Origin of the sequence: Streptomyces odonnellii, assembly GCF_000981895.1 — a bacterium.
GTDB classification, from domain to species: domain Bacteria; phylum Actinomycetota; class Actinomycetes; order Streptomycetales; family Streptomycetaceae; genus Streptomyces; species Streptomyces odonnellii.
In genome coordinates this window covers 1-57,064 of sequence record NZ_LATD01000062.1, presented here as the reverse complement: position 1 = coordinate 57,064, position 57,064 = coordinate 1, and the positions used below count along the sequence as shown (strand labels likewise).

General features: G+C 70.8%; 47 protein-coding genes. 23 read left to right on the top strand and 24 right to left on the bottom strand.

Going from position 1 to position 57,064, the window contains the following annotated elements; translation table 11 throughout:
- Positions 1-103: 103 nt before the first annotated feature.
- Positions 104-1,456 carry a M14 family metallopeptidase gene (locus WH07_RS08055; RefSeq protein WP_046497088.1) on the top strand — a complete coding sequence of 451 codons (1,353 nt, stop codon included), beginning with the start codon at positions 104-106 and terminating at the stop codon, positions 1,454-1,456.
- 141 nt (positions 1,457-1,597) lie between these two features.
- Here WH07_RS08055 and metX read toward each other — a convergent pair whose 3' ends face one another.
- From metX to WH07_RS08040, 3 genes are all read right to left on the bottom strand, one after another.
- Entirely contained in the window at positions 1,598-2,764 is a 1,167-nt protein-coding gene (gene metX, locus WH07_RS08050; protein WP_079023047.1) for a homoserine O-acetyltransferase MetX, read from the bottom strand.
- 143 nt (positions 2,765-2,907) lie between these two features.
- Complete coding sequence (locus WH07_RS08045; protein WP_079023045.1) at positions 2,908-4,296, bottom strand: bifunctional o-acetylhomoserine/o-acetylserine sulfhydrylase; 1,389 nt, start codon at positions 4,294-4,296, stop codon at positions 2,908-2,910.
- A gap of 564 nt (positions 4,297-4,860) precedes the next feature.
- On the bottom strand, positions 4,861-5,979 hold the full coding sequence (locus WH07_RS08040) for a M24 family metallopeptidase (protein ID WP_079023044.1): 1,119 nt from the start codon (positions 5,977-5,979) through the stop codon (positions 4,861-4,863).
- A 453-nt stretch (positions 5,980-6,432) separates the two neighbouring features.
- Here WH07_RS08040 and WH07_RS08035 point away from each other — a divergent pair, with 453 nt between their 5' ends.
- Positions 6,433-7,437 carry a phosphotriesterase family protein gene (locus WH07_RS08035; protein WP_046497082.1) on the top strand — a complete coding sequence of 335 codons (1,005 nt, stop codon included), beginning with the start codon at positions 6,433-6,435 and terminating at the stop codon, positions 7,435-7,437.
- 47 nt (positions 7,438-7,484) lie between these two features.
- Here WH07_RS08035 and WH07_RS08030 read toward each other — a convergent pair whose 3' ends face one another.
- The 3 genes from WH07_RS08030 to WH07_RS08020 all read right to left on the bottom strand — a co-directional run bounded on the left by WH07_RS08030 (position 7,485) and on the right by WH07_RS08020 (position 11,010).
- A complete protein-coding gene (locus WH07_RS08030; protein WP_046497079.1) occupies positions 7,485-8,012 on the bottom strand; it encodes a GNAT family N-acetyltransferase in 528 nt (175 codons plus the stop codon).
- 78 nt (positions 8,013-8,090) lie between these two features.
- Positions 8,091-9,614, bottom strand: a complete 1,524-nt coding sequence (locus WH07_RS08025; RefSeq protein WP_046497078.1) for a hypothetical protein — start codon at positions 9,612-9,614, stop codon at positions 8,091-8,093.
- Positions 9,615-9,777: 163 nt separating this feature from the next.
- A complete protein-coding gene (locus tag WH07_RS08020; protein WP_079023043.1) occupies positions 9,778-11,010 on the bottom strand; it encodes an ATP-grasp domain-containing protein in 1,233 nt (410 codons plus the stop codon).
- Between the two features lie 443 nt (positions 11,011-11,453).
- Between WH07_RS08020 and WH07_RS08015 the strand changes: the two genes are divergently transcribed.
- Positions 11,454-11,933, top strand: a complete 480-nt coding sequence (locus WH07_RS08015; protein ID WP_232788773.1) for a hypothetical protein — start codon at positions 11,454-11,456, stop codon at positions 11,931-11,933.
- Positions 11,934-12,113: 180 nt separating this feature from the next.
- Positions 12,114-13,046, top strand: coding sequence for a LysR family transcriptional regulator (locus WH07_RS08010; RefSeq protein ID WP_046497075.1), 933 nt, complete (start codon positions 12,114-12,116; stop codon positions 13,044-13,046).
- 140 nt (positions 13,047-13,186) lie between these two features.
- On the opposite strand, the gene WH07_RS08005 is transcribed toward WH07_RS08010, so the two are convergent.
- The gene (locus tag WH07_RS08005; RefSeq protein WP_046497073.1) at positions 13,187-14,821 is read right to left on the bottom strand and encodes a FadD7 family fatty acid--CoA ligase; all 1,635 of its coding nucleotides are present in this window, start codon (positions 14,819-14,821) and stop codon (positions 13,187-13,189) included.
- Positions 14,822-15,088: 267 nt separating this feature from the next.
- Between WH07_RS08005 and oxc the strand changes: the two genes are divergently transcribed.
- The 3 genes from oxc (at position 15,089) to WH07_RS07990 (ending at position 18,809) form a co-directional block, all read left to right on the top strand.
- Positions 15,089-16,846, top strand: a complete 1,758-nt coding sequence (gene oxc, locus WH07_RS08000; protein ID WP_046497071.1) for an oxalyl-CoA decarboxylase — start codon at positions 15,089-15,091, stop codon at positions 16,844-16,846.
- Between the two features lie 71 nt (positions 16,847-16,917).
- Positions 16,918-18,174, top strand: a complete 1,257-nt coding sequence (gene frc, locus WH07_RS07995) for a formyl-CoA transferase (RefSeq protein WP_046497124.1) — start codon at positions 16,918-16,920, stop codon at positions 18,172-18,174.
- Positions 18,175-18,380: 206 nt separating this feature from the next.
- A complete protein-coding gene (locus WH07_RS07990) occupies positions 18,381-18,809 on the top strand; it encodes a DUF2267 domain-containing protein (protein ID WP_046497068.1) in 429 nt (142 codons plus the stop codon).
- A gap of 112 nt (positions 18,810-18,921) precedes the next feature.
- Here the strand turns inward: WH07_RS07990 and rfbA are convergent, their stop codons facing one another.
- The gene (rfbA, locus tag WH07_RS07985; protein ID WP_046497066.1) at positions 18,922-19,800 is read right to left on the bottom strand and encodes a glucose-1-phosphate thymidylyltransferase RfbA; all 879 of its coding nucleotides are present in this window, start codon (positions 19,798-19,800) and stop codon (positions 18,922-18,924) included.
- A 184-nt stretch (positions 19,801-19,984) separates the two neighbouring features.
- On the opposite strand from rfbA, the gene rfbB reads away from it, so the two are divergent.
- On the top strand, positions 19,985-20,968 hold the full coding sequence (rfbB, locus tag WH07_RS07980; protein ID WP_046497063.1) for a dTDP-glucose 4,6-dehydratase: 984 nt from the start codon (positions 19,985-19,987) through the stop codon (positions 20,966-20,968).
- A gap of 190 nt (positions 20,969-21,158) precedes the next feature.
- Here the strand turns inward: rfbB and WH07_RS07975 are convergent, their stop codons facing one another.
- Together WH07_RS07975 and WH07_RS07970 are read right to left on the bottom strand one after the other, a co-directional pair.
- The gene (locus WH07_RS07975; RefSeq protein WP_046497061.1) at positions 21,159-21,602 is read right to left on the bottom strand and encodes a PAS domain S-box protein; all 444 of its coding nucleotides are present in this window, start codon (positions 21,600-21,602) and stop codon (positions 21,159-21,161) included.
- 235 nt (positions 21,603-21,837) lie between these two features.
- Positions 21,838-24,795 (bottom strand): GH92 family glycosyl hydrolase, encoded by a 2,958-nt coding sequence (locus tag WH07_RS07970; RefSeq protein ID WP_232788772.1) that lies wholly within the window; start codon positions 24,793-24,795, stop codon positions 21,838-21,840.
- Between the two features lie 276 nt (positions 24,796-25,071).
- On the opposite strand from WH07_RS07970, the gene WH07_RS07965 reads away from it, so the two are divergent.
- Complete coding sequence (locus WH07_RS07965; RefSeq protein ID WP_046497057.1) at positions 25,072-25,371, top strand: antibiotic biosynthesis monooxygenase family protein; 300 nt, start codon at positions 25,072-25,074, stop codon at positions 25,369-25,371.
- 83 nt (positions 25,372-25,454) lie between these two features.
- Entirely contained in the window at positions 25,455-28,217 is a 2,763-nt protein-coding gene (locus WH07_RS07960; RefSeq protein ID WP_232788771.1) for a type 1 periplasmic-binding domain-containing protein, read from the top strand.
- Between the two features lie 29 nt (positions 28,218-28,246).
- On the opposite strand, the gene WH07_RS07955 is transcribed toward WH07_RS07960, so the two are convergent.
- Positions 28,247-29,479 carry an FAD-dependent oxidoreductase gene (locus WH07_RS07955; protein WP_046497055.1) on the bottom strand — a complete coding sequence of 411 codons (1,233 nt, stop codon included), beginning with the start codon at positions 29,477-29,479 and terminating at the stop codon, positions 28,247-28,249.
- A 271-nt stretch (positions 29,480-29,750) separates the two neighbouring features.
- Here WH07_RS07955 and WH07_RS38715 point away from each other — a divergent pair, with 271 nt between their 5' ends.
- From WH07_RS38715 to WH07_RS07935, 4 genes are all read left to right on the top strand, one after another.
- The gene (locus WH07_RS38715) at positions 29,751-31,754 is read left to right on the top strand and encodes a DUF305 domain-containing protein (RefSeq protein ID WP_106409530.1); all 2,004 of its coding nucleotides are present in this window, start codon (positions 29,751-29,753) and stop codon (positions 31,752-31,754) included.
- A 63-nt stretch (positions 31,755-31,817) separates the two neighbouring features.
- Entirely contained in the window at positions 31,818-34,574 is a 2,757-nt protein-coding gene (locus WH07_RS07945) for an ALF repeat-containing protein (RefSeq protein ID WP_052744290.1), read from the top strand.
- A gap of 79 nt (positions 34,575-34,653) precedes the next feature.
- Positions 34,654-35,031: a hypothetical protein gene (locus tag WH07_RS07940; protein ID WP_046497052.1), complete on the top strand. Its 378-nt coding sequence runs from the start codon at positions 34,654-34,656 to the stop codon at positions 35,029-35,031.
- A 206-nt stretch (positions 35,032-35,237) separates the two neighbouring features.
- Positions 35,238-36,050, top strand: a complete 813-nt coding sequence (locus WH07_RS07935; RefSeq protein WP_046497050.1) for a COG4705 family protein — start codon at positions 35,238-35,240, stop codon at positions 36,048-36,050.
- Here the strand turns inward: WH07_RS07935 and WH07_RS07930 are convergent.
- The 3 genes from WH07_RS07930 to WH07_RS07920 form a co-directional block, all read right to left on the bottom strand.
- Positions 36,031-37,419 (bottom strand): ATP-binding protein, encoded by a 1,389-nt coding sequence (locus WH07_RS07930; protein ID WP_232788770.1) that lies wholly within the window; start codon positions 37,417-37,419, stop codon positions 36,031-36,033. The two genes, WH07_RS07935 and WH07_RS07930, sit on opposite strands and share 20 nt — an antisense overlap.
- Complete coding sequence (locus tag WH07_RS07925) at positions 37,416-38,081, bottom strand: response regulator transcription factor (protein WP_046497046.1); 666 nt, start codon at positions 38,079-38,081, stop codon at positions 37,416-37,418. The genes WH07_RS07930 and WH07_RS07925 overlap by 4 nt, the downstream gene beginning before the upstream one ends.
- A 62-nt stretch (positions 38,082-38,143) precedes the next feature.
- Positions 38,144-38,884, bottom strand: coding sequence for an SDR family NAD(P)-dependent oxidoreductase (locus tag WH07_RS07920; RefSeq protein WP_232788769.1), 741 nt, complete (start codon positions 38,882-38,884; stop codon positions 38,144-38,146).
- 80 nt (positions 38,885-38,964) lie between these two features.
- Between WH07_RS07920 and WH07_RS07915 the strand changes: the two genes are divergently transcribed.
- The 3 genes from WH07_RS07915 (at position 38,965) to WH07_RS41720 (ending at position 41,067) form a co-directional block, all read left to right on the top strand.
- Positions 38,965-39,405, top strand: a complete 441-nt coding sequence (locus tag WH07_RS07915; protein WP_046497044.1) for a MerR family transcriptional regulator — start codon at positions 38,965-38,967, stop codon at positions 39,403-39,405.
- Positions 39,406-39,536: 131 nt separating this feature from the next.
- Positions 39,537-40,118, top strand: a complete 582-nt coding sequence (locus WH07_RS07910) for a maltokinase N-terminal cap-like domain-containing protein (RefSeq protein WP_046497040.1) — start codon at positions 39,537-39,539, stop codon at positions 40,116-40,118.
- A gap of 286 nt (positions 40,119-40,404) precedes the next feature.
- Complete coding sequence (locus WH07_RS41720) at positions 40,405-41,067, top strand: aromatic-ring hydroxylase C-terminal domain-containing protein (RefSeq protein WP_052744289.1); 663 nt, start codon at positions 40,405-40,407, stop codon at positions 41,065-41,067.
- 27 nt (positions 41,068-41,094) lie between these two features.
- On the opposite strand, the gene WH07_RS07900 is transcribed toward WH07_RS41720, so the two are convergent.
- Positions 41,095-41,559 carry a hypothetical protein gene (locus tag WH07_RS07900; RefSeq protein WP_157877273.1) on the bottom strand — a complete coding sequence of 155 codons (465 nt, stop codon included), beginning with the start codon at positions 41,557-41,559 and terminating at the stop codon, positions 41,095-41,097.
- 242 nt (positions 41,560-41,801) lie between these two features.
- On the opposite strand from WH07_RS07900, the gene merB reads away from it, so the two are divergent.
- Positions 41,802-42,503: an organomercurial lyase gene (gene merB / locus WH07_RS07895; protein ID WP_046497034.1), complete on the top strand. Its 702-nt coding sequence runs from the start codon at positions 41,802-41,804 to the stop codon at positions 42,501-42,503.
- 96 nt (positions 42,504-42,599) lie between these two features.
- Here the strand turns inward: merB and WH07_RS07890 are convergent, their stop codons facing one another.
- Positions 42,600-43,073 carry a rhodanese-like domain-containing protein gene (locus tag WH07_RS07890; RefSeq protein ID WP_046497031.1) on the bottom strand — a complete coding sequence of 158 codons (474 nt, stop codon included), beginning with the start codon at positions 43,071-43,073 and terminating at the stop codon, positions 42,600-42,602.
- 144 nt (positions 43,074-43,217) lie between these two features.
- Here WH07_RS07890 and WH07_RS07885 point away from each other — a divergent pair, with 144 nt between their 5' ends.
- Positions 43,218-43,664, top strand: a complete 447-nt coding sequence (locus tag WH07_RS07885; RefSeq protein WP_046497029.1) for an Lrp/AsnC family transcriptional regulator — start codon at positions 43,218-43,220, stop codon at positions 43,662-43,664.
- 91 nt (positions 43,665-43,755) lie between these two features.
- Here the strand turns inward: WH07_RS07885 and WH07_RS07880 are convergent, their stop codons facing one another.
- Positions 43,756-44,193, bottom strand: a complete 438-nt coding sequence (locus tag WH07_RS07880; protein WP_046497105.1) for a VOC family protein — start codon at positions 44,191-44,193, stop codon at positions 43,756-43,758.
- 252 nt (positions 44,194-44,445) lie between these two features.
- Between WH07_RS07880 and WH07_RS07875 the strand changes: the two genes are divergently transcribed.
- Positions 44,446-45,858: an MFS transporter gene (locus WH07_RS07875; protein ID WP_046497026.1), complete on the top strand. Its 1,413-nt coding sequence runs from the start codon at positions 44,446-44,448 to the stop codon at positions 45,856-45,858.
- A 61-nt stretch (positions 45,859-45,919) separates the two neighbouring features.
- On the opposite strand, the gene WH07_RS07870 is transcribed toward WH07_RS07875, so the two are convergent.
- The 4 genes from WH07_RS07870 to lnt form a co-directional block, all read right to left on the bottom strand.
- Positions 45,920-47,812, bottom strand: coding sequence for a helix-turn-helix domain-containing protein (locus WH07_RS07870; RefSeq protein WP_079023040.1), 1,893 nt, complete (start codon positions 47,810-47,812; stop codon positions 45,920-45,922).
- 99 nt (positions 47,813-47,911) lie between these two features.
- Positions 47,912-48,793, bottom strand: coding sequence for a 3-hydroxybutyrate dehydrogenase (locus WH07_RS07865; RefSeq protein ID WP_079023039.1), 882 nt, complete (start codon positions 48,791-48,793; stop codon positions 47,912-47,914).
- Positions 48,794-48,848: 55 nt separating this feature from the next.
- Positions 48,849-49,328 carry an NUDIX hydrolase gene (locus WH07_RS07860; RefSeq protein ID WP_046497021.1) on the bottom strand — a complete coding sequence of 160 codons (480 nt, stop codon included), beginning with the start codon at positions 49,326-49,328 and terminating at the stop codon, positions 48,849-48,851.
- A gap of 10 nt (positions 49,329-49,338) precedes the next feature.
- On the bottom strand, positions 49,339-50,967 hold the full coding sequence (gene lnt / locus WH07_RS07855) for an apolipoprotein N-acyltransferase (RefSeq protein WP_046497018.1): 1,629 nt from the start codon (positions 50,965-50,967) through the stop codon (positions 49,339-49,341).
- 303 nt (positions 50,968-51,270) lie between these two features.
- On the opposite strand from lnt, the gene WH07_RS07850 reads away from it, so the two are divergent.
- Positions 51,271-52,356: an O-antigen ligase family protein gene (locus tag WH07_RS07850; protein ID WP_046497100.1), complete on the top strand. Its 1,086-nt coding sequence runs from the start codon at positions 51,271-51,273 to the stop codon at positions 52,354-52,356.
- A 96-nt stretch (positions 52,357-52,452) separates the two neighbouring features.
- Here WH07_RS07850 and WH07_RS07845 read toward each other — a convergent pair whose 3' ends face one another.
- Positions 52,453-53,013, bottom strand: coding sequence for a hypothetical protein (locus WH07_RS07845; protein WP_046497013.1), 561 nt, complete (start codon positions 53,011-53,013; stop codon positions 52,453-52,455).
- Between the two features lie 238 nt (positions 53,014-53,251).
- On the bottom strand, positions 53,252-54,079 hold the full coding sequence (locus WH07_RS07840) for a glutamate racemase (RefSeq protein ID WP_232788767.1): 828 nt from the start codon (positions 54,077-54,079) through the stop codon (positions 53,252-53,254).
- A gap of 58 nt (positions 54,080-54,137) precedes the next feature.
- Here WH07_RS07840 and WH07_RS07835 point away from each other — a divergent pair, with 58 nt between their 5' ends.
- Positions 54,138-55,331 carry a glycosyltransferase gene (locus tag WH07_RS07835; RefSeq protein WP_046497010.1) on the top strand — a complete coding sequence of 398 codons (1,194 nt, stop codon included), beginning with the start codon at positions 54,138-54,140 and terminating at the stop codon, positions 55,329-55,331.
- Between the two features lie 8 nt (positions 55,332-55,339).
- On the opposite strand, the gene WH07_RS07830 is transcribed toward WH07_RS07835, so the two are convergent.
- Positions 55,340-56,617 (bottom strand): TerD family protein, encoded by a 1,278-nt coding sequence (locus WH07_RS07830; protein WP_046497006.1) that lies wholly within the window; start codon positions 56,615-56,617, stop codon positions 55,340-55,342.
- Positions 56,618-56,868: 251 nt separating this feature from the next.
- Between WH07_RS07830 and WH07_RS07825 the strand changes: the two genes are divergently transcribed.
- Positions 56,869-57,064 (top strand): DUF6643 family protein (locus WH07_RS07825; protein ID WP_046497003.1); only part of this gene is annotated, 196 nt, incomplete at its 3' end.

Genomic DNA, 57,064 nt, shown 5'->3' with positions numbered 1-57,064 from the left:
GACATGCCCTCAGGATGACCCCGGACGGCCCCAGTTCCGCTGTCCCGCACACAGGGCGCGTCGCGGCACCACCCCCCACTCACCTCCACACCCGGGAGATTCCATGCGGCTCCGAACACGTGGAAGCGGCGGCACCGGCCGCAGAAGAACGATGACCCTGGCCGCCCTGCTGGCCCTGGCCCTCGGTGTCACCGCCACGGCCACCAGCGCCGACTCCACTCCCCCGTCGCCCGCCGCCGAGGCAGCCGCGGCGGACGAGGCCATCAAGCAGTACGAGATCCGGATGCACTCCACCTCGGCGACCCGCACCGCGCTCGCCAGGACCGGAGTGACGATCGACGAGTCGGACAGCGAGAGCGTGGTCGTCTCGGCCGACCCCGCGCAGGCGAGGAAGCTCCGGGCGCTGGGCTACGACCCCACCCCGCTCGGCGCTGTTCCCGACCGTACGGTGGACGGCGTCATCGAGCCGTTCGACTTCCCCTCCGCCGACTCCCGGTACCACAACTACGCCGAGATGACGAGTGAGATCAACACCGTCATAGCGGCGAACCCGGGCCTGGTGAGCCAGCGTGTGATCGGCACCTCGTACCAGGGCCGGAACATGGTCGCGATCAAGATCAGCGACAATGTCGCCACCGACGAGAACGAGCCCGAGGTCCTCTTCACGCACCATCAGCACGCGCGTGAGCACCTCACGGTGGAGATGGCGCTGTATCTGCTCAAGGAGCTGACCTCCGACTACGGCACCGACCCGCGGGTCACCAATCTGGTGAACAGCCGGGAGATCTGGATCATCCCGGACCTCAACCCGGACGGCGGCGAGTACGACGTGGCGACCGGCTCGTACCGGAGCTGGCGCAAGAACCGGCAGCCCAACTCCGGCTCCACCGCGGTCGGTACGGACCTCAACCGCAACTGGGCCTACCGCTGGGGCTGCTGCGGAGGCTCGTCGGGCAGCGCCTCCTCGGACACCTACCGGGGCAGCGCCGCCGAGTCCGCGCCCGAGGTGAAGGTCGTGGCGAACTTCGTACGCAGCCGGGTCGTCGGCGGTACGCAGCAGATCAAGGCCGGAATCGACTTCCACACCTACAGCGAACTGGTGCTCTGGCCCTTCGGCTACACCACCGCGGACACCACGACCGGTATGACACTGGACGACCGCAACGCCTTCGCGACCGTCGGACAGAAGATGGCCGCGAGCAACGGCTACACCCCTGAGCAGGCCAGTGATCTCTACATCACGGACGGCTCGATCGACGACTGGCTGTGGGGGACGTACAAGATCTTCTCGTACACTTTCGAGATGTACCCGTCGTCAAGTTCGGGCGGCGGTTTCTACCCGCCCGACGAGGTGATCGACCGCGAGACCAGCAGGAACCGGGACGCGGTGCTCCAGCTTCTGGAGAACGCGGACTGCTTCTACCGCTCGATCGGCAAGGAAGCGCAGTACTGCTGATCCGGCGCCGCTGATCCGGTATCCCGGATCCGGCCGCCGCTGTGCCGAAGCCGCGCAACCGTGCGACGGCACCGCTGATCCGGCACAGAGAAGGGGCGCTCCCGCCGTCGGCGGGGGCGCCCTGTCGCCTGTAAGGCGCTGTCACCCGGTCTGAGGGCGCGACGCGCCGGTCCTGCCGGTCAACTCCCGTACGAGCGCGCCGACCTGTTCCGTCTCGATGAGGAAACCGTCGTGCCCGTACGGCGATTCGATCACGCGCAGCCGGTCCGCGCCCGGGATGCCCGCGGCCAGCTCCGCCTGCTGGGACGGCGGATAGAGCCGGTCGGAGTCGACCCCCGCCACCAACGTCGGCGCGGAGACACGGCGCAGCGCGGCCCGGACACCGCCTCGGCCGCGCCCGATGTCATGGGTGTTCATGGCGTCGGTGAGGGCGATGTAGCTGCCCGCGTCGAAGCGCCGTACGAGCTTGGCGGCATGGTGGTCGAGATACGACTCGACCTGGTAGCGGCCGCCCTGCCAGGGGTCCTCCGTACCCTGCGGGTCGCGGCCGAAGCGGACGTGGAGTTCGGGCTCGCTGCGGTAGGTGACATGGGCGAGCCGGCGGGCCAGTCCCAGCCCGGTGTGCGGGCCGCGCCCCGGTCCCGCGTCGTGGTAGTCGCCGCCGCGCCAGAAGGGGTCGGAGCGGATCGCGCGCGCCTGGATGGTGGCCCAGGCGATCTGCTCGGCGCCGGCGCTCGCCGTGGTGGCGAGCAGCATCAGCGCGCCCGTGCGCTCGGGGTGGGTGACGGCCCACTCCAGGGCGCGCATACCGCCCATGGAGCCGCCGAGCACCAACGCCCAGCGTCCGATACCCAGTCGGTCCGCGAGGCCGGCTTCGGCCGACACCTGGTCGCGCTGGGTCAGCCGGGGGAAGGCCGAGCCCCAGGGCCGTCCTCCGGGGCCGGCCGAGGACGGTCCCGTACTGCCCTGGCAGCCGCCCAGCACATTGGGTGCGACAACGAACCAGTGGTCGGTGTCCAGGGCCCGGCCCGGCCCGATCAGGGCGTCCCACCAGCCGGGGGTGGGGTGGCCGGGCCCGGCCGGGCCCGCGGCATGGCTGTCGCCGGTGAGCGCGTGCAGGACCAGTACGGCGTTGGAGGCGTCGGCGGCGAGGTGCCCCCAGGTCTCGTACGCGATACGGATCTCCGGCAGTTCACCGCCCGCCTCCAGTGCCAGCGGCCCGGCCCGTACCCACCACTGGCGCCGCCCGGGCGGATCCCCCTCCCGCCAGGCACCGGTGGCCGGCGGAAGGGAAGGCGCTCCGGACACGGCCCCCTGGCGCGGCGGCTCGGGCAGCCCGGGTGGCCCTGCCGTCCCGGGCCGTCCCGGAGGACCCGGCGGCTCAGGATCTCCCGGAGGACCCGGCGGGTCGGGCGGCCCCTGCGCCCCCCGGTCCGTATCCGTCACGCCGTTCAGGACGCGCCCTTCGCCGCGCGGAAGCCCGCCTCCAGATCGGCCTTGAGGTCCGCGAGGTTCTCGATGCCGACCGACAGCCGCACCAGCCCCGGCGAGGTGCCCGTCGCCGCGAGCTGCTCGGCGTCGAGCTGGCTGTGCGTGGTCGAGGCCGGATGGATGATCAGGCTCCGTACGTCGCCGATATTGGCGAGATGGCTGAACAGCTCCACCGCGTCGACGAAACGCTTGCCCGCCTCGACCCCGTCGCGCAGCTCGAACGCCAGCACCGCGCCCGCGCCACGCGGAAGGTACCGCTGTGCGGCGTCGTGCCAGCGGTTCGACTGGAGCCCCGGGTAGTGGACCGCGGCGACCTCGTCCCGCTGCTCCAGCCACTCCGCGAGCGCCTGGGCGTTGGCCGAGTGCCGCTCGATGCGCAGCGACAGCGTCTCCACCCCTTGGAGCAGCAGGAACGCCGACAGCGGCGACAGCGCGGGGCCGATGTCGCGCAGGAGCTGCACCCGCAGCTTCGCCGCGAAGGCGCCTGGCCCCAGGGCCGGCCAGTAGCGCAGTCCGTGGTAGCTGGGGTCGGGCTCGCTGAAGTCCGGGAAGCGCTCGGCGTGCGCGCCGAAGTCGAAGGTGCCGCCGTCCACGACGATCCCGGCGATGGTGGTGCCGTGCCCGCCGAGGAACTTGGTCGCCGAGTGGACGACGATGTCCGCGCCGTGCTCGATCGGCCGCAGCAGATACGGAGTCGGCACGGTGTTGTCGACGATCAGCGGAAGCCCCGCCGCGTGCCCGACGTCCGCGACGCCCCGTACGTCCAGGACGTTGCCGCGCGGATTGCCCAGGGTCTCGGCGAACAGTGCCTTCGTGTTCGGCCGGATCGCGGCCCGCCACGCGTCGAGGTCGTCGGGGTCGTCGACGAAGCCGACCTCGATGCCGAACTTCGGCAGGGTGTGCCGGAAGAGGTTGTACGTCCCGCCGTAGAGGGAGGTGCTGGAGACGATGTGGTCGCCGGCCGAGGCGAGTGTGAGGATCGCCAGGGTCTCCGCCGCCTGCCCCGAGGCCAGCGCCACGGCGGCGACACCGCCTTCGAGCGCGGCGATCCGCTGCTCGAAGACGTCCTGGGTCGGGTTGTGGATGCGGGTGTAGATATTGCCCGGCTCGGCGAGCGAGAAGAGGTCGGCCGCGTGCTGGGTGTCCCGGAACACGAACGAGGTGGTCTGGTAGACGGGCACCGCCCGCGCCCCGGTGGCGGGATCGGGCGCGGCGCCCGCGTGCACCTGCTTGGTCTCGAACGACCAGGCCGAGGTGTCGGGGCCGTCCTGGACGGCCTCGGGCGTGTGCCCGGCGGTGACGGAGTCGATGGGCTGGCTGGACTCGCTGGACTGGCTGGACTGGCTCATGGTTCTCCCTGGTGCGGTACGGCGATGGGATGCGGGCGCCCACGGGTGCGGGGCACCTGCGAGTACGGAGCACGGTTCGCTGGCGGGTGCGCAGAAGACAGGGTTACCGGCGCGGGACGGCGCACGGTGGCACGCCCCGCGCACGGCGCGGCGGAATCGGCGGAACGAGCGCTTCCCGGCGGCGGATCAGCCGGGCCGAGCGGATCAAGCCGATCAAGCCGATCGAACTGACCGGGCGGATCCGGTGAACGCGGTGGATCCCGCGGTCTAAGCGGCCCGGGAAGCGGCGGCCGGCCGCCGGTGGCACGGCGTCAGCGTGCGGTGTGACAGCCCGTACTGGTGACACGCGCATAGTCCACATGGCGGCGGGTCACGAGCCGGAGCGTCATGACGTCAGGTAACCACAGCGGAGCGCCGCGTACAACCACCCGTCCGGCGGTACGAGCAGTCGCCCGCCGGAACGGGCCGGGGAGGCCGGGCGGCCGACGACTGGGCAGTCACGCGGCTGGGCAGGCGGCGTTCGGGCGGGCGGGCGTTCCGGCAGTCAGACGGCCCGCCGACCGTTCACGGCAGGACGACGAGTTCGCGGCCGGTCCTGTTGAGCCGCTCCCCGCCGTCCTCGGTGCAGATCACGATGTCCTCGATCCGGGCCCCGTACCGGCCGGGAAGATAGATGCCCGGCTCGACCGAGAACGCCATCCCGGGCTCCAGCGGAAGCTGATTGCCCGCCACGATGTAGGGCTCCTCATGGCTCTCCAGTCCGATGCCGTGGCCGGTCCGGTGGATGAAGTACGGGCCGTACCCCGCCTCGGTGATCACATCGCGGCCGATCGCGTCGAGCTCATGGGCGCGCAGGCCTGGGCGTACGGCGTCGGTCTGGGCGCGCTGGGCCCGCAGCAGCACCTCGTACAGCCGCAGGAACTCCTCGGGCGGTTCGCCGAGCGCGTAGACGCGGGTGGAGTCGGAGCAGTAGCCCTCCTCGGTGGTGCCGCCGATGTCGACGACCACCGGATCGCCGGCCTCGACGACCCGGTCGGAGACCTCGTGGTGCGGGCTGGCGCCGTTCGGCCCGGAGCCGACGATCACGAAGTCCACCCGCACATGCCCCTCCGCGATGATCGCGTCGGCGATGTCCCGGGCCACCTCGCGCTCGGTACGGCCGGGCCGCAGCCACTCGCCCATCCGGGAGTGCACCCGGTCGATCGCCTGCCCGGCACGGCGCAGGGCCTCCGCCTCCTCCGGGGTCTTGCGCGCCCGCAGCCCGTACAGCACCTGTCCGGCGAGCACCTGCTCGGCTCCGGGCAGCGCGGCGCGGAAGGCCAGCGCCTTCTCGGCCCACATACGGTTGTCGAGCGCGACCCGGGCGAGAGCGCGCGGGAGGCGCGCGGCGACCAAGGCGTACGGGTCGTCGGTCTCGTCCCAGCCGGTGATCCCGATCCCGAGGCTCCCGGCGGGCGACGCCTCGGCCGCGGGCTTCTCCAGGGCCGGTACGACGAGGAAGGGCTCGCCGGCGGCGTTTCCGGCGGGCACGACCAGGCAGGTCAGGCGCTCCAGCGGGTGCGCGTCATAGCCGGTGAGATAGCGCAGATCGGCTCCGGGCGAGACGAGCAGGGCGTCGATACCGGCGGCGGACGCCGCCGCGCGGGCGCGGCCGAGGCGGTCTGTCCAGGAGGCGGCGGTCATCGGACGTGGTGTCATCGGGGGGCCTTCCGAGGCGGGAGGGGCGGAGGGGTGTACGGGAAGCATCTGAACGATCCATCCTCGGAGGCCGTCGGGCCAACCTGAATTCGGGGGCGTCACCATCGCGCGCTCCGGAGGCGGGCACAGGAGAGCGCGCGGGGCGGCGGTGCGGGAGTGCCACCGAAGCAGGGGGCGCTTCAGCGCACCGGGTGGCGAGCGCGTATGCGTCAAGCGCCGGGAGCATGCGCCTTTTCAGCTCCGGCGCGGCCGGGAAGTCTGTACCAGGGGTGCTCGTGAGCGCACCGCGTCCCATCGGGACGGGGAGTCCACGGCGGGCGGTCCCGCCGACGTACCGGCTGTGCCGTACGGCCGCCGAGCCATGCGGAGTCCGCCGATGCGAGTCCGTCCCCGGCGCGGCCGTGTGCCGCGCGCCCACGTGTGATGCGGGAGTCCGACATGCGGTTCGAAACCGTCTCCGCCACGGCCGAGGTGAACACCGTCCGTGGCCCTGTACCGGTCGGCGGTCTCGGCCGGGTCCTGATGCATGAGCACATCTTCGTCCTCAACCCCGAGTTCGTCACCAACCATCCGGAGCGGGCCGGGTTCCGGGAGTCCGAGGCGGTGCCGCGGGCCGTCAGAAGGCTGACGGACCTCGCCGCCACCGGTATCTCCACCATCGTCGACCCCACGGTGATCGGCCTCGGCCGTTCCATCCCGCGGATCCAGAAGGTCGCGGAGCAGGTCGGCCTCAATATCGTCGTCGCGACCGGGCTCTACACGTACGACCACGTCCCGCACTTCGTGAGCATGCGCGGGCCCGGCACCCTGCTCGGCGGTGAGGAGCCGCTGGTGGAGATGTTCATCGCCGACATCGTCGACGGCATCGCGTACACCGGGGTGAAGGCCGGGATTCTGAAGTGCGCGACCGATGTGCCGGGGGTGACCCGCGGGGTGGAGCGGGTGCTGCGGGCGGTCGCGCAGGCGCACCGGGCCACCGGGGTCCCGATCCTCACGCACAGTCACGCGGGGACCCGTCGGGGCACCGAGCAGCAGGATGTGTTCGAGGCCGAGGGTGTGGATCTGAGCCGGGTGGTCATCGGGCACTGCGGCGACACGACGGATCTCGGCTATCTCATGTCGATCGCCGACCGGGGCTCGTATCTCGGCATGGACCGTTTCGGGCTGGATGTCTTCCTGCCGTTCGACCAGCGGGTGGACACGGTCGCCGCGCTCTGCGCCCGCGGCTACACCGACCGGATCGTGCTGGCGCACGACGCCAACTGTTACATCGACTGGCTTCCGATGCGCGATGTGCCCGTTCTGCTGCCGAACTGGCACTATCTGCACATCTCCCGCGATGTGCTGCCCGCGCTGCGGCGGCGGGGCGTGAGCGAGGAGCAGATCAACACGATGCTGATCGACAATCCGAGACGGATCCTCGAATGCAGCGGGCCGTACTGAGCCCGCCCCGGGGGCGGTTCGAGTACCGGCGGCGCGAACAGCGGTGCTCAGCCCCGGAGTTCGCCCTCCAGCAGGCCCATGGTGAACATGTCGTACCACTTTCCGTCGCGCCGGAAGACCTGGCGCAGCCTGCCCTCGTCGACGAACCCGACCTTCTGGTAGACCCGGTGGGCGGCGTGGTTCTCGGTGACGACGGTCAGGGTGATCTTGTGAAGCCGCATCTTGTCGAAGCCGTACCGGCAGACCGTCCGCATCGCGTCCGTGGCGAAGCCCCGGCCCCAGTACTCCTTCTCACCGATATAGATGTCGAGTTCGGCGCAGCCGGTCTCGGGCTCGGCGTCCCGCAGGCGGATCAGGCCGATGAGCCGGGTGTCCTCGCGCACTTCGATACCGAAGAGAACGTCGGCGTACGTATTGCGGGGGCGCTCCTCCAGCCACTTCTCGACCCGTTCCGGGTTCTGGGCGTAGCCGTCGCTCATCCAGCGCATGACCTCGGAATCGTGGTTCCAGCGCCAGAGCGCGTCGGCGTCCGACCGCCGCATGGCCCGCAGTGTGACGAGATCTCCGAGCACCATGGCCGTCGGCCCTCCCCGTTGTTGTGATGACCGGCTTCCGCCGGGTCAGCCAGTGGTAACACGGGCCGGAGTCGGCGCTCAACGGGATAAGTGGCTCCCCGGGCCGGGTCGGGCGGAGGGGGCCAGACAGGCACGGAGGCCGGGCCGGCCCGGCAGGTCCGGGAGGCGCAGGAGCCGCCAGCCGTCGGCGTACGCGGGTGGCCCGTCCCCGCCCGCCATCACGACGGCCACCGGCCGCTCGCGTGCGGCTTCGACGAGGCCCGCGGGGGTGATGCTGCGGTCGTGGCCGCCGGTCTGCCGGGACGCGCAGCCCGCGCGGAACGCGATACGGACGGCCTCCGTACCGCTGACCACACAGGGCGGCCGGACCCCCTGCCGCGCCAGCTCCGCCGCCACCCGCCCGAACGCCACCCGGCTCTCGCGGCCGCGCGCGGCGACGGCGGCGAGGACCGCGTACTGCACCGCGAGATGCCCGGCGAGCGCGACGGCGAGGACACTCACCACGAGAAGGCGCGGGCGTACGGCCGAGCAGAGCCAGGTCAGACACTGCGCGACCGGCAGGGACAGCAGCGCGTAGGCGGGCAGCAGGAAGCGCGGCGCGGCATAGCCGATCAGCAGAAGGTACGGAACGGCCGTGGCCGGCGCGGTCAGTGCGGGCAGCAGGAGGACGGGCAGCCGTCGGAGGCGGGCGGCGGCCACGACACCGCCCGCGGTGAGCAGCGGAAGGACGAACCACCAGACGGCGGTGACCGGCCGCCGCCAGGGCTCGTCGCAGGGGCGGCACAGCAGCCGCCCGTCGAGTGCGCGCACCTGGTCGTCGAAGGCGAGATGCCAGCCCAAGTGCCCCTGGATCTCACTGGCCCTGCGCAGCCGGGCGAGCAGACCGCCGAAGTCGGTGTACGCCTCGACGACCCACTGGGCACAGCCCAGCGCCGTACCGGCGACGAGCACCAGCAGCAGCACGGGCCGCCGCCACGCCGGAACCGCCACCGCGGCGAGTCCGAGCGGCAGGGCGAGCCAGAGGGCGTCCGAGGGGCGCATGAGCGCGACGAACGCCATCGCCCCGCCGAGTCCGGCCAGGGCGGCGCTGTCGGAGCGGTCGCGCGCGGCCCGCAGAAAACAGCCGGCCGCGCAGAGCGATCCGAGGGCGGCCCAGAGATTGGGCATCGCCTGCGGGCCGTAGATCACGGTGATCCACAGCCCGGCGAACAGCGCTCCGGCGACGGCGAGTACCGGTACGGGCAGCAGCCTGCGCCATACCCAGAGCGCGGCGAGCAGCCCGGTGCCGGAGAGCAGCGCCAGATACACCCGCAGCGCCCCGACGGACGAGGTCAGCAGGGTGACAGGGGCGACGAGGTAGGTGATGCCCCGGGCTCGCGGCGCGCTGAAGAACGCGGCCTCCGCGTCCCGGGCGACCTGGCTGACGTACACGGTCTCGTCCCAGCCGAGCCCCGATCCCCGTACGACGAGCGTCAGTTGGACAAGGGTGTAGACCCCGGCGACCGCGGCCAGCAGTCCGAGGTCGCCCGCTGTCGAGCGGCCCTGCCCGGCCGGTGGCTCCTGTCCTCGCGGGCCGGACGCCACGGCCGAGGTCTCTGTCATACGGACCACGCTGCATCCGCCCCGCACGCCCCACCATCGGGACAGGGCAGCCGGACGAACCTTCACCCGGTGGGGGCGGGGGCGGGGCGGCGGAACCGTACCGCCCCCGCTTCCGGGCCGGAATCCCTGGCGGGGTCAGCCTCCGGCCGTCAGGCTCCGGCGCTCAGGCTCCGGCGGAGACAGGAGGTGCCAGGGACTGGACCGGTGGCTGAGCCGGTGCCAGCAACTGGGCTGGTGACTGAGCCAATTTCTGGAGCGGTGGCTGAGCCAGTTGTTTGACCGGTGGCCGGGCCGACGTCAGGTCCATCACCGTCTCGGTGACCGCGATCCGGCCGCCCAGGCGCGGCGGCTCCAGTCGGCCGGGATCGCCCGTCAGAAGCAGACGGACGGCGGCCCACGGGAGGTTCACTCCGGCGAACGCGGTCTGGAAGATCCCGGCCGAGGCCCGGGGGTTGGCTTCGAGCAGCATCGGCCGGCCATGCCAGTGCCGCAGTTGGACATTGGAGAGATACGCGAGCCGGAAATGGCTCACCAGACGCCGGGCGATATCGGTCAGGGCAGGGGCGTCGAGGAGATGGCGGTAACGGCCGTCCTTGGACCGGGCGACACAGGTGACCATGGCACCGCCCGGCGCCGAGAGACAGTCGATGCTCACCTCCGGGTCGTCGAGATAGGGCATCACGATGAACTCGGGGACCCGCTCGCCCTGGTCCACGGCCCGGTCGAGCGCGTCGGCCACGGCGCCGAGGGAGGCGACGGGCCGTGCCGGCGCCAGCAGGTCCGTGATCCGGAGAGGGGTGTCGTCGAGGATGCGGAAGCCGAACGCGGAGAACTCCCCCGCGGGTTTGATGCAGGCGGTGCCGCCCTCGTCGGCTATCTCCCGTGCCGCCGCGCGCAGCGCGTCGCCGTCGGAGACGATCCACCAGGGCGGTACGGGGACGCCGATCGCCCGCGCCGCCTCGTACGTCCCGCTCTTGCTGGTCAGTACGGAGACTGCGGGGGCCGGCGAGCACATGAGCTTGGTGCCGAGCGCGGCGAACGCGTCCGCGTAGGGGGCGAGCGCGTCCAGTCGACGGGGAGGGATGAGGACGTCGATGGCGTGCCGGCGGCAGAAGTCCAGGGCGAACTCGGCGTATGCCGCGTTGCTGACCCGGTGGGGTTCGACCTCGCTCACGTCGCAGACCGAGAGCGCGGGAGCATGCCGGCTGATGTTGGTGCCGTAGATACGGACATCGGTGGCGTCGGGGTTCTCACGCAACATCCGGGCCACCTCGGTGGCGGCGACCCCCGCGCTGCTGAGCCAGATGCGAAGTGCGATCGGGAACGCTCCTCTCGACACAGGGCGACATGGCCGCGAGGCATACGGAACCAGGCCGGGCAGACTCACCGGTGCCATGACTCCACGGCCTGCGCGGCTGTGCGCAATCGGAATGTGTAGAGCGGATGATAGCCCGTTTGGGCTGGGGTTTTTCACGCTGCCGGGTGAGAAGATCCCGGTCCGCGCGAGGTCGGTCCTGGGGCGGAGCCGGCCGCGCGGGAGGGTGCGCGGCAACGACGGCGGGCCGCGGGCACGGCCCGCCGGGACCTGCCCGTCACGGCACCGTTCCATCCGGCTTGTTTCCGCCGTTGTCCGGATCTCGCCCGTAGCCGACCGAAATCAGCCTGAAATCCGACCAGAAACGACCGGAGCCGGACTCCAAGCGACCGACACCGGATGTGACCGGTTCGGGCTCACGCCCCGGTGGCGCGTGCCGCCGACCTGCCGGGCACCGGCTCCCCGCCTGCCGCTAGAGTGCGATGCTTGTTCGATTCGCCGCGGGGCGGAGGGGGGGAAGGGCTGTGAGCGCACAACTGAGGGACGTCGCCGGGGAGTTGGCGGGACTGCTGTGGCGGGAACACACCGTGTACCGGGAGCGGTCCGGCGGTGTGGTGATCCGGGGTGAGCATGTGCGGCGCTGGATCAGCCTCGCTCCGGCGGGCGGCCGGGGCGAGGTCCTCGTACGCGCGGGGCGCATCCTGGACGGCGGCACCACCGCCCCGGCGCGCTCGGAGGCCGTGGTGCCCCTCTCCGCCGGTACGGGCGTGCTCGCCGCGGCCTGCCGCCGGCTGCTCGCCGAGACGGCCGCCGACGCGGCGCCGATCACCCCGGGACGGGCGGCGCCCAAGCGGTCCGGCCGATCCAGTCGATCCGCGCGGTCCGGGAAGGCCGCGCGGCGCGGGGGCAGCGGGAAACACACCAGTTTCGGTTCCTGGGTGGTCCTCGCCTGCATCGCCGGTGTGATCGCGCTGTTCGTCTACAGCACCGCGACGCGCGGCTGATCGAACCGGCTCCCCCACCACCTGCCTCCTCCCGCTCCTGGCGGCGCGCGGCACTCCCGGTGCCGACGTCCGAAAACCGCTGGTTGGGCGGTTGATAAGTAGGATGATTCAAGGTGTCACCGGAGTAAGCGGAGTCCGCGGGTCGATTCCGGCGCGGTGTGCAGCAGGGAGGAGTCGCTGATGCTGTTCCGTCAGCTCGAGTATTTCGTGGCGGTGGCCAGGGAGAGGCACTTCGCGCGGGCCGCGGAGTCCTGCTACGTCTCCCAGCCCGCGCTCTCGGCGGCGATCGCCAAGCTCGAACGCGAGCTGAACGTCACGCTGATCAACCGGGGGCACAACTACGAGGGCCTCACCCCCGAGGGAGAGCGGCTGGTCGTCTGGGCCAAGCGCATCCTCGCCGAGCAGGACGCGTTCAAGGCCGAGGTCGCCGCCGTCCAGTCCGGCATCACCGGCACCCTGCGGCTCGGCACGGAACCGACGGCGTCGACGACCCTGGCACTGCCGGTCGCCGCGTTCTGCGGGGCACATCCGCTGGCCAAGGTGCAGGTGCACTCCCGGCTGTCGGCGCGGGAACTGCACCGCCAGCTCCGCGAGTTCGAGCTGGACGCGGCGATCTCGCACTTCGCGCCCGAGGAACGGGAGAGCCTCCAGGTGGTGCCGCTGTACCAGGAGCGGTACGTACTGCTGGCCTCCGGCGACCAGTTGATGCCGCAGACCCACACCATGACCTGGTCCGACGCGGCCCAGTTGCCGCTCGCGCTGCTCACCCCCGACATGCGCATCCGCGAACTCATCGACAGTGTCTTCGCGGAGGCCGGGGTGGTGGTGACCCCGCAGGTGGAGACGGACTCGGTGGCGTCGCTCTACGCGCATGTGGGCGTCGGCGACTGGGCGAGCATCGTGCCGCACACCTGGCTGCGCGCGATGCCGGTGATCGGCAGGACCCGGGCCGTACGGCTGGTCGCCCCGGACGCCAGGGCGACGGTGTCGGTGGCGATCCACTCGGCGATACCCGGTTCGATAGCGGCGCGCGCGTTTGTGAACGCGGCGACGGGCCTGTCGCTGGACGAGTTCTTCGACCAGCCGCTGCCGACCGAGCACCGGGTGAGATAGGGCCGGCCGGCCCCGCGACGAACCGGCCGGCCCCGGGCCCGTGAGCCACCGGCCCGCGCCGGCCGCGCGGATCCGTGGCTCATGGGTGATGTCCCGGCGCCCCCGGCGCCGGCGTCGTCGCGCGCCGTCAGCCGGCGCCGTCAGCGTCCGGGTCCGCGCCCGGCCCCGGCCCCGTCTTCTCCGTCCCGCCCGTACAGAGCGACCGCCGCCCGCCGGTCGAGACCGCCCTTGGCGGTGTGCGGCAGTGCGGCGACGACTTTGAGCCGGTCGGGCAGTTCGACGGCGGACAGCCGGTGGCGGCAGTACTGAAGGATCTCCCCGGGGCTGATGATCTCGCCCTCGCGTATCACCACGGCCGCGCCCACCCGCTGCCCGTACACCTCGTCGGGCAGCGCGAAGACCGCCGCCTCGGCGACCCCGGGACACCCGGCGAGGACGTCCTCGACATGCTCGGGGGAGATCTTCTCGCCGCCGCGGTTGATGAGGTTCTTGATGTGCCCGGCGAGGAAGAGATAGCCGTCCTCGTCGAGCGAGCCCAGATCGCCGGTGCGCAGCCAGCCGTCCGTGAAGCTGTGCGCCGTCTCGTCGGGGTCGGCGAGGTAGCCGCGGGTGACGGTGGCCCCCCGCAGCCACACCTCGCCGCGGACTCCGGGCGGGCAGGGGCGCCCGTTCCGGTCGACGACACGGAGGTCCACCCCGGTCGAACGCCCGACGGACCCGTGCTTCAGGGGCCCGTAGTCCGGCAGCGGTTCACTGGTCACCTGGTGGGTGGCCTCGGTCATCCCGTACGCGGAGAGCAGCGGCGCGCCGAGGGTGCGCTCAAGTGCCCGCTGGGTGGCCGTGTTGAGGGGGGCGCTGCAACTCCGTACGAATCTCAGGGGCGCGACCTGCGGGCCCGGGTACTCGTGCGCCGACCGGTCGAGGAGGATCTCGTGGATGGTGGGGACCGCGGTGAACCAGGTGGCGGCCACCGCCTGGACGTCGTCCCAGAAGGTGTGCGCGGCGAACCGGCCGCGCTCGGGCAGCAGGACGCATCCTCCGCTGCCCAGGGTGGCGAGCAGCGCCGCCAGCAGACCGTGACCGTGGAAGAACGGCATCACCGCGACCGTCGCGTCGCCGGGGCCCAGTTCGTAGGTGGCGCAGATGTCCCGGAGGGAGGCGGCCACATTGGCATGGGTGAGCGGGACCATCTTGGCCCGGTCGGTGGTGCCCGAGGTGAACAGGACGAGGGCGTCCCGCGCCGCCGGCCCCCCGCTCGCGGCCGGGACGTCCCGGGGCGCGAGTGCGCCGGTGTCGAGGGTGGCGGTCGCCGTGCCGGTACGGGAGATGTCCACGCGCAGCGGCCAGGCCGGGACCGGGACCCGGGCGACCGGTTCGGCGTCGGGGGCGGTCGGGCCGAGGAGGACCGCCCGTGCGCCCAGCGCCTCGACACGGGCGGAGAGTTGGGCCTCGGGCAGCGCCGGGTCCAGCGGGGCGACCACCACACCGGCCCGCGCCGCGCCCAGCAGCGCCACGACGAATTCCGCGGTGTTGGCGCCGACGAGACCGACCGCGTCGCCGCGGCGCAGCCCGGTACCGGTGAGCCGGGCGGCCACACTGTCGGCCAGGGCGGCGAGGGCACCGTACGACAGGCCCAGCCGGTCGCCGGTGACGACGAGCGCGCGGGCGTCGGGCCGGTCGCGCGCATGCCGGTCGAGGAGATCGACGAGGCCCGTGACCGCCGGGGGCCGGTACGGACCCGTGTCGCGCACGGATGCCGCGGTCGGGACGGCCATGGCCACCACCTCCTCGTACAGATCTGTTGAATCCGTCACCTGTCGAGCCTGCTCGGGCGCGCGGTGTGCGTCCAATACGCGCTGACGAACAGTCGATAGCGAGTATCTATCAAGGGAGGCCGCCACGGAGTGCGAGCTGCGGCGACCACGCTCGATAAATGTTGTTTATCGGCTGGTCGCCGATAGGTCTTGGACGGCTCGGCGCGCGGCACCGAAGGTGGGACAAGAAGCCGAACAGGCATGACTGCCCAAGGAGGACCTCGGACCATGACCGCCCCCTCTGCACAGGAGACCGCGGCTACCGTCGACGCTCCGGCCGAGCTCACCGACGGGTACCACCTGGTCGTCGACGCGCTGAAGATGAACGATGTCGACACCATCTACGGGGTGGTCGGCATCCCGATCACCGACCTGGCCCGCCTCGCGCAGGCTCAGGGCATTCGCTACATCGGCTTCCGTCACGAGAGCAACGCCGGACACGCGGCGGCGGCGGCCGGCTACCTCACGAAGAGGCCCGGGGTGGCCCTGACGGTGTCCGCGCCGGGCTTCCTCAACGGCCTTGTGGCACTGGCCAACGCCACCACGAACTGTTTCCCGATGGTGCAGATCTCGGGCTCCAGCGAGCGGCACCTCGTCGACCTCAAGCAGGGCGACTACGAGGAGATGGACCAGCTCGCCGCCGCGCAGCCGTTCGTCAAGGCCGCCTACCGGGTGAGCCGCGTGGAGGACATCGGCCGCGGTATCGCCCGTGCGCTGCGCACCGCGATCTCGGGCCGCCCCGGCGGTGTCTACCTCGACATCCCCGCCGCGGTGCTGGGCTCGATCATGGACAAGGAGGAGGGCGACAAGACGCTGAGCCGTCTGGTCGACCCGTCGCCGCGCCAGCTTCCCGCGCCCGAGGCGGTCGACCGCGCCATCGAGATCCTGGAGGGTGCTCAGCGCCCGCTGGTGGTGCTCGGCAAGGGCGCCGCGTACGCGCAGGCCGACGAGCGGATCCGTGAGTTCATCGAGTCCACGGGCATCCCGTACGTGCCGATGTCGATGGCGAAGGGCCTGCTGCCCGACAACCATCCGCAGTCGGCCGCGACCGCCCGTTCGCTGGCGCTGAAGAAGGCCGATGTCGTGATGCTCATCGGCGCGCGGCTGAACTGGCTGCTGAACCACGGCGAGGCTCCGCAGTGGAACCCGGACGCCAAGTTCATCCAGGTGGACATCGAGCCCAAGGAGCTGGACAGCAACCAGCCCATCGCCGCCCCGCTCGTCGGGGACATCGAGTCGGTGCTCGAAGCGCTCTCCGAGCGGACCAAGCCCGGCCGGATCACGGCGCCCACCGCCTGGCGCGAGGAGCTGGCGGCGCGCTCGAAGCAGAACGTCGCCAAGATGGCGGAGCGTCTGAAGGCCGACCCGCACCCGATGCAGTTCATGGGTGCCCTGAAGGCGGTCCGTGACGTCATCCACGAGCACCCCGAGACGTATCTCGTCAACGAGGGTGCCAACGCGCTGGACATCGCGCGCAATGTGATCGACATGCATGTGCCGCGCCACCGCCTCGACAGCGGTACGTGGGGTGTCATGGGCATCGGTATGGGCTACGCGATCGCCGCAGCCGTCGAGAGCGGCGAGCCGGTCGTGGCCGTGGAGGGCGACAGCGCCTTCGGCTTCAGCGGTATGGAGCTGGAGACGATCTGCCGCTACAAGCTGCCGATCGTCACCGTCATCATGAACAACGGCGGTGTCTACCGGGGCGACGACATCAACCCCCTGGAGTCGGACGACGACCCGTCGCCCACGACCCTGATGCTCCAGGCGCGGCACGACCTGATGATCGAGGCGTTCGGCGGCAAGGGCTACCGCGCCACCACGCCCGCCGAGGTCACCGCGGCCCTCACCGAGGCGCTGGCCTCGGGCGGCCCGGCGCTCATCGACTGCGCGATCGACCCGTCGGCCGGCACCGAGAGCGGTCATATCGCGCACCTCAACCCGAAGGGCATCACCGTCGGCAACATCACGCCGGCGAAGAAGTGAGCGACCGGCTCACCGCACTCCCCGCACACCACACCCTCCGTACCGAGATCATTCACAAGAAGGAAGCCACCATGAGTGACAAGCCGCTCGCCGGAATCAAGGTGATCGACTTCACCGGGGTCCAGGCCGGTCCCGCGTGTACCCAGATGCTCGCCTGGTTCGGCGCCGACGTCATCAAGGTCGAACGCCCCCAGGGCGGCGACGTGACCCGCAACCAGCTCCGGGACATCCCGGACCTCGACGCGCTGTACTTCACGATGCTCAACAGCAACAAGCGCTCGCTGGCCATCAACACCAAGACCCCCGAGGGCAAGGAGGTCATGGAGAAGCTGATCCGCGAGTCGGACATCCTGGTCGAGAATTTCGCGCCGGGCGCCATGGACCGCATGGGCCTCGGCTGGGACTACATCCACGAGCTGAACCCGCGGCTGATCTTCGGCTCGGTCAAGGGCTTCAACGACGACTCGTCGTGGTCCGACCTCAAGGTGTACGAGAACGTCGCGCAGGCGGCCGGTGGCGCCGCGTCCACCACCGGCTTCTGGGACGGCCCGCCGACCATCAGCGGCTCGGCCCTCGGCGACAGCAACACCGGTATGCACCTGCTGATCGGTCTGCTGACCGCGATCATCCAGCGCAACGCGACCGGTGAGGGCCAGAAGGTATCGGTGTCCATGCAGGACGCCGTGCTCAACCTGACCCGTGTCAAGCTCCGTGACCAGCAGCGCCTGGAGAAGGTCGGCTACCTGGAGGAGTACCCCCAGTACCCGCACGGCGAGTTCGGCGACGCGGTGCCGCGTGGCGGCAACGCGGGCGGCGGTGGCCAGCCGGGCTGGATCCTGAAGTGCAAGGGCTGGGAGACCGACCCCAACGCCTACATCTACTTCACGATCCAGGAGCAGAACTGGAAGCGCACCGCTGAGGCCATCGGCCACCCCGAGTGGGTCGAGGACCCGGACTACACGACCGCCCGGGCCCGCCAGCCGCGGATCATGGAGATCTTCGGCGAGATCGAGAAGTGGCTGGCCGACAAGACCAAGTACGAGGCGGTCGACATCCTGCGTGAGTGGGAGGTGCCCTGCGCCCCCGTGCTCAGCATGAAGGAGCTCGCCGAGGACCCCGACATGCGCAAGAGCGGCACGATCGTCGAGGTCGAGCAGAAGGACCGCGGCACCTACCTGACGGTGGGCAGCCCGGTCAAGTTCTCCGGCTTCAAGCCCGACATCAAGGGTGCTCCGCTGCTCGGTGAGCACACGGACGAGGTCCTGGCCGACCTGGGCTACGACGCGTACGCCATCGCCAAGCTGCACGAGGACAACGTCGTCGCCTGATCCGAGGCGGCCCGATCCGCGGTGGCCTGATCATCCGAGGCGGCCGGATCCACCAGGGTGCCCCGCGCGCGTTCCCCGCGCGCTGGGCACCCTTATGCGTGGTGCGGCGGGCCCGCGCGGGGGGGGCGGATGAACCCATTCGCCTGCCATGACTGGCACACGGGACCGTTCGTGACCTTAAATCGGACAGCCGAAAGGATCACGAGATGGTCGACACAGGATTCCCTTCGTTCGACACCATGGTCGACAAGGCGAACCACATCCTCAATGAGATCGAAAAGGCCTATGGGTGGCCCAAGGACCGCAGGAAACAGTCCTATGCCGCGCTGCGGACGGTCCTGCACCAGCTACGGGACCGGCTGCCCGTCGACGAGAGCGCGCAGTTCGCCGCGCAGTTGCCGACCCTGCTGCGCGGTATCTACTACGACGGCTGGAAGCCCTCGGAAACACCGGTGAAGATGCACAAGGAGGAATTCCTGGAGCGTGTCCGGCAGGATTTCCGCTACTCGGTGGAGGGCGGCACCGAGCAGTTGGTGCACACCGTGCTGACCGTGCTCCAGCAGCACATCAGCGAGGGCGAGTGGAAAGACATCAAATCCCGTATGCCCGCGTCGCTCGCCGCTCTCCTCCCCTGACACTCCCGCCGGCCGAGGGGACTCCCCGACCCGGGCGGGCGGCCTCTCGGGGCTGCGCCCCGGACCGGCGCCCCAGGCCGGCGTCCCGGACTCAGAGCCTCAGACCGGGGCCTCAGGCCTGGGCCAGCTCCCGCGCGATCGCCATGACGTACTCGCCGTAGCGCGACTTGCCGAGCCGGGCGCCGAGCCCGTAGCACTCGTCGCTGTCGATGTAGCCCATGCGCAGGGCGACTTCCTCGACGCAGGCGATGCGTACGCCCTGCCGCTCCTCCAGCGTGCCCACGTACTGCCCGGCCTGGAGGAGCGAGCGGGGCGTGCCGGTGTCCAGCCAGGCGAAGCCCCGGCCGAGATTGACGAGACGGGCGCTCCCCCGCTCCAGATACCAGCGGTTCACATCGGAGATCTCCAGCTCGCCGCGGTCGGAGGGCTTCAGATTCTTCGCCACGTCCACCACGGTGTTGTCGTAGAAGTAGAGCCCGGTGATCGCGGTGTTGGAGCGCGGCTTCGCCGGTTTCTCCTCGATGGAGACCAGCGTTCCGTCGGGTCCGGTCTCGCCCACGCCGTACCGTTCCGGATCCTGCACCGGATAACCGAAGAGGACACAGCCGTCGACGTTCCGGCTGTTCTCGGTGAGAACGGAATAGAAGTTCTGGCCGTGGAAGATGTTGTCGCCGAGGATGAGCGCGACCGAATCGTCACCGATGTGATCGGCGCCGATGACAAAGGCCTCGGGCAGCCCGTTGGGCCTGGCCTGCTCCTCGTACTCGATCCGCAGTCCCAACTGGGAGCCGTCACCCAGCAGCCGGCGGAACTGCGGAAGATCCTCCGGGGTGGAAATGATCAGGATGTCCCTGACGCCGGTGAGCATGAGGACACTGAGCGGGTAATAGATCATGGGCTTGTCGCCCACGGGGAGCAACTGTTTGGAGACGGCCAGGGTCAGCGGCTGGAGCCGGGTGCCGGCTCCGCCCGCCAGTATGATCCCCTTCATCAGGTCACTCCCGTTCGTCGATTCCGGTGAAGCCGCGCGCCCACGGAAGCCGCGCGCCGACAACTGAGCCATGCCGTATTGGAGCCTCTCTCGACACCGGCTCGAACAGCCCGGAACGGCGGGGCGGGAGTCATCTCAAGTGGCCGTCCAGCTCCGTGCGAGGCGGCGTTCCTAGCGTCCGGCCATGACCAGAGTGCTTGTCACAGGCGGAGCGGGTTTTATCGGCTCCCATTACGTGCGTACGCTGCTGGGGCCCGGCGGGGCCGGCGATATCACCGTCACTGTTCTGGACGCCCTGACATACGCGGGAAATCGGGCCAATCTCGCCCCGGTCGACGGCCATCCCTCGTTGGAATTCGTCCAGGGAGACATCTGTGATGTGGAGCTGGTCGACACGCTGATGGCCGGACACGACCAAGTGGTGCATTTCGCGGCCGAATCCCATGTCGACCGGTCCATCCGCGATGCGTCCGGCTTTGTACGGACCAATGTGGTGGGGACGCAGAATCTCCTCGACGCCGCGTTGCGCCATGGGGTCGGACCCTTTCTGTACATCTCCACGGACGAGGTCTACGGCTCCATCGAGAGCGGTTCCTGGACCGAGGACTCCCCGCTGCGGCCGAACAGTCCGTACGCGGCCTCCAAGGCGGCCGGGGACATGCTCGCCCTGGCCCAGCACCGGACCCACGGGCTGGATGTGCGGGTCACCCGGTGCTCCAACAACTACGGTCCGTACCAGTTCCCGGAGAAGCTGATCCCGCTGTTCGTCACCCGGCTGCTGGACGGCGGGGAGGCGCCGCTGTACGGGGACGGCGGCAACGTCAGGGACTGGCTCCATGTGACGGACCATGTCCGTGCGGTCGAGCTGGTCAGGACTCGGGGGCGGGCGGGCGAGGCGTACAACATCGGTGGCGGCACATCGCTGCCCAACCGGGACCTGGTCGATCTGATCGTGCGCGCCTGCGACGCGGACTGGGGGCGGATACGGTACGTCGAGGACCGCAGGGGGCATGACCGGCGCTACTGCGTGGACCACACCCGTATCACCGGGGAACTCGGCTACCGGCCGACCGTGGACCTGGCCACCGGTCTGGCCGAGACGGTCGCCTGGTACCGGGCCAACCGGTCCTGGTGGGAACCGCTGACGGCCGCTGCCGCACTGGTCTGACCGTGGCTTCTCCGGCCGTGGCTGCGCGCTCCGTCCCGCGTCCCTGCCGTCCCGCGCCCCTGGGGACGGCAGCGCTTCCGCGGCGGTGCGCGGAACGCGGTCAGAACTCGAACCTCAGAACTCAGGTCTCAGAGCTCAGGGCTCGCCCTCAGGCCCGGACGTGAGGACTCGGACATTCGGGCATGAGGACTCAGGACGCGGCGCGGTCCTGAGCCGCCTCCATCAGGCGCTTGCGCGTCTCCCGCTCCTGGGCCCGGCGCGCGGTGACATCGCGGATGACGGCCGCGACGTACCCCGGACCGCCCTCGGGACCGGCCAGCAGCATCACGCTGAACTCGATCGAGATCGTCGCGCCGGACGCGGTCAGCGCCGGTACGTTCAGCAGGTCGTTGTCGCCGTACTTGGTGACTCCCTCGGCCATGGCCACCTGGAAGCCGTCCCAGTGCCGCTTCCGGTGTTTCTCCGGGATGATCACATCCAGGCTGCGGCCGTCGACCTCGGCGGCGGTGAATCCGAAGATGCGCTCCGCGCCGCGGTTCCAGTAGCGGATCAGTCCTTCACCGTCGATGATCACCATGCCGTCGGGTGCCTGGGCCGCCATCCCCAGTATCACTTCGGGGTTCAAGTCTCCCATGTCGCCTCCACATCGAAGCAGTCGGTCACCGTCACCCTACAGAGGACCTGGTACGGAGATCCCGGGGCCGGGCGGCTAGCCGATCCTCCGGGCCGGAAGAGGCCCAGTGGCTGAGTGGTTCAGCCACTGGGCCTCTTCCGCCGGTGCCTCAGAACCGTCAGGCGCTCAAGAACACAAGGTGCTCAGGAACGCCAGGCGGCACTCAGGAACTCCGGGCACTCGGGAACATCGCGGCTCAGGGCCGGAGCGCGACGTCGAAGATGTGCATCACACCGCGGTCGGTGCCCTGTGGCAGCACCACGGACTTCACACGCTTCGCCGGGTCGAGCGCCTGCGGTGCCGTACCGAACACCAGGGTCCGTACGGTGTCCGAGCTGCCGTTCACATTGTTCCGGCCCGTCGTGGCCACCACCGGCACATTGCCGAACTGGTAGTTCGTACCCGGCGTCCAGTCCGTGAACTGCACCGGCACGTTCTGGGTGGTGCCGTCGGTGTACTCGACGACCGCCGTGCCCTGCGAGGGCCCGTTGGTGGCGAGGCCGAGGAAGGAGATCCCGCTCGCCGCGACGCCCTCGGTGTCCGCCAGACCGACGCGCTGGCCGTGCGGAATCCAGTTGTCGGGCTCGCCCGGCTCGGTGTCCGGCCAGGTGAAGGTGACACCGGTGTCGGTCAGCGGCAGCTTCGCGCCCGGAGCGGCACCCGCGGCGGCGAGCTTCTCGCGGGAGAGCGAGTTGTCACTGAGGTCGAGCGAACCGAGCCTGCCCTGGCCGTCCGGGGTGATCCCGATGCCGTTACGGCTGTCGCCGCCCTCGGTGTACGACGGCGGGACATCGGCGGCGCCGGTGCCCCAGCTGCCGGGCGTACTGCCCATGGTGTACGCGATCCTCCCGCCGTGCCGCGCGAAGTCCTCGTCCACCCAGGACCTGGTGGTCTTCTTGCCGTTGAGCTTCATCCCGGTGATGTACGGCTTGCCGGCCGTGACGTCCGGGGCGTTGATGGTGATCTTCCGGTCGGCGTCGGCGCTGTCGACGGTGACGCGCTCGAACATCGGCGCGCTCAGCACCAGATTGGCCGTGCCGTAGACCGACGGGTACATACCCATGTTGGCCCACACGTACCACGAACTGAGCGAGCCCAGGTCGTCGTTGCCCGGCAGACCCGAGGGCGTCGTGTCGTACATCTCGGTGACCGCGCGGCGCAGCACGTCGCCGGTCCGGTCGGGCCGGCCCAGCCAGTTGTAGATGAACGGCATGGAGAAGCTGGGCTGGTTGCTCAGATACGCGCCGGTCGTGTTGTACACGCCCGCGTCCAGCGCGGCGGTGTGCTGGTCGAGGTCCTTGATGACGGTGTCGGCGCCGCCGCGCTTCTCGACCAGGGTGCCGATGTTCTGCGGCACCATCCAGCCGTACTGGTAGCCGGTCGCCTGCTCGAACTGGTCGCCGCGCTCACCGAGGTTGAAGCCGCGGTCGAAGCCGTTGCGCTCACGGGGCCGTATCTGCCGGGTGCCGGAGTCGAAGAGGTTCTGCCAGCTCTGGGCGCGCGTCATGAACCGCTCGCGGGTGCCGCTGTCGCCGAGGCGGTCGGCGAGCTGGGCGATCGCGAAGTCGTCGATCGCGTACTCCAGCGTCTTGGACGTGGCGGAGTCGCCCTTGCGGTTCTCGATGAAGCCGGTGCTGAAGTACTGCTGCGCGTACCGGCGCAGGGTGGTGTCCGCGGGCAGCGACTGCGTCGTCCTCATGGAGGCGAGGGCGGCCTCGCGGTCGTAGTCCGTGCTGCCGAACGCGTCGATGGAGGAGAGGATCACCTGGAGCGAGTCACCGCTCATCTTCTGCTGCGACTGATTCAGATGCGGCCAGTTGGGCCACCTGCCGCTCTGCTGGACCATGTCCACGATGGACTGGTTGATGTCGTCGCCGGCCTTCGGGAAGAGCAGCGCGACGAGTTGCGACTGCCCGCGGTACATGTCCCAGCCCGCGTAGGTGACGTAGTGGTGCCGGCCGCGCTCGACGGTGCGGACCGTGCCGTCCTGGCCGGCGTACTGGCCGTTCACGTCGTCGGCGACGTTCGGGTGCAGCAGCGAGTGGTAGAGCGCGGTGTAGAACTTCACCCGCTCCGGCTCCGTACCGCCCTTCACATCGACGGTGTCCAGCGCGTCCTTCCACAGCCGCGCCGCACGGGACCGTACTCCCTGGAAGGAGTGGTCGGCCTCCGACGCCGCGTTCTCGGCGGCGTTCTCGACGCTGACATAGCTGAGACCGGTCTTCGCGGTGACCTCGGCGCCCTTGTCGAAGACGAGATAGACGCCCGCGCCGTGCTTGGCCGCGCCGCCGCGTGCGGTGGGGGCACCGGGGGTGACCGTACCGCCCTGCCAGGTGCCGTAGGACGTGAAGGGGCGGTCGAAGGTGGCAGAGAAGTAGGCGCGGTAGCGACCGCCCTCCTCGCACACCGAGGCGGTCTCCACCCAGCCGCTGACGGTGCGGCCCTTGACGGTGACCTCGCTGTCGAAGACACGGTTGTTGGAACCGGCCACATCCAGGATCAGGGTCGAACTGCCGCTGTCGGCGGGGAAGTCGTACCGGCTGACGGCCGTACGGGTCGTCGCGGTCAGCTCCGTACCGACGCCGTTGGCGAGGTCCACCGAGTAGTAGCCGGGCTCGGCGGACTCGGCGCTGTGGTCGAAGTCCAGGTAGTACGGGGTGATTCCGGCGGCCGGACTCGTCGGCAGCGCGCCGCCCGCGAGGGCCCCGGTGTACGGAAGGACGGGGAAGTCGAAGGCGCTGAACCGGCCTTCGCAGCCCGTGCCGGAGAGCCGGGTCATGCCGAAGCCACGGATCTTGTCGGCGGTGTACTCGTAGCCGCCCTTCTGGTCGCCGTCGCTCGACCGGTATGTGGTCGGGCTCGACTGGACCATGCCGAACGGCACGGTGGCGCCCGGCCAGGTGTTGCCGTACGCGCTGTTGCCCTTGTTCTGGGTGCCGTCCAGCTCCGTACCGATGAACTGGTCGACGGCGTCGTACGCGCTGATGTCCTGGCCGGCCTTCCCGGCCGGGGCGGTGGCGGCGGAGGACGGGGACAGTCCGGCGACGAGCGCACCGGCCGTCAGCCCGGCCACCACGGCGGCGCGGACGCGTCTCCGTCTCGACAGCGGTGCCGGGGGCCGCGCCTGGCCCACGGCGACCATGGAATCCCGCATGGGGTGGTCCTCTCGACTCACGCAGGACGGCACACCCGCCCCGACAACGATGTCGCGCGATCCTCTGCCACGCGCGCCCCCACTGTGCTCGGCACAGTTTTCACAAAAACGTCAGCTGCCGAAAAGTTCGGCCAATAGGACGTCTCTCGGCCATCGCTTTGCCGTGATAGAGGGTTGTGTCCATGGAACCGCGGCCCTGCTCGCGGGACGGAGCACGTCCGGGCAAGCCCCGCATCCGGCCAGGACAAGCTCCGGCACCTGTGTCAGGATCGTCCCATGGTTACCGAAATCGCGATCATTGATGTCAAACCCGGCGAGGAGGCCGCCTTCGCGTCCGCGTACCGGGACACGGGTCATGACCTGCTCGCCACCACACCGGGGTGTGTCAGCGCGGCGATGCATCAGAGCAACGAGACGCCGACGCGGTTCGTCGGTGTGAACGAGTGGGAGTCGAAGGAGGCGCACCTCGACAACTTCCGTGGCACGGACCGTTATGCGAGGTACGGGGCGGCCCTGCGTCCCTATCTGGCCGGAGCCCCGCTTGTCGAGCACTTCGACGACATCATGCACTGCTGAGTCAACTCGGCGTTTTTGCCGGGCGGTTGGGAGCAGTTGGGGGAATAATCCTTGTTTCTCAGGGGGAACGAGGGGGCCTGTTCATGACCACGGGGGATTCGCAGAGCCGTATTCCGGCGTATCCGGGCGTCGAGCGCTTCGTCGACGCGTTCGACAAGCTGGTGGCGCAGCCTCGGCGCAGCCGCAGCAGAGTGCCGGTCGTCCTGCTCCATGAGCCGGACGGCGGCGACGCGGGGCGCCGGATCGTCGCCGGGCTCCGCTCCCGGATGCGCGGCCGGAGCGAGGTCCTCGCGCCGCACGCGTACATCCCGCAGATCCCGGACGGAGCGGACCCGCCGCCGCTGGAACTCTTCGAGCATCTCACCCTCCAGCTCGCCGAGACCATGCCGCCCGGCACGGGCGAACTCCGCCTGCACAGCTATCGGTTGCTGCGTTCCGTCGTCACCGCGCCCGCCATCGAGGGGCTGATGGAGCGCCGCCACGCCGAGCTGCGCAACCACTGCTACGCGGAGCACCGCAACTGGTCCCGCACCGCCCAGACCCTGTGGTGGCTCGGCGGCCGTGACCAGGCCAGCGGCGGCACACTGCTGGAGCTGTTGTGGAACTTCGTCGCGGGCCCGCTCTTCCAGCGGCTGCCGCGCGCCCTGTTCGGCTGGCGCGCCAACCGCCGGATGCTCGGCCGGGCGCGCAGCCGTAGCTGGTACGCGGAGTGGGTGCGCCGCCAGCACGGCAGCCCGCCCACCGACTTCTTCCGTTCCGCGCTCGACCTCGTGCACGGCGAACCGGGCAATGAGCCGGAGCGTATGGACCGGGTACTGATGCACGCCCTGCTGGCCGATCTGGACCAGGCGTCGCGGGCCCGCCTTCTCAACCCCTGGCGGCGGCGCCGTACTTCACGCTTCGTGCTGCTCTTCGACGGTGCGGGGCCCGCCGATTCGCGTGTCCAGCGCTTCTTGCGCGAACTGCGCTCCGCGGTCGAGGACTTGCGGTGCACATCGGTGTTCGCGGTGGCGGGCGGCGTACTGTCACTGGCCTCGCGCATCCCCGACATCAACGCCTCAGGACTCGCCCACGCCGGCGCCGAGCTGATCAATATCGAACGGCGCGGGATGACTCCGGGGCAGCCGACCGGCATTGTCGTGCCGGTGGCCGAGGGCCCCGAGGACGATCAGGCAGCGGTCTACTGGCTCGGCCGCTGGCCCACTCTGGTGACACCGTCGCCGCGCTGGGGTCCCGGTGCCGAGGTGGCCGGAGTGCTCGGCATCGGAGCGGTGGCACTCGCACTCGTCGTCGGCCTGATCCTCGTACCGGACCTGGGGAGCGGCGAGAAGGACGATCCGTGCCAGGGGTCCACCTTCCTCGGTACGGACGGGCAGTGTGTCGGTGTCGCCGAAGGCGCGGCGGAGTTCGGCAACGCGCCGAGCGAGCAGGCGTTACGGGCCGTGCTCCAGCAGATCGAGCGGCAGAACACCGCGCTCGACGGGGAGTTGGCGGACCGGCCCGCCGACGACCCGCGACCCGGCCGCCGTACCGTCGTCTACTTCGGCCCGCTCACCGGTGGCGAGAACGCCGAGGACCCGGTGCGCGGCGGCACGCTGGCGGAGCTGCGCGGCATCGCGCTGGCGCAGCGGCACATCAACACCCAGGCGCTGCGTTCCGGTGAACGCGTCCCGCTGCGGGTGCTCACCGCCAACGCGGGCGACCGTTTCAAGGACGCGCCCGCCGTCGCCGAGCGGGTCGCGGAGCTGGCCGCGAGCGATCCGTCCATCGCGGGCGTGGTCGGTTTCGGGCAGAGCCGCCGCAATACGTACGACGCGATACGCGTCCTCGACAAGGCGGGCATCCCGATGGTCGGCACCTCGGGCACCGCCGATGAACTCCTGCGCCAGGGCGAGCACTACTACCAGACGGCTCCCACCGACGCGCGGGCCGCCGAGCTGATGGCGGTGTTCGCGTCGAACGCTCGGATGACCGCGGGCGGGCAGAAGGCGCGTCGGGTGAGCCTGGTCGCCGATGCCACCGACGCGTACAGCAACAGCCTTGCCGCGTCGTTCCGTTCGTCGTACGGGCAGGGGCGCACGGACGTACTCCTCTACACCCCGACCGACGCGCCGGAGCCGGGTCCGGTGCCGGGTGCGCTGGGCGGACGGCCCGTGGCGACCGTGGAGGATCTGGCGCGGGAGGTCTGCGGCGCGGTGCGTGAGGATCCGCGGACGGCGGTGGTGTGGTCGGCGCGGGCCAGCCAGTTCCAGGTGTTCCTGGCCGAGATCGGCCGTATCTCCGGCGACTGTCCGGAGGTCGGTGTGCTGGCCGGCGACGATGTCATCAACTTGCTGACGGACGACCGGCGTCCCCTGGACGACTTCAAGGGCCTCACTCTCTTCTACGTCTCGCACGGCCACGCGCCGTCGCTCGTGACGCGGAGCCCGGAGGCGGCGGCCTTCCTCGCCGCGTACGACCGTGCGTACGGCGGCGACCGCAGCGCCCGGACGAGGGCCATGCGCGAGGACGGTCATGTCGCCCTCGCCTGGGACGCGTTGCGCTATCTCGCCGAGGGCATCGACCAGGCCTGGCGCACCACCGGCGGCCAGGACGACCGTCTGAACAGGGTGTTGCTGCAAGGCGTGCTCTACCAGGGCCTGGGCGGTGGCGGGTTCGACGGCGCGACCCGCCGTATCGACGCGCACGGCGCGGCGGGCGGGGGACGGGTGACGGAGGACAAGCTGCTCGCGGTGGTGCGGGGCAGCGGTGACGGGCCGGCGACCGAGCTGCTGTGCGGCAGGGTGTCGCGCGAGGACGAACGGACGGTGTGGGGGCCGAAGGACGATCGGCACCCGTGCCCGTAGCCCTGGTCCGGACCGCCCGGCAGACCGCCTCACCGCGTTGACTCGCGCGGTGGGCGCTCGCGTACGGCGCCGTAGGCGAGGAAGTAGGCCGGGACGCGGCTCAGCCAGGGGGACGTGGTGAGGAGTTCGGCCATCCGCCGGGCACGGCGGGAGTCGCCGAAGGGCGGGCGTCCTGCCAGGACCGGTTCGATGACCCGGGCGTGGGCGGTCCGCTGGAGCGCCTGTGTCAGGGCCGCAGTGGGCCGGCGGCGGCGCTGGACGGCTCGTACGTCCCGCAGGCCGACCGTCCCCGCCCGCAGCGGCCCGACCAGATGGCGGGCGGCGGCCACCGCGTCCTCGACCGCGAGGTTGATGCCGATGCCGAAGACCGGCGACATCGCGTGCGCCGCGTCGCCGATGCACAGCAGCCCGGGCCGGTGCCAGCGCCGGAGGCGGTCAAGCCGTACGTCGAGCAGTTTCACCTCGTCCCACGACCGCACCGTGTTCACCCGGTCGCCGAGCCAGGGAACGGCGGCTCTGAAGTCGGCCATGAAGCGGGCGAGACCGTCGGCGCGGCGCCGGGCGTCGGTGCCCTTGGGGATCAGCGCGGCGCACTGCCAGTAGTCCCCGCGGTCGATCAGGGCGGTGAGGAACCCGTCGCCGGCGCCTCCCACCAGTCCGTGCGGATCGCCGTCGCGGCGCGGCAGCCGGAACCACCAGGCGTCCATCGGGCAGGTGAAGCTCCGCAGCCCCAGTTCGGGCAGCGACCGCGCCAGCGAGCTCCGGCCGTCGCAGGCCACGGTGAGGGTGGCCCGCAGCTCACCGGTACGGCCGTCGGACGTGGCGTACCGCACTCCGCGGACCCGTCCGCGCTCCACCAGGAAGGACGTCGCCCCGGTGCTCATCCGCAGCGAGAAGGACGGCTCCCGACGGGCCTCTTCCACCAGGAGGTTGAGCAGTTCCCACTGCGGCACCATCGCGATGTAGTTGTACGTGCTCCGCAGCGCCCCGATGTCTCCGACGGTGATCAGTGAACGGCCCGGGCCGATCGGGAGCTGGACCGTCGTCACCCGCCGCTGCGGCAGACGGGCGAACCGCTCGGCCAGCCCCAGTTCGTCCAGCAGTGCCAGCGTGGACGGATGCACGGTGTCGCCACGGAAGTCGCGCAGGAAGTCACCGTGCTTCTCAAGGACCGTGACCTCGACGCCGGCCCGGGCCAGCAGCAGGCCGAGCACCATTCCGGCGGGGCCGCCGCCCACCACACAGCATGTGGTCCGCTCCATCGCGTCCGCTCCCTTCGGCGAGCCCGGGCAGTACCGGGGTTCACCCGTTTGCAAAGCCCGGCAGGACATACCTCCTCGGGCTGCCAAGACTGGGACTCACCGGCGGAGAGCCCTTCCCTCTGGCATTGCCTTGTTCCTCCCCCTGTTCCTTCTGTTCCTTCCCCCGCTCCTGTTCTGTTCCTCCCCTGATCTTCCCCTTCCCTTCCCCTGTCCTCCCTTTGTCGTCCCCTTGGCGTTCCCGGCTCGTACCGGACGGAAGAGGAGATGTCGGATGAGTGGATTCGCGTTTCGCCGGCTGGGCGCATCCGCGGCAGCAGGGTTCATCGCATTGAGCCTGGTCTCGTGCGAGTCCCCAGAACGAGGGGCGGCCTTCTCGTCGCACGCCCACCCGTCCCACGCGGACGGCGCGCCTGGACCGTTCACACGGAAGATGGACGCGAGCATGAGGGCGATGGCCGAGGCCATGGCGGGCTCGCGCATGACCGGCGACCCTGACCACGACTTCGCGGCCCTGATGGTGCCCCACCACCAGAGTGCCGTCGAGATGGCGAAGGCGGTGCTGGAGCACGGGAAGGACCCTGTGCTGCGGCGGCTGGCCCAGGAGATCATCGTCACGCAGCAGCAGGAGATCGGCGTACTGAAGGGCCGGATGGCCGCCGCGCCTCCGCTCCGCGGGAGCCCGGAGTCCGGCGAGCGAATACGCGGCGGTACGGGTACCGCTACGGGCACGGGTACCGGTACAGGGACCCGTGCGAGTACAGGTACCGGTGCGGGTACGGGCACGCGTACAGGCAGGGGTACGGGCACCAGCAGGGGTACGGGTACGGACGCGGTCATCCCCGTATCCGGCCGCGACCGCGTCTACACCGCCGACCAGACATCGAACACCGTCTCCGTGATCGACCCCGCCGCCAACCGGCTCCTGGGCGTGATCCGCCTCGGCGACCCCGTACCCGGCGCGCTCAGCCCCCTGTACCGGCAGCAACTCCTCGTCCACGGAATGGGTTTCTCGCCGGACCACAGGACCATCGCCGTCGTCTCCATCGGCTCCAACTCGGTCACCCTGATCGAGACGGCGACGAACAAGGTCAAGGGCGTGGTCTACATAGGGCGTTCGCCGCACGAGACGTTCTTCACGCCCGACGGCCGCGAGTTGTGGGCGACCGTACGGGGCGAGGACTACGTATCGGTGATCGACCCCGTCCGTATGAAGGAGAAACGCCGCGTGAAGACGGCGAACGGTCCCGGGATGGTGCTGTTCCGGCCGGACGGCAGGTACGCGTTCGTACCGTCCAGCTTCACCCCCGAGGTGGATGTGGTGGACACCAGGACGTACCGGGTCGTGGCGCGCGTACCGCAGGCCAGCCCCTTCTCGCCCAACCTGGCCGTGAGCCGGGACGGCACCGAGGTCTGGTTCACCCTCAAGGACTCCGGCAAGACGCAGGTGATGAGCGCCCGTCCGCCCTTCCGTATCCTCGCCACGCTCGACTCGGGACCGATCACCAACCACGTCACCCTGGTCGACAACGCCAACGGCCACTTCGGTTATGTGACGGTGGGCGGGGAGAACGTCGTCAAGGTGTACCGCCGCGGCAAGGTGCCGAGCCTGGTCGCCACCATCCCCACCGGCGATCTGCCGCACGGCATCTGGGTGTCCGGCGACGGCACCAGGGTGTATGTCGGGCTGGAGAACCAGGACGCCGTCGCGGCCGTCGACACCCTCGAGAACCGGATCATCGCGACGATTCCGATCGGCCAGCAGCCTCAGCAGTTGCTGTACGTTCCGCGGGCCGTCCCCTCCGGTACGGGCACGGCCAATCTGATGCCCCTCGGAGTCGCCGGCATGGCCGGCCACCTCACCCTGAACGCGCCGAAGGGCAGCGGCGGGCGGGGGCACGCGACCGTCTCCGTGAACGCGCTCGGCGCTCTGGACCTCCTCCAGGTCGCGGCGACCGGCCTGGAACCGGGCAAGGACTACACGCTCCGGCTCACGGAGAACCGGTCGGCGCCGTTCGGCCGTACGGAAGCACTCACCACGTTCACGACGAACGCGGCGGGTGCCCAGGTCAGCCAGGCCATCGGGCTGTTGCGGGAGGTGCTGACCCCGCCGAACGAGGGGGCCTCGGCGGACGCGACGGAGCAGGGCGCGGCTCGTGAGCGCTTCCTGATCATCACCCGGGCGGACAGCGATACGCCGGTGGCCGTCCAGGAGAGCCGCGAGGCCATGCCGCTGCCGCCGAACGCGACACCGGATCCAGCACCTGCAGCGGGGTAGCCCAGTCCCCCCGGCGAACCACGGTCGCGTGACCGCCGCCCGGCTGTTCGGGCGGCGGTCTCGGTGTCTTCCTGTCCCGTCACGGGCAGGGCCGCCAGTCAGTTCCTCGTCTCCGGCCAGTACATCGCCCGCGCCCACGACGAAGAGGCCGCGACGATCGACCAATTGGTCAAGATCGTGGAGCGCGAGGGCAAGCGCGCGCAGCTCAAGACGGAGCAGGCCGTCACCGCTTCCGACCAGGCGAAGGAGGCCGCCGAGAAGGCGAAGGAGGCCGCGCTCAACGCCGCCGAGGAGGCCCGGGCCGCCCAGAACGACGTACGCAGGTCGGCCACCGCGGCCAACAAGGCGGCGAGCGCCGCGCGCGGTGCCGCCGACGCGGCCGGCACCGCGATCTCCGCGTCCCGTGCCGCCCAGGCCGCCTCCAGCCGTGCCGCCCAGGCCGCGCAGGCCGCCGCCGCTGCCGCCGCGTCCGCCGGCGGCGCCGCCTCCCGGGCGTACGGCGCCGCCATCGCAGCGTCCAAGGACGCGTCCAAGGCGTCGGCCGCCCGTCAGGCCGCCCAGGGCGCCCGGGACGCCGCCGCGCGCGCGAAGACCGCCGCCGCTGCCGCCGACCAGGCCGCCATCGCGTCCCAGAGCGCCTCCGCCGCCGGCTCCGCCGCCGCGAGCGCCGCCCAGAACGCCGCTGCCGCCGCCAACGCGGCCGCGGCTGCCGCCACCAGCGCCGGGGTCGCCCAGTCCCAGGCGGCGCGGGCCCGGGCCGCCGCCGTCGAGGCCGACGCCGCCGCCGCGCGCGCCACCCGGGCGGCGGGCACGGCCCAGACACTCGCGGGACGGGCGGCCACGGCGGCCCGGGCCGCCCGCGACGCGGCGAACAGCGCCGCCGAGCACGCGTTGAAGGCCGCCGCCGCGGCCGAGGACGCGGCGGCCAACGCGGGCAAGGCGATCGAGTACGCCAAGCGCTCCACCGAGTACGCCAAGGCGGCGGTGACGGCGGCCAACACCGCCGCCGACGCCGTCAAGGAAGCCCAGGAGGTGGAGAAGGCCGCGCGCGAGGCCGAGGCCGCGCGCATCGCCGACGACACCGAACTCGGCGTCACGGTGGCGCGGCTGCGGGCCCAGGCCGAGATCGACGACACCAAGCGGGCCGACGAGCAGCGCACCCAGGCGGACGGAACCACCAGCGAGATCAAGGACCTGATCGCCGCCGCCGAATCGGCGCTGAGCGCCGGGGACACCGCCGCAGCGGTCGCCAACGGCCGCAAGGCCGCCGTAAAACTCCTCGACGCGACCGGCGGCTGGACCCGGGAGGCCGCCGAGTACGCCCTCTCCGGGGCCGACGACGACATCATCAACTGGATCAGCGCGGACCGGGTCCTCGCCCGCGACCAGGACGACCGCGAGAGCGTCCTCACCCTCGCCCAGCTCGGCACACCCGCCGTCGCCGAGGCCGCCTCCCGGGCGCTGGCCGCCACCACCCCGAACGCGATCCGTGACTTCCTCGACAGCGGCGCCATCGAGGCGGCGGCCGAGGACAACCGCGTCGCCGTCTTCGCGCTGCTGAACTCGCAGCCCGGTGTGGCCGTGAAGGCGGGGATCGAGGCCGCGCTGAACGACGGCAGTGCTCGCGCCCTGCACCGCTTCCTCACCGTCGAACTGGCGGAAGCCACCAAGCAGGACGACAACGTAGAGATCTTCCGGCTGCTCAACTCCGGCGGACCCTACATGAAGTCGGCGGCGCAGATCGTGCTGGAGGGCTCCGCGCGCATGCGGCGCGCCTTCGTCGTCCGCGACAAGTTCAACATCGCCCGCCTCGACCAGGACCACGCCACCCATGTCGCCGCGATCCGCGCCTCCATCGCGCACGCCGCGAGGATCGCCGCGAAGGCGCTGCAGGACGCCGCGCTGGCGTCCAAGGCCGCCGCCGAGGCCCGTGAGGCCGCCGCGGAGGCGTCCGAGTGGGCGGCGAAGGCGCAGGGTTACGCCTCGGATGCCGCGGACTCGGCGAGCGAGGCCCGGGCAAACGCGGACGAGGCCGACCGCTCGGCCGCCGCGGCCGCCCAGTCCGCCAAGTCCGCGCAGTCGGCGGCGGCCACCGCGCGTGGCGCCGCCCGTTCCGCGAACTACTCGATGACCCAGGCCGTGGCGTCCGCCAAGCAGGCCGTGTCCTCCGCGTCGGCCGCCCAGTCGTCCGCCTCCGCGGCCCGGGCCTCCGCCGTCCAGGCCGGCAAGGACGCACAGGCCGCCGCTGCCGCCGCCAGCGAGGCCCGCACCATCGCCGTCGAGAAGCGGCGCGCCGAAGCCGCCGAAGCCGCACGCAAAGCGGCCGAGGCGGCCAAGAAGAACCAGCAGGACGGCACGAGTCCCTCCGACAAGCCCGAGTACGACGACGACAACACCGGCGACACCAAGTACTGGGGCATGTGGCCCGAGGACATGGGTGACGTCAAGGACTGGGCAGCGGCCACCGGCCACTGGAGCACGGCGCTCGGCGGGATCTCGCTCGGTCTCGCCGTCCTCGCCCCGTTCACCGGGCCCTTCGCCCCCGCCGTCGGGGCCGTCGCCCTCGGGGTCGGGCTCGCCTCCTGGGGCATGCAAGGGGTGAGCGCCATCCTGTCCCTGGGATACGAGGGCGGCTGGAGATCCCCCCAGTTCCAGCAGGCGCTCGGCATCTTCGCGATCGGCGGCATCTTCCAGGGCAAGGGAGCGATCTTCCGCAACTTCGGCGTGAACGGGGAGACCGTGGCCAGGGAAGTCGGTGCCAAGATCTCGGGCGCCGTCAGTGACACGGTGACCACGGTGGTCGGCCTGCTCACCTGGTAGAACCCACGCACGTGGGGTGATGCGTACGCACCATGAGGGCGGGTACGCATCACCCCGCCGCCAACTACGGAGACCCGCTGTGCTGACCTCCCATTTCTCCCCCGCCGACTGGTGGATCGCCGCCTTCGTGGCGGGCATCGCGGCGGCGGTGGCGTTCCAGTCCCTGATCCTCGAGAAGAAAAACAAGTGGAAGGCGACAGTGCTCCCCCTGGGCGGCGCGCTCGGCATCGCCCTCGACTCGGCGGTGCGGGACTACGAGGGAAACACCCCGCTGGCGCTGTACACGCTGGCCATGCTCGGCCTGGCCCTGACGAGAGTCGCCTTCGCCGGCTACATAGGACGCCAGATCGAACTGGCGCGTTCCGGACAGCCCGTACAGCAGCCGACGGGCAAGCACATCACGGTCTTCGTCCTCACTCTCATGGCCATCATGCTGGCCATCGCCTTCACCCTGTGAAGAATGGATCCCGGATCCGGGACGACCGGCCCAGGGACATCAGCGCGTCTAGGGTGTCCGCGAGGCGGGCGGCGCGCCGCACGTGGCGACAGCCGAGGGACACGCGCTGACGCGGACCGCTCTCAAGGTGCGGCGGTCGCCCGGACCGGGTAGGCGTGCCCTCCGGTCAGGAAACGTTCAGGTGAACCCTGCCAGCGTGCTGCGTCATGACAGCAGACACATATCTGCCGGGCGCTTCCTCACGGCGCCGCGAGCTGATGAACAAGGTCCCCGAGGTCACCCTCTACTTCTGGGTCATCAAAGTCCTCTGCACCACGGTGGGGGAAACCGCGGCCGACCTCCTCAACGCCAATCTCGGCCTCGGGCTGACGAACACGTCCCTCATCATGAGCGCCCTGCTCGTGATCACACTCTTCTTCCAGTTCCGGGCACGCGCCTACGTGCCGGGGCTGTACTGGCTCGCAGTCGTACTGATCAGCGTGGTGGGCACGCTGGTCAGCGACAATCTCACCGACAATCTCGGCGTCCCGTTGGAGATCACCACGGCGGTCTTCGCGGTCGCCCTGGCCCTCACCTTCATCGGCTGGTACGCGAGCGAGCGCACGCTCTCCATCCACTCCATCCGCACCGGCCGGCGCGAGGGCTTCTACTGGCTGGCGATCCTGTTCACCTTCGCTCTCGGGACCGCCGCGGGCGATCTCACCGCCGAGCGGCTCGATCTCGGATACTGGCTCTCCGCCGTCGTCTTCGCCGTCCTGATCGCCGCGGTGGCCGCCGCTCACCAGGCCCTCGATCTGAACGCCGTCTGGTCGTTCTGGATCGCCTACGTCCTCACCCGCCCGCTCGGCGCGTCCCTCGGCGACTATCTGTCCCAGGCGCGTGCGGACGGTGGGCTGGGGCTCGGCACCGTGGGGACCAGCGCGCTGTTCCTGGTGGTGATCCTCGGCCTGGTCGTCTTTCTCACCCGGACCAGGCGGGATGTCGTACCGCCGGAGCCGCTCAGCCCGCGGGCAGAGTGACGGTGAACCGCGCGCCCGCGTGTCCGGCGTCGAGTGCGATGTCACCGCCGGCCGCGCGGGCGAGCCGGCGCGCGAGTGCCAGTCCGAGGCCCGCGCCGTCATGACCGTCGCCGGGCGTCGCGCGCCGGCCCGGTTCGAACAGCGAGTCCTTGAACTCCACCGGTACTCCGGACCCGTCGTCGGCGACGGTCACCCGTACCGTGCCCGTCACCGCCGCGCATTCGATCACCACGGTGTGCGCGGCATAGCGGCGGGCGTTGTCCAGCAGCGGGCTCAGGATGCGTTCGGCCAGTGCCGTGGAGACACCGGCGGTGGCCGGGCCGCCACGGACCTCGATCAGCGGCGTCCGCGGCGGCCCGTCCGTGCCACGCCGGGCCAGCTCCCGCGCGAGTGCCAGGACGTCACAGCTTCCCGGAGTCTGTCCGGTGCGTGTACGGGCCTCGGAGAGCAAGGTCTCGCAGATCCGGCCCATCGTGGCGGCGGCGCTCGCGATGGCCTCGTGCGAGGCCCGCTGCTCGTCGGCGGTACGCGGGCGCCGGGCGAGCCACTCGGTCTCCGCGGTGATCCGGGCCAGTGGAGTACGCAGCTCGTGCGAGATGTCGGCGGCCTGACGCTGTTCATGGCGCAGGACCGCGGCGAGCCGGTCCAGCAGCTCGTCGAGATTGGCCGCCAGGGAGACGAGTTCGGCGGGCCGCCCGCCCTCGCCGAACCGTTCCGCCACACCTGCCTTGCTCCACTCGGCGGCCTGCGCGCTCATGTCGCCCACGGGCCGTAGAGCCCGCCGTACGACCAGCCGGGTCAGCAGATAGACACCCCCCAGCAGCACCAGCGACAGGGCGATCGAGCCGGCCAGCGCGGAATCGGCGGTGCTGTTGTAAGGGTCGAGGCTGACGGAGGTGACGACGGTGCCCGCCTGTCCGGCGCCGCCGCCCCCGCCTCCGGTCGCCGGGAGCGCGGCGACCGGCAGTGCGTAGAACCGTGTCGCCGAGGGCGAGGTCGTCTCGGCGAACCGGGTGCCGTGTCCGGCCAGCGCGTCCGCCTGCCGCTGGAGGGCGGGCGGGACGTTCGGGGGCAGTTCGATCGCCCGGCCGCCCTCGTAGATCCACACACCCGCGTCCAGAGCCTGGTCCTCCGTCGGCTCACTGACCGCCAGTCGGCCGTCCGGCCGCGCGTCCACGGTGGCCGCCACGGCCTCGGCGCGGGTGCGCAGCACCTCGTCGGCCTGCCCGTGCAGTCTTCTGTCCAGGGCCACGTTGAACACCGTGGTCAGCACGGCTATCCACAGGACGCTGGTTGCCAGGGCGATCAGCGCCAGCCGGCCGCGCAGCGTACGCGGACCGAGGCGCTGGAGCCGGTGCTGTCCGATCACGCGAAACGGTATCCGATGCCACGGACCGTGCCGATGCTGTGCGGCGCGTCGGCCTCGCGCAGCTTCCGGCGCAGCCGGACCAGATACTGGTCCAGGGTGTTGTCGGAGACCTGGGCGCCCTCCGGCCAGCCCGCGCGCACCAGGGTCCGGCGGCGCACGGCGGCACCCGGGGCGGCCATCAGACAGGCCAGCAGCCGGAACTCGGTGGGAGTGAGCGCCACTGCCGTGCCGCGCACCTCCAGTTCATGGCGCACCGGGTCCAGCCGTACCGCACCCGTGTCGATCGCCGTACCGTCGCCCGAGCGCCGCAGCACGGCCCGGACCCGGGCCGCGAGCTCGCTGAGATGGAAGGGCTTGGCCAGATAGTCGTCGCCACCGGAGGAGAAGCCCGAGAGCCGGTCGGTCAGGGTGTCGTGCGCCGTGAGAAACACCACCGGCGCGGTCACCCCGGCGGCACGCATCGCCTGGCACACATCACGGCCGTCGGAATCGGGCAGCCCCACATCGAGCACCACGGCGTCCACCGGGCCGTCGGCGGCGCGCAGCGCGGAGGCGCCGTCGGCCGCCGTCACGACGAGGAAGTCCTCGTCGCGCAGGCCGCGGGCGATCACATCGCGCAGTCCGTGATCGTCCTCGACGATCAGCACGCGGGGAGCCGTCATTCCGCCAGTATGACCACGTACGGGCGTAGGCCGTCCACCGTCCCGGGCGGCGACGCGCGCGTTCAGGCTGTGTTCAGGTACGGTCCGGCATCCTCGGGGCGTGACCGCGACGGGCCGTCATGAGCACCGGGTAGACGCTCGGCGTCGGCACGGCCGGTGTGCAGCGCCTCGCTGTCCCACAGGTGGCGCGGCTGTGTGTGCAGATTCCAGTAGTGCTCGGCGATGTGGTCCGGATCGAAGTCGGTGCCGGAGGCGACCGGGCCGTCCACGGTGACGCTCGCCACGTGCACTCCCGAGGATCTGTACTGCTGATCGAGCAGCGCGACCAGAGTCCGGACGCCCGCCTTGCCCAGGGAGAGGCTCACGTACTGCGGCTTCGGCTCGGGCATTCCGCCCGTGACAAGAAAACTTCCGCTCCCGCGCGTCGCCATCGCCGGCGCGAGGTGTGCCGCGGCGTTGAGCGCGCCGACCACGTTGACCGCCCATGCCTCCATGTGATCGCGTACCGACAACTCACCCAGCCCGTCCGCGCGGACGAGCGCGGCATTGTAGACGGCGACGTCCGGCACACCGTGCTCGCCGATGGCCTGGTCCAGGGCCGCATCCAACTCGGCCCGGTCGGTGCTGTCAGCCTGCAACGTGACGATCGGCACACCATGGGAAGCGACCGCGTCCGCCGCGGCGCGCAGTGTCCGCTCGCTCCTGGCGATCAGCGTGATCGGCAGCCCCTCCCTGGCGAACCGACGGGCCACTGCCTGCCCGATCCCCGGTCCCGCACCAATGATCACCGCACCCGGCATCATCCGGCTCCTTCACTTCACGATCAGCGATACTGCGAGACGGTAAGGCATCACATCTATGTGAAGGTCAAGGAGAAAGCCGGATGCGAATCGGCGACCTGTCCCATGAAACCGGGGTGAGCAGGCGGCTGTTGCGCTACTACGAGGAGCAGGGCCTGCTCCGGCCGGTCCGGCTGGACAACGGATACCGTGAGTACGCCGAGGCGGACGTCGCGACGGTGAACCACATCCGAGCGCTGCTCGCCGCCGGGCTGTCCACCGCGGTCATCGCCAAGGTCGTGCACTGCCTGCACGACAGAAACGAGCTGACGGTGCCGTCCGGCTGCCCGACCTTCATCGGGGAGCTGCGGCGCGAACGCACCCGTGTCACCGAGGCAATCGCCCAACTGGAGCGTTCCCGGCGGATCCTGGACGCCGTTCTCGACACGGCGCCCCGGGACGGCGCAAATCCGTCACGCGAGACTGCCCGTACAAGCCAGGCCAGTCGCGTACCACAACACTCGACTCGCCAGCCGAAGCGCTGAGAGGCCGCGAGGACAACGGGAAGGAAAGCCTACGAGGCCACTCGCCACCTCTCAGGAAGCAAGGCCGTTTCCTATAGGTTCGATCACATCCCGTTCGAGGACGGGCCCAGACTTGCGCGTAAGGAGCTCGCATGGCCTTCATCCACCACACCACCATGACGCCCACCAAGCTGGAGTTGCTCACCGACTGGCTGCCGAAGCAGAGCTGGTACATGGGCGACGCGGAAACACCGGAACTGGTCAAGGCCGGTGGGTTCCGTTTGGACGATCCAGAGGGCGCGGTCGGGATCGAGTTCATGGTCGTGGCGGACACCGCCGCGCAGGAGCCGGTGGCGTATCTGGTACCTATGGGCTACCGCGGCGCGGCGCTGGAGGGCGTCCCCGGCGAGGCCCTGATCGGCACCTCTGAACACGGGGTGCTCGGCACCCGGTGGATCTACGACGGCGTCCACGACCCGGTGGTGATGGAGCAGTTGCACGCGCTCCTGCGCGGCGAGGCGATGCCGCAGCACCAGAGCAAGAGCGACACCCCCGACCCGAGCGTCAACGTGCACGGAATCGGCCCCGACGACGGACTTGGCGTGCAGGTCAACCGCGTCCTGCGGTCGGCTGAGGCCGCGCAGGGGCCGTCGGGACACCTCGTCGCCGGGTGGACCTGGCCGAACGGAACGGCCGCACGGGGCGTGCTCGCGGCCGTCGCGCCACGAATATAGGACGCAACGCAGGACCGCTCGCCGGGCCCGGCCGCACACGGCCCCATCGGCCGGTGGCCGCGCATGCGGCGGTCCAGGGCGGATCCGGCCGCAGAGGGGCCCCGCGGGCGAACAACCTCCCACGGTGGCCAGGCACAGAGCCCGCACCCCACCACATATGGCTACAACGTACCCATAATGGTGGGGTCACATAGAGTGCCTCGACGGGACCGTCGTGTGCGCAGGGTCGCGCTGAGCGCGCAGGCCGCCCTCACCGGTTCAGGCGCGCCGACGGGAAGACCACAACATGAGCACCGCCGCTCCCGGCCGTCCCGCCTGGTGGGCCGCGCGCCCGCAGACGCCGAGCGGCCCGCGCCGCGGCCGCCCCGCCCTCGGCTGGAAACTCGCCCAGGTCCTGGCAGGCGCACCCGACGCCCTCCTGGACACCTACGAAACCGAACGACGACCGGTCGCCGCCCACGTCCTGGGCAAATCCAGCGAGCTGTACCAGAACCTCAGCCAGCACCGCCTGTCCGGCCTCAAACGCGGCGACGAGGAACAACAGCTCACCCTGTCCTACCGCGGCGGCCCCCTCGCCGGAACCGGAACCACCCGCACCCTCATCGCGGGAGACCGCGCCCCCGACGCACCTTGCGTCACCGCGGACGGAGCACGCCGCCTGTTCGACGTCCTCAGAGGAGCCCACTTCACCCTCCTCGCCTTCGGCAACGCCCCCACCGGCCTGCCCTGGCCGGAGACCGGCGCCGGACTGCACAGCTACCGTGTGGTGCGCCGCCCGGGCAACGGGGGCGAAATCGCCGACACCAGCGGCAAACTGACCCGCACCTACGGCGTCGACGGCGACGCCTTGGTGCTGATCCGACCCGACGGCTACATCGCCGACGCCACCACCACCAAGGACGACGCCCGGTTTGCCGACGCGATACGGGCCCTGGCATCACCGTCCTGACCACCCCTCAGGTGATCCCCTGCCGTGTTACAGCGACACGCAGTTGACCGAGGCCACCGCCGCTCCGACCAACGTACTGGTGTTCTCCACCTCGACGGTGAACGAGTTGGCGGTCTGGCTGGTCTGCAGAACCTGAAGGCCGGTCTGCTGGTAGGCGCCGGAAATCGCCTCCATGTTCAAGCCGCAGGTAGCGGTCACCATGCGTGTCTGCCCCGGTTGCACGCTCACCAGCGGACTGTAGAAGGTGGTCACGGTGGGCATGGGGCCCGGCGTCGGGGTTACGGTGTGTCCCCCTGCCGTGTTCCCGTCGCCGACCTGGGTGTTGTTGCTGTTGCCGTCACCCTGGTTGAAGAGGTTGCCGTCACCGTGGTTCACGACGACGGCGACGGTCGAGGGATCGTCTCCGGTGCCCGCGGAGGCCTGGCCCGCGGTCGCACCCGTCAGGGCCACGGAGGCGGCAAGGGACAGGGCACACACGCCGATTCGTTTCACGACTTCCCTTTCTTGCTTGGAAGCGGAACGGAATGCCCCGCGGCTTGAAATGTCGCAAAGCGTCACATCGGCGACTGCGCCGACACACCGGCGTACGCCTGCACAGAGTATGCGGATCGGTCGTCGTACGGTCTCGCGGCAAGTCATGCGGGAGCCGTAGCGTGCTCGGCCGCCGCCCGGCCGCTGTGCGGCTCATGCTCCGCGTACACTCGCCGCCAGGGCGTACCGGAGGAGCGGAGAAGATGAGCGGTTCCGTCGATCCGTCGCAGGCAGCCCGTACGGAATCGGTCCGGCTCGCGGTCTACTCGCACTTCGCCCGCACCGGCGAAGCCCCCACCCCCCAGGACTTGGCCCACGTCATTGGTGCCTCCGCGGACGAGGCACGCCATGCACTGGAAGTCCTGCACGCGCGCCATGATGTGGTGCTCGACAGCCGCGACCGCGACCGGATCGTGATGGCCCACCCGTTCGCCTCGATCCCTCTCGGCTTCTCCGTCATGGGAACGAGCACGCTGTGGTGGGGCGGCTGCGCCTGGGACTCCTTCGCCGTCCCCCAGCTCGTGACCGCGGAGCCGGACGTTCTGGTCGCCACGCGCTGCCCGGCCTGCGACACCCCGCACGCATGGGTCGTGGGCCGGGAAGCTCCCCCCGAGGGCGAGCAGGTGGCCCATTTCCTTACCCCCGCTCACCGCATCTGGGACGACGTCGTCCACACCTGCGCCAACCAGCGCCTGTTCTGCTCGACCGACTGCGTCGACGCCTGGCTGCACAACACGGGACAGGAACGCGGCTACGTCATGGATCTGCCCACACTGTGGCGGCTGGCCCGGGGCTGGTACGCAGGCCGCATGGAGCGGGGATACATCCGCCGCGACCCCGTCTCCGCCGCGTCCTACTTCGCCGAGGTCGGACTGCACGGCGGCTTCTGGGGACTCCCCGACTGAACCCGCGATACCGAAGACCGGGTGGGCTGATCAGAGCCGGCAAGGGGGAGCGGCGGGCGCTGGGGCCGGCGCTGGGGCGGGCGTGCGGTGCCGGGATCAGCAGCCGCAGGTGCCCGCGACCGGGGCGGTCAGGGGGTCGGCGTCGCGACGTTCCGGGCCCTGCCAGGTCTCGTACGCGAAGCCCTCGCGCACCCAGTACTCGAACCCTCCAAGCATTTCCTTGACCTGGAAGCCGAGCTCAGCGAGGGCGAGGGCCGCACGGGTGGCACCGTTGCAGCCCGGCCCCCAGCAGTAGCTGACGACGGGCACCGACTTGTCGAGCAAGCCCTCGGCCTGCTCGGGGATGAGCGCGGTGGGCAGGTGGATCGCGCCGGGGATGTGTCCCTGGTCCCAGGACTCGGTGGAACGGGAGTCGAGAATCACAAATCCCGGGTCGGCGTCGGCCGCGAGCGCGGCGGCGACGTCGGACACGTCGGCGTACAGGCGCAGCGAGGCGCGGAAGTGGGCAGCGGCCTCGGCGGGCGTCTCGGGGGCTACGCGCAGAACGGAGTTGGGGACGGTCGTGGTCATGGAACAGGGCGCCTTTCCTGATGCCGGGCATGAGATCGAGCTGCTCTCTACGACCTCGAATCTACGGGCCGGATCCGGCACTCTGAAGGCATCATCCACTGCTCTTTATTGCTATGACCGGGGAATCCGTGCTACTTCTCAGCCATGGCCACGTTTTCCCCTGACGCCCTCGACTGGCGCATACTCGACGTCCTCCAGCGCGACGGCCGGGCCAGCTTCGCCGACCTCGCGCGCGCCGTCTCCATGTCGGCGAGCGCGGTCACCGAGCGCGTGCGCCGGCTGGAGGAGGCGGGGATCATCGACGGCTACGCGGCGGTCGTGGACCCGGAGAAGGTCGGGCTGACGATCATGGCGTTCGTGCGACTGCGCTACCCGAACAGCAACTACAAACCCTTCCACGACCTGATCGAGGCGATGCCGGAGATCCTGGAAGCCCATCACGTGACGGGCGACGACTGCTTCATCATCAAGGTCGCGACGCGTTCCATGCGCCATCTGGAAGAGGTCTCCGGTCGAATCGGCGGCCTGGGTTCCGTCACGACCAGCGTCGTGTACTCGTCTCCGCTGCCCCGGCGCCCTGTCGGCCACTGACACCCGACGATCCGCCGGAGAGGCCGGAACCCTGCGCAAGCGCCGGCCAGGTACTAACCGAATAGAACAGCCATCGTGACCCGATCGGCCCTCAGTTCTTCTTCAGCTCCTCGGCGAGCATCACAAGGATGCTGCTGGGACCGCGGACGTACGTGAGCTTGTAGATGTCCTCATAGGTCGCCACACCGCGAAGCGGAAGGCATCCGTGCTTCGCGGCTGTCTCAAGGGCTTCGTCGATGTCGTCGACTGCGAAGGCGACGCGATGCATGCCGATCTCGTTGGGACGAGTGGGCTCCGACTCGATCGCTTCCGGGTGGATGTACTCGAAGAGCTCAATGCGGCCGTGACCGTCCGGCGTCTGGAGCATCGCGATGCGGGCGTGATTGCCGTCGAGGCCGACGGCGGTGTCGGTCCACTCACCACTGACCGTGTCACGGCCGACGACCGTGAGGCCGAGGTCGGTGAAAAAGGAGATCGTTGCTTCGAGGTCACGAACGGCGATACCGACGTTCTCAAGTCTGATGGCCATGCGTTGCATGCTATCGAGCCGGGCCGACCGGGTGCTTCCGGCAGGAACGCAGCCGAGTAGGCAACCGATACGACGGCCCTCCTCGGCCACCCTGTACGCCGAGCCCCTGCCGTACGCCCCCGATGGCTGACATGGGTCCTACACGCACACCCCGGCCCCGAACTATGGTGCCCCACCACATGTGCCCTTGACGTCGGCATTCCTACGGTGTGGCGACACATACCGTCCCCATCCCGTCCGGAAGTGGTGACCATGGCTGCCTCGGCATCCGCTCCGCCAACGCCCCGCTCACTCAAGCGCATTGTCGCCGCGAGCCTCATCGGGACCACCATCGAGTGGTACGACTTCTTCTTGTACGGCTCGGCCGCCGCGCTCGTCTTCAACAAGCTCTTCTTTCCCGACTCCGATCCGCTCGTCGGGACGCTGCTGTCCTTTCTGACCTACGCGGTCGGGTTTGCCGCACGGCCCATCGGTGCGCTGGTCTTCGGGCATTACGGGGACCGGATGGGGCGCAAGAAGCTGCTCGTGCTGAGCCTGCTGATGATGGGCGGTGCGACCTTCGCGATCGGGCTGATGCCCACACATGCCACCATCGGTACGGCCGCTCCCATGCTGCTGACCGTACTGCGGCTGGTCCAGGGGTTCGCGCTCGGTGGTGAGTGGGGCGGGGCCGTGCTGCTGGTGTCGGAGCACGGGGACGCGAAGCGGCGTGGGTTCTGGGCTTCTTGGCCGCAGACCGGTGCGCCGGCCGGGCAGTTGCTCGCGACCGGGGTGCTCTCGGCGCTCACCGCGCTGCTCTCGGACGCCGCCTTCACCTCGTGGGGCTGGCGCATACCGTTCCTGCTCTCCGGTGTGCTGGTGCTGGTCGGGCTGTGGATCCGGCTCTCCGTCGACGAGTCCCCCGTCTTCAAGGCGGCGCTGGCCCAGGCCGAGCAGCGGAAGTCCGCCGCCGCGGCCGAGAAGATGCCGGTCGTCGCGGTCCTGCGGCACCACTGGCGCGATGTGCTGGTGGCGATGGGCGCGCGGATGGCGGAGAACATCAGCTACTACGTGATCACCGCCTTCATCCTGGTGTACGCGACGACCGCGGCCGAGGTGAGCAAGCAGACCGCGCTCAACGCCGTACTCATCGGCTCCGCCGTGCACTTCGCGGTGATCCCCGCCTGGGGCGCGCTGTCGGACCGGATCGGACGACGGCCGGTCTATGTGATCGGCGCTGTCGGTGTCGGGGCGTGGATGTTCCCGTTCTTCGCGCTGATCGACACCGCGAGCTTCGGCAATCTGCTGGTGGCCGTGACGGTCGGGCTGGTGCTTCACGGGGCGATGTACGCGCCGCAGGCGGCGTTCTTCTCGGAGATGTTCGCGACCCGGATGCGCTACTCGGGGGCCTCCATCGGCGCGCAGTTCGCGTCGGTGGCCGCCGGGGCGCCCGCGCCGCTCATCGCGACGGCGCTGCTCGCCGACTACGACAGCTCGACACCGATCGCCCTCTACGTCATCGCCGCCGCACTGATCACGGTCGTGGCGATCGCCTGCGCCCGGGAGACCCGGAACCGGGATCTCGCGGACGTCGACGCCGGGCCGGATTCCGCGAAGGTGCCGGCGCCGCGCGGCGCCGGAGCCGACGCCGGAACCGCGGCCTCCCTCCGTACCCCGCGCGCCTGACATCTCGGGCGCGTACCGGACGGGCCGGCCTTGTCCGCCGCTGTTGTGTGAGGCGTAGCGCTCATCGCACGACAGCGGCGGCCATCGCGTGCAGCCGCAGCGCGAGCTGGATCTCCAGGGCCCGGGCCGGTGACTGCCAGTCGGGGCCGAGCAGCCGGGCCACCCGTTCGAGCCGCTGGGCCACGGTGTTGACGTGGACGTGCAGCTCGTCCTTCGTACGGGCCGGGCTCATCCCCGACTCGAAGTAGGCCCCCAGGGTGCGGACCAGGTCCGTACCCCGGCGCCGGTCGTAGGCGACGAGGTCGCCGATGGTGCGCTGGACGAAGCCCTCGATGTCCCGGGTGTCGGCGAGCAGCAGTCCGAGGAAGCCCAGATCCTGGGCGGCCGCGCCGTCGCCGGAGCGGCCGAGCAGCCGCAGCGCGTCGAGACAGCGCCTGGCCTCCGCGTACGCCTCCGCTATCGCCCCCGGCCGGGCCGCGGGCGCCTCGACGACGGCGGAGGCGCCGATGGTGACCGGCTCGCGCAGCGCGCCGCCGAGCTGTCTGGCCGTACGGCGGGCGAGTCCGGCGGCCGTGTCGCCGGGGGCGAGCGGCAGCAGCAGAACCGTGCCCCCGTCGCGGGTGGCGGCCAGTCCCTGTCCGGTGGCGGCGAGATGGGACGCGGCGGACCAGAGCCGGCGCCGGTCGGCCGTCTCGCGTTCCGTGGTGTCCGGGGCGGGGCCGTCGATCCTGGCGGCCAGCACCACATGCGGGGCGTCGAGATCGGCGCGCAGCCGGACGGCTCGCTCACGCAGCAGCCGCGGGTCCCGGTCGGGGGCGTCGAGGAGGTCGTCCAACAGCTCGCCCCGCACCCGCTGTTCGGCCTCGCCCGCGGAACGGCGCGCGAGCAGCAGCAGTGAGGTGACCATGGCGGCCCGCTCAAGGGTGCGCTGGTCGACGGGGTCCAGCCCTGGATGGCCGCGCAGGACGAGCGCGCCGAGCAGCTCGCCCCCGGCCGAGACGGCCGCGCCCCACACCTCGCCATGGCACTTGGCGCGGCCGTCGGTGCCCGTCAGCTCCAGCGCCGTCACCGAGGCGGAGCCCGGGCCCGCGAACTCCACTGTGCCGTCCAGCACTTCGGACAGCGCGCTCGCCACGTCGTGGACACCGCCACCGCGCAGCACGAGTTCGGTCAGCCGGTCGTGCACATCCGAGGCACGCTCGATGAGCGCGCTGTGCTCCTTGATGATCTCGTTGGCCTTCTCCAGCTCCGCGAGGGCCGTACGGGTCTCCCCCAGCAGATTCGCGGTGTCGATGGCGACCGCGGCGTGCGCGGCGAACGAGGCGAGCAGCGCTATCTGTTCGCGCTCGAAGACCCGGGCATGGCGGTCGGCGGCGAAGAGCACCCCGATGACCTGGCTGCCCAGCATCAGCGGCACACCGAGGATGGCGACCAGCCCCTCGTCCTGCACACCCGAGTCGATGGTGGTGGTGTGCTGGAAGCGGGGATCGTCGATATAGCTGTCGGTGACATAGGGGCGGGCGGTCTGGGCGACCAGCCCGCCGAGCCCCTCGCCCATGCCGAGCCTGAGCTGCTGGAAGCGGGCGGAGACCGAACCGTCCGTGACACGCATATAAGTGTCGCCCTCGTCCGGGTCGTTGAGACACAGATACGCGACCTCCGTGCCCAGCAGGGAGCGGGCGCGCTGCACGATCGCGCGGAGCACGGCGTCGAGATCGCGCAGCCCGGCCAGGTCGTGCGCGGTCTCGAAGAGCGCCGACAGCTCGGCCTCCCGGCGGCGCCGCTCCGCCAGCTCGGCCCGTACGCGCAGGGCAAGCTGCTTGGCGTTCTCCAGCGCGGCGAGCGTCTCCGCCGCCGCGCCGTCGGCACGGGCGAGCAGCGCGGGCCGGTCGTATGCCTCCGCCGCGGCGCCGCGCGCGAGGAGTTCCAGGTAGGAAGCCTGTTCTTGGGACATGGACACAGGATTACCCGTCGTACGGCCGGCCGCGCCAGCCCTGTGGACAACGCAAGCGATGTGGAGAACCCGGCCGCCCGGAAGGCTCAGCCGGCTCCCTCAGTGCGCGGTCCAGCCGCCGTCGAGGGCGAGCGAGGTGCCCGTGATGAAGGACGCCTGCGGGGTGCAGAGATAGGCCACCGCCTCGGCGACCTCGTCCGGTTCCAGAAGCCGCTTCAGCGCGGAGTCCTGGAGCAGGACATCGGCCAGGACCCGTTCCTCCGGGATGTGATGGGTCTCCGCCTGGTCCGCGATCTGCTTCTCGACCAGTGGTGTACGCACATACCCCGGGTTGACGCAGTTGGAGGTGACCCCGTGCGACGCCCCTTCCAGCGCCGCGGTCTTGGAGAGCCCTTCGAGACCGTGTTTGGCGGCCACATAGGCGGACTTGAAGGCCGAGGCGCGCAGCCCGTGTACGGAGGACACATTGATGATCCGGCCCCATCCCTGGCCGTACATGTGCGGCAGCGCGCCACGGATCAGCCGGAAGGGGGCCTCCAGCATGACGGTCAGGACGGTGTGGAAGACCTCTACCGGGAAGTCCTCGATGGGGCGTACCAGTTGCAGTCCGGCGTTGTTGACGAGGACGTCCGTGCCCGCGGCGACCCGCTCCGCCGCGTCGAGGTCGGTCAGATCGAGGACGCGCGGTTCGACGGCGCCCACCAGCCCCTTGGCGTCCGTGGCCAGGCCGTCGAGCCCTTCGCCGTCCCGGTCCACGGCTCTGACCCGGGCTCCGGCCGCCGCGAGTCGCAGCGCGCAGGCCCGGCCGATCCCGCTCGCGGCGCCGGTGACCAGGGCGACACGGCCGCCGAGGTCGAGTGCGACAGGAGCGGTCGGGGCGGTGGCCGGGGAGTGATCGGAAGCGGGTCCCCCGCCGGAGGCCTCCGCGGCAGCGGACCCGAGCGGGTGGGAAACGGGACCTGATGTGGTGGGCGCGGTCATAATCCGCACCCTAAGCAGCGCCCCAGCCCCGACCGATGTGGTCAGGGCCCACACTTCACCGGGAAGGCATGGGTTCGAACCATGTGGGTTCGTCGGTCAGCGCCTGCTTGATCCGCAGCAGCGCGAAGTCCGCCAGCTCCGGCAGCCCGTCCACCGGGAACCACCCGACCTCCAGGGACTCGTCGTCATTGACCCGCGCCTCGCCGCCCACCGCCCGGCAGCGGAAGGTGATGTCCATGTACTGGCATTCGTCGCCATTGGGATAGGTGACCGGCTTGAGCGCCTGGACGAGCACGACCCGCTCCACCACACACCGCACGGCGGTCTCCTCGTACACCTCACGTACCGCCGCGCCCGCGGGCTGCTCCCCCGGCTCCGGGATCCCGCCGATGATCGACCACCGCCCGGTGTCGGCGCGGCGCCCGAGCAGCACGCGCCCGTCGTCGTCGAAGACGATCGCGCTGACACCGGGCAGCAGAAGGAGCTGGTGGCCCGCGGTGGCGCGGATCTCTCGGATGAAGTCAGGGGTTCCCATGCCCCCGACCCTAACGGGCGTCCGCCGACTGCCTGCCGGCTCGCGCGGAACCGCGTACCGAGCGGGCCGTCGCCCAGCCGAGTCCGCCCAGCGCGACAGCCGCCAGCAGCCATTCGGGCAGCGTGCCGAGCCGGGTCGCGGGCGTCAGCGAGGAGCGGAGCGGGACCTTCGCGACCAGCGCGTCCGGAGTGAACATCCCGGACTTCTGCGTGATCGTTCCGTCCGGCTGGATGATGGCGCTGACGCCGCTCGTGACGGGCACCACGACGGTCCTGCTGTGCTCGACCGCGCGCACCCGCGACATCGCGAGCTGCTGATAGGTCATCTCGCTGCGGTCGAAGGTCGCGTTGTTGCTGGGTACGGAGATGAGCTGCGCGCCGTTCGTGACGGTGTCCCGTACCGCCCAGTCGAAGGCCGCCTCGTAACACGTGGCGAGCCCGACCCGCGTGCCCGCGAGGTCGAAGACGCCCGGCTCCGTACCGCGCCCGAAGTCCCGGCGCACCATGTCCGCGTACCCGGGGCTGATCATCCGTACGAGGGAACGAAGTGGCAGATACTCGCCGAAGGGCTGGATCTGCCGCTTGTCGTAGGTAGCGGTCGGGCCGCGCTCCGGGTCCCACAGGATCTGGGTGTTGCGCAGCGGTCCGGTGTCCGGGGTGACCACGGCGCCGACGGAGATCGGTACGCCGATCGCCTTCGCGGCCTGATCGATCACGGCCCGTGCGTCGGGGTTGCGGTAGGGGTCGATGTCGGAGGAGTTCTCCGGCCACAGGACGAAATCGGGCTTCGGCTCCTTGCCGGACCTCACATCGTCGGCGAGCTGGAGGGTCCTGCTCACATGGTTGTCGAGTACGGCGCGGCGCTGGGCGTTGAATTCGAGGCCCGCCCGGGGCACATTGCCCTGGATCGCGGCGACGGTCGCGGTGCCGTCCTCGGCGGAGTCGTCCACCAGCGGCAGTGCGGCGAGCGCGGCCAGGACGGGTACGAGGACGGTGAGGGCCGCGACGGACGCCGCACGGCGCGGGAACGTTCCGGCCGTACGGTACGCGAGGACCTGCCGCACCGCCTCGTACAGGCCGAGGCCGCACAGGACGACGGCGAAACCGAGCACCGGAGTGCCGCCGACCGCGGCCAGCGGCAGGAACACGCTGTCGGCCTGGCCGAAGGCGATCTTGCCCCAGGGGAAACCGCCGAACGGCACCCGGGCCCGGACCGCCTCGCCCAGGATCCACACCGCCGCGGCCCAGACCGGCCATACCGGCAGCCGCGACACGGCCGCGATCCCCATACCGGTGAAAGCGATGAAGAGCGCCTCGATCGCGACCAGCGCGAGCCATGGTCCGGGGCCGACCTCGGCGCCCGTCCAGACCAGGAGCGGCAGCAGAAAGCCCAGGCCCGCCAGATAGCCGAGACCGAAGGCGGCGCGCAGCCTGCGGCCGTACAGGCTCCAGCCCAGCAGGGCGAAGCCTGGCAGCGCCAGCCACCACAAGGTGCGGGGCGGGAAACTCGCGTACAGCACGACGCCGGACAGCGCGGCGGCGCCCGGCCAGATGAACCGTCGCAGCAGCCCGGACAGCCCTCGGCCCGCCGGGGCCGGGGCGGACGGGGTCGGCCCGGCGGTGGTGATGGTGGCGCTCACCCGGCGGAGTCTACGGTGGGCCGCCGTCGCGGGGGAGCACGGGCGCATGTAAGGGGAGCACGGGCGTGTGTAAGGAGTAGGGGCACCAGTCAGTACGGGCCACGGAGTCCAGGGGGACCGACAGTACGCGCGGTGCGCACGTCGTTGTGACGGTCGGCGCATGCGATCAACACGTACGGTGACGTTCCTTCGCAATCCCTCCACACATCGCCACCACTGCCGTTAGCGTGTGCGCCAGTCCTTGTCGCATGGCCGGATCCGGCGGTTGTGGGCGGGGCCCGTCAGAGTTCGGGGGGCGACGGGATGACCGCACCGGCGGAACCGCCGTTGGAACGATCAGTCGTGCGCGAACGCGGCAGCGCTCCCGACGTCCTCGGCGCCGCGGTCCTCGGCGGCTGCGCGTTGTGGGCGCTGATCAGCGCGGCGGGCAACGGCGGCAGGCCCGAGGGTGTCCTGCTCGCGGTGCTCGCCGTCACGGCCGGTTACGCCTGCGGCCGGATCAGCGGGTCCCTCGTACCGGTCGGGGCCGCCTCCGTGACGGCCGTCGCCGGGCTCGCGGCGGCGATCGCATCAGGCCATGAGGGGTTCGGCATGGCCCTCTCCGTGGGCACACCGCCCGGGGATGTGGGCGCGGTCGCCGGGCTGCTGGTGCTGGCGGCGGGGGCGGCCTGCTGCGCGGCGCCGGCGGCCCGGCCCCCGGCCGTGCGGCTGGCGCTGTGGCTGCTCGCGCTGACGATCACGGGAGCCGCGCTGCTCTTCGGGTCGATCGCGGGGTTCATCGCGGTGCTCGGGGTGGTGCTGTGCTCGCTGGCGGCGGCCAGGACGCGGCGGCGGGCGGCCGGTCTCGCCGGGCTGGCGCTGGTCACGGCGCTGGTGGTGGGTATGTCGTGGGCGGTGGCCGAGCAGGCGCTGCCCGAGGGGCTCTCGGTGTCGATCGAGGGGCAGCTCACCCAGTACCGGGTGGCGCTCTGGCAGGACGCGGCCGAGCTGGCGGAGGAGCGTCCGCTGCTGGGCTCGGGGCCCGACCGTTTCGGCGATCTCAGTCCGACCGCGACCCGTGCGCTGGACAGCGACGGCACTCCGCACTCGGCACCGCTCCAGCAGGCGGCGGAGCAGGGCGTCGTGGGAGTCGTGCTGCTCGGCGCGGTGTACGGCTGGCTGATGTACGGGCTGGCCCGCTCGGCGTGCTCGACGCCGGTGGCCCTGACGGCCGGGGCGGCGCTGACGGCACTCGCCGCCGTGGCGACCGTGGGCAACGCGCTGAGCTTCACCTCGGTGACGGCGGGCGCGGGGCTGCTGGCGGGCCTGGCCACGGCACGGCCGGAGACAAAGCCCGGCACCGGTCCCGACGGCCCGGGCGGGGGTCACGCCCGTACGACACCGGCCTGACGCGGACGACGCAACGCGCGGACGACGTAGAACACAGCCGACGTAAACAAGGTCCACGCGAAACCCAGCCGCCGCGCAGAACAAGACGGACAGGTCTCAGATACCCGCCGCGTTGGGCTTCGGCGCGAGTTGCAGACGGCTGCGGATGAACCGCACCGCCGACTCGGCGTCGTCCACCGTCACCGTGAAGATCCTGCCGTCGCCCAGCTTGAGCACCAGGGCCTCGCCGCGGCGCACCACCACGGCCGTACCTCTCTCGGGCCGCCAGCGGTATCCCCAGCCGCCCCACTGGCGCGGCGTGACCCGTGGCTCGAAGGCGGCGTCCACCACATGGGCGAGCAGAATGCGGCGGCGCGGCAGTCCCATATGGCCGCAGCGCACTTCCAGGCAGTCGCCCTCGACCCTGACCGCGACGTGCACGAACGCGAGCGTCCCGAACAGGACGAGCAGTCCCGCCGTCACACAGCCGACGACCGCCATCAGCAGCGCGGCGAAGCCGGAGGACCAGGAGAATTCCACGGCCAGCAGAACACCGAGCGCGATGCACGCGGCGCCCGCGGCGGCGAGGAGCCACTGCACACGGTTGGTGGCGCGGCCCGTCCAGGTGTCGGGCAAGGGCTCAGCGGCGTCGCCCTCATGCCGGGGATGCTCCCTCATGTCTTGCAGACTACCCAGGTTCCGCCGGGCCGGTAGCCCCTCGGCGAGCTGATGCCGCGTTACTCCAGGGGCACTCCCCGACCGCTCCCCGCGTACTCCGAACGTGGCCGCCCGTGTGTCCCGTCTGCCGTCCGAGCGCCTGCGCGCACCTTCGGCACGCCCGCGACGGACGTCCAGCAGGCGCTCCGGACGTACCCCGGACGCGCCCGTGAAGATGCTCCGTTCAGGTCAGCCCGGGTCAGCGCACCTGGCTGACGGCGGCGAGGAGCCGCCCTTCCGCATAGGCGAGCGCGGCCTCGGGCAGTACGCCCTCCCGGCCGCTGAGCAGTACGGTGAGCCGTCCGCCGGACGGACCCGTCGGCGTGACCGATGTCACCGGCCCCCGTCCGCCGCCCGCCCCGTCGGCGACGACCGCTCCCACCCTCCGCAGCGCCTGCGCGGCGACCGCGTCCGCCGAGCCGTACAGCACGACCGCGGGCAGCCCCGGCCGCTGGAGGGCCGTACGAATGCGTTCCTCGACCAGTTCGTAGTGGGTGCAGCCCAGGACGACGGCCCGAGCGTCGCGCGGTGTGAGCGCCGCCGCCGCGGCCACCGCGCGGTCGATCGCCGCCTCGTCCGCGGCGTCCACCGCGTCCGCCAGCCCCGGGCAGGGCACCTCGGTGACGTCCACCGCCGGGGCGAAGTCGCGGATCAGCCCGTGCTGGTACGGGCTCCCGGTGGTGGCCGGGGTGGCCCAGATCGCGAGGGGCCCGCCGCCGGCCGCGGCCGGTTTGATCGCCGGGACCGTACCGATGACCGGCAGCGCCGGCTCCAGTTCGGCGCGGAGTGTCGGCAGGGCGTGCACGGAGGCAGTGTTGCAGGCCACGATCAGCGCGTCGGGCCGGTGCTCCGCGGCGGCACGGGCGACGGCGAGGGCCCGCTCGGTGACGTCCTCCGGCGAGCGCGGGCCCCAGGGCATTCCGTCGGGGTCGCAGGAGAGGACGAGATCTGCCTCGGGGCACCGTCCGCGTACCGCGTCGGCCGCCGCCAGCAGGCCGATGCCCGAGTCCATGAGCGCGATCTTCACTCGGTCACCATAGTCGACCGCGTGTGCGGTCCCGGCGATGTGGGGCAGACTGCGGCGGATGAGTGCCGTTGCCTGGATCGCCATGGGTTCGCTGGCCGCGTGGGGCTGGCTGTTGCTGGGTCAGGGGTTCTTCTGGCGTACGGATCAGCGGCTCCCCGCGCACGAGGAGTACCACGTGCCGGAAGGGCCCGCCGCCTGCTGGCCGTCCGTCGCCGTCGTCGTACCGGCCAGGGACGAGGCGGCCGTGCTGCCCGCGAGCCTGCCGTCCCTGCTGGCGCAGGTCTATCCCGGCGAGGCCGAGGTGTTCCTGATCGACGACGGCAGCCAGGACGGTACGGGCGGACTCGCCCGCGAACTGTCCGCGCGCCACGGCGGGCTGCCGCTGACTGTCGCCTCGCCCGGCGAACCCGGGCCCGGCTGGACCGGAAAGCTGTGGGCGCTGCGCCATGGCATCGCACTGGCCCGCGAGCACGACCCCGAGTATCTGCTGCTGACGGACGCCGACATCGCCCATGAGCCGGACAGCCTGCGGGAGCTGGTGGCCGCCGCCCGCGCGCATGAACTCGATCTGGTCTCGCAGATGGCGCGGCTACGGGTGGTGAGCCTGTGGGAGAAGCTCGTCGTACCGGCGTTCGTCTACTTCTTCGCGCAGCTCTATCCGTTCCGCTGGATCAACCGCCCCGGCGGGCGCACGGCCGCCGCGGCCGGCGGCTGTGTCCTCCTCCGTACGGACGCCGCCGTGCGGGCACGGATTCCCGACTCGATCCATCAGGCCGTGATCGACGATGTGTCACTTGCGCGCGCCATACGGCGTGATGGTGGCCGGATCTGGCTCGGGCTCGCGGAACGGGTGGACAGTGTGCGTCCGTATCCACGGCTCGCGGACCTCTGGCGGATGGTCTCGCGCAGCGCCTACGCACAGCTCAGGCACAATCCGCTGGTGCTCGCCGGTACGGTGGCCGGGCTCGCGGTGATTTATCTGGCGCCGCCGCTCGCCCTGGGCGTGGGGGTGTCCGCCGGGGACACGGCCGCCGGGTGGCTGGGGTTCGCCGCGTGGGCGGTGATGACGGCGACGTACATCCCCATGCTGCGGTACTACCGGCAGACGCTCGCGCTGGCTCCGCTCCTGCCGTTGACGGCGTCGCTCTATCTGCTGATGACGGTCGACTCCGCCGTGCAGCACTACCGGGGCCGCGGCGCGGCCTGGAAGGGGCGTACGTACACCCGCCCCCGGGCCACGCCGGACCGCTGACGGACGGATCACTTCCTGCCGGGCGTCCAGTTCATGCCCCAGCCATAGGCGTAATCGATGGTCCGCTGCGGACTCACTCCGCGTTCCGGTACGAGAAAGCGCGCTTCGCGCTGGACGACGAGGTCCGAGCCGGTATTGGTGATCAGCGCGAGTGAGCAGACCGTCGAGGGCACGGTGCATTCGCCGAGTGAGAACTCGATCGGCGCGCCGTGCTGTGGCTGGAGGGTCACCGTCGCGTCGAGATCCGCGAAACTGCGCGCGCCTTCATAGATCGTCACGAAGATGACGATCCTGCGCAGCCGGTCCTTGTGGTCGAGGTTGATGGTGAGGTTCTCGCCGGTGTCGAGACCGCCCGTGCGGTCGTCGCCGTCGAGATGGATGTACGGCGGCTGGTTGAGCGCGCCGAAGGCATTGCCGAGCGCCTGGACGACGCCTTTGCGGCCGTCGCTGAGTTCATAGAGAGCGCACAGGTCGAGATCGAGATCGCCGTGCATGGCGACGGCCCGGCCGAGTTTGGCTCCCCAGCCCTTGAACTGTTTGCGCACCTGCCAGTTGAGGTTCACACGCATCGCGCCGGAACTGCCGCCCTGCTTGCTGAGGGAGACGGTCGGGGCCTCCTTGGTCAGGGTGACTTTGCTGAGCCGTACGGGTGCCGGGGCGGGCGCCGGAGCGGGCGCGGGTACCGGAGGAGCCGGCGGCGCGGCCGTACGGGCGGGCGCGGGCTGTGCGGCACGAGTGGGCGCGGGTGCCGCGCTCTGCTGCGGTTCGTCGACCGAGATTCCGAAATCCCTGGCCAGGCCCGCGAGTCCGCTGTCGTACCCCTGCCCCACGGCACGGAACTTCCAGCTCCCCTGCCGCCGGTACAGCTCGCCCAGGACGAACGCCGTCTCCACGGTCGCGTCCTGGCTGTCGTACCGCGCGATCTCGGTGCCCGCCACTGCGTCCAGCACCCGTACGTGGAGCCCCGGCACCCGGCCGAAGTTGCCGCCGTCGGCCGACGCCGCCAGAACGATCCGCTCGACCGAGGGCTCCACACGTGCGAGATCGACCGTGACGGTGTCGGTCACACCGTCTCCCGCGGTCTTCTTGTTCTCGTGCCGTACCGCGCCCGACGCGTGCTCCGGCTGGTTGTAGAAGACGAAGTCCGCGTCCGAGCGCACCTTCCCCGAGACGAGCAGGAGCGCGGACGCGTCGACGTCCGGTACGCCGGGTCCTGAACGCCATCCCAATTCGACCCGGACGGCGGGTACCGGTACCGGAAGATTGGCTCCCTTAAGCATGGACATGCTCGCCCCCATCGCGCGTCGGGTTGTCCGAAGATTTTGTGCCGCCAAACCTAATGGCAGGAACGTGGTTCGGACCCCGCGAGACCCGCCGTAACCCCCTGCTAGCTTGCCCTTTACACGATCCGAACACTGTCGGACGACCGTTTTTCCCAAGTTCGCTCGCATTGGGGATCCGAAGCCGCCCACAGCTCCCGAAACAACCCCCTTATCCGACTCCCCAACCGGCACATCGTGGGCTTAACTTATGTTCCATGACCTCCCCCCGCGCCACCTACGGCGGCGGTTACTACACCGCGCCGTCGTTCCCGGACACCCCTATCTACGACTCCTTGGTCGCGGAGCGGGGCACGCCTCAGATCGCCCCGATCAGAGTGCCTTCGGCCTACGACACGGGCAACAGCTATCTGCCGGCTCTGCCCTCAGCGCTGCCCGCCCTCCCCGCGGGGC

What these genes read in the sequence shown, in the direction of transcription:
- WH07_RS08055 (WP_046497088.1), top strand. Translation starts at nt 104, where the DNA reads ATGCGGCTCCGAACACGTGGAAGCGGCGGCACCGGCCGCAGAAGAACG.
- WH07_RS08045 (WP_079023045.1), bottom strand. Translation starts at nt 4,296, where the DNA reads ATGAGCCAGTCCAGCCAGTCCAGCGAGTCCAGCCAGCCCATCGACTCC.
- WH07_RS08040 (WP_079023044.1), bottom strand. Translation starts at nt 5,979, where the DNA reads ATGACCGCCGCCTCCTGGACAGACCGCCTCGGCCGCGCCCGCGCGGCG.
- WH07_RS08035 (WP_046497082.1), top strand. Translation starts at nt 6,433, where the DNA reads ATGCGGTTCGAAACCGTCTCCGCCACGGCCGAGGTGAACACCGTCCGT.
- WH07_RS08030 (WP_046497079.1), bottom strand. Translation starts at nt 8,012, where the DNA reads ATGGTGCTCGGAGATCTCGTCACACTGCGGGCCATGCGGCGGTCGGAC.
- WH07_RS08025 (WP_046497078.1), bottom strand. Translation starts at nt 9,614, where the DNA reads ATGACAGAGACCTCGGCCGTGGCGTCCGGCCCGCGAGGACAGGAGCCA.
- WH07_RS08020 (WP_079023043.1), bottom strand. Translation starts at nt 11,010, where the DNA reads ATGGCACCGGTGAGTCTGCCCGGCCTGGTTCCGTATGCCTCGCGGCCA.
- WH07_RS08010 (WP_046497075.1), top strand. Translation starts at nt 12,114, where the DNA reads ATGCTGTTCCGTCAGCTCGAGTATTTCGTGGCGGTGGCCAGGGAGAGG.
- WH07_RS08005 (WP_046497073.1), bottom strand. Translation starts at nt 14,821, where the DNA reads ATGGCCGTCCCGACCGCGGCATCCGTGCGCGACACGGGTCCGTACCGG.
- oxc (WP_046497071.1), top strand. Translation starts at nt 15,089, where the DNA reads ATGACCGCCCCCTCTGCACAGGAGACCGCGGCTACCGTCGACGCTCCG.
- frc (WP_046497124.1), top strand. Translation starts at nt 16,918, where the DNA reads ATGAGTGACAAGCCGCTCGCCGGAATCAAGGTGATCGACTTCACCGGG.
- WH07_RS07990 (WP_046497068.1), top strand. Translation starts at nt 18,381, where the DNA reads ATGGTCGACACAGGATTCCCTTCGTTCGACACCATGGTCGACAAGGCG.
- rfbA (WP_046497066.1), bottom strand. Translation starts at nt 19,800, where the DNA reads ATGAAGGGGATCATACTGGCGGGCGGAGCCGGCACCCGGCTCCAGCCG.
- rfbB (WP_046497063.1), top strand. Translation starts at nt 19,985, where the DNA reads ATGACCAGAGTGCTTGTCACAGGCGGAGCGGGTTTTATCGGCTCCCAT.
- WH07_RS07975 (WP_046497061.1), bottom strand. Translation starts at nt 21,602, where the DNA reads ATGGGAGACTTGAACCCCGAAGTGATACTGGGGATGGCGGCCCAGGCA.
- WH07_RS07970 (WP_232788772.1), bottom strand. Translation starts at nt 24,795, where the DNA reads ATGCGGGATTCCATGGTCGCCGTGGGCCAGGCGCGGCCCCCGGCACCG.
- WH07_RS07965 (WP_046497057.1), top strand. Translation starts at nt 25,072, where the DNA reads ATGGTTACCGAAATCGCGATCATTGATGTCAAACCCGGCGAGGAGGCC.
- WH07_RS07960 (WP_232788771.1), top strand. Translation starts at nt 25,455, where the DNA reads ATGACCACGGGGGATTCGCAGAGCCGTATTCCGGCGTATCCGGGCGTC.
- WH07_RS07955 (WP_046497055.1), bottom strand. Translation starts at nt 29,479, where the DNA reads ATGGAGCGGACCACATGCTGTGTGGTGGGCGGCGGCCCCGCCGGAATG.
- WH07_RS38715 (WP_106409530.1), top strand. Translation starts at nt 29,751, where the DNA reads ATGAGTGGATTCGCGTTTCGCCGGCTGGGCGCATCCGCGGCAGCAGGG.
- WH07_RS07935 (WP_046497050.1), top strand. Translation starts at nt 35,238, where the DNA reads ATGACAGCAGACACATATCTGCCGGGCGCTTCCTCACGGCGCCGCGAG.
- WH07_RS07925 (WP_046497046.1), bottom strand. Translation starts at nt 38,081, where the DNA reads ATGACGGCTCCCCGCGTGCTGATCGTCGAGGACGATCACGGACTGCGC.
- WH07_RS07920 (WP_232788769.1), bottom strand. Translation starts at nt 38,884, where the DNA reads ATGATGCCGGGTGCGGTGATCATTGGTGCGGGACCGGGGATCGGGCAG.
- WH07_RS07915 (WP_046497044.1), top strand. Translation starts at nt 38,965, where the DNA reads ATGCGAATCGGCGACCTGTCCCATGAAACCGGGGTGAGCAGGCGGCTG.
- WH07_RS07910 (WP_046497040.1), top strand. Translation starts at nt 39,537, where the DNA reads ATGGCCTTCATCCACCACACCACCATGACGCCCACCAAGCTGGAGTTG.
- WH07_RS41720 (WP_052744289.1), top strand. Translation starts at nt 40,405, where the DNA reads ATGAGCACCGCCGCTCCCGGCCGTCCCGCCTGGTGGGCCGCGCGCCCG.
- merB (WP_046497034.1), top strand. Translation starts at nt 41,802, where the DNA reads ATGAGCGGTTCCGTCGATCCGTCGCAGGCAGCCCGTACGGAATCGGTC.
- WH07_RS07890 (WP_046497031.1), bottom strand. Translation starts at nt 43,073, where the DNA reads ATGACCACGACCGTCCCCAACTCCGTTCTGCGCGTAGCCCCCGAGACG.
- WH07_RS07885 (WP_046497029.1), top strand. Translation starts at nt 43,218, where the DNA reads ATGGCCACGTTTTCCCCTGACGCCCTCGACTGGCGCATACTCGACGTC.
- WH07_RS07880 (WP_046497105.1), bottom strand. Translation starts at nt 44,193, where the DNA reads ATGGCCATCAGACTTGAGAACGTCGGTATCGCCGTTCGTGACCTCGAA.
- WH07_RS07875 (WP_046497026.1), top strand. Translation starts at nt 44,446, where the DNA reads ATGGCTGCCTCGGCATCCGCTCCGCCAACGCCCCGCTCACTCAAGCGC.
- WH07_RS07870 (WP_079023040.1), bottom strand. Translation starts at nt 47,812, where the DNA reads ATGTCCCAAGAACAGGCTTCCTACCTGGAACTCCTCGCGCGCGGCGCC.
- WH07_RS07865 (WP_079023039.1), bottom strand. Translation starts at nt 48,793, where the DNA reads ATGACCGCGCCCACCACATCAGGTCCCGTTTCCCACCCGCTCGGGTCC.
- WH07_RS07860 (WP_046497021.1), bottom strand. Translation starts at nt 49,328, where the DNA reads ATGGGAACCCCTGACTTCATCCGAGAGATCCGCGCCACCGCGGGCCAC.
- WH07_RS07850 (WP_046497100.1), top strand. Translation starts at nt 51,271, where the DNA reads ATGACCGCACCGGCGGAACCGCCGTTGGAACGATCAGTCGTGCGCGAA.
- WH07_RS07845 (WP_046497013.1), bottom strand. Translation starts at nt 53,013, where the DNA reads ATGAGGGAGCATCCCCGGCATGAGGGCGACGCCGCTGAGCCCTTGCCC.
- WH07_RS07835 (WP_046497010.1), top strand. Translation starts at nt 54,138, where the DNA reads ATGAGTGCCGTTGCCTGGATCGCCATGGGTTCGCTGGCCGCGTGGGGC.
- WH07_RS07830 (WP_046497006.1), bottom strand. Translation starts at nt 56,617, where the DNA reads ATGTCCATGCTTAAGGGAGCCAATCTTCCGGTACCGGTACCCGCCGTC.